51 protein-coding genes and 3 pseudogenes (1 of these 54 cut by a window edge) are annotated in these 56658 nt (G+C 69.7%); 24 read left to right on the plus strand and 30 right to left on the minus strand.

Annotated elements, in window-relative coordinates; translation table 11 throughout:
* On the minus strand, nt 1-701 hold the 5' portion of the coding sequence (locus tag ACIBK4_RS29460; RefSeq protein ID WP_398999322.1) for an alcohol dehydrogenase catalytic domain-containing protein. Its footprint begins 322 nt before the window's first position; only the first 701 of its 1023 coding nucleotides appear in the window; it begins with the start codon at nt 699-701; its stop codon lies beyond the left edge, outside the window.
* A 59-nt stretch (nt 702-760) separates the two neighbouring features.
* Nucleotides 761-2197 (minus strand): carboxylesterase family protein, encoded by a 1437-nt coding sequence (locus tag ACIBK4_RS29465; protein WP_398999324.1) that lies wholly within the window; start codon nt 2195-2197, stop codon nt 761-763.
* Between the two features lie 715 nt (nt 2198-2912).
* On the opposite strand from ACIBK4_RS29465, the gene ACIBK4_RS29470 reads away from it, so the two are divergent.
* Both ACIBK4_RS29470 and ACIBK4_RS29475 read left to right on the plus strand, forming a co-directional pair.
* Nucleotides 2913-3656 (plus strand): hypothetical protein, encoded by a 744-nt coding sequence (locus ACIBK4_RS29470; RefSeq protein ID WP_398999326.1) that lies wholly within the window; start codon nt 2913-2915, stop codon nt 3654-3656.
* A 200-nt stretch (nt 3657-3856) separates the two neighbouring features.
* Entirely contained in the window at nt 3857-4468 is a 612-nt protein-coding gene (locus ACIBK4_RS29475) for an ISL3 family transposase (RefSeq protein WP_399000061.1), read from the plus strand.
* Between the two features lie 143 nt (nt 4469-4611).
* Here the strand turns inward: ACIBK4_RS29475 and ACIBK4_RS29480 are convergent, their stop codons facing one another.
* Entirely contained in the window at nt 4612-4881 is a 270-nt protein-coding gene (locus tag ACIBK4_RS29480; protein ID WP_398999328.1) for a hypothetical protein, read from the minus strand.
* Nucleotides 4882-4935: 54 nt separating this feature from the next.
* Here ACIBK4_RS29480 and ACIBK4_RS29485 point away from each other — a divergent pair.
* Nucleotides 4936-5400 (plus strand): annotated as a pseudogene (locus tag ACIBK4_RS29485) (fasciclin domain-containing protein); the annotation flags it as partial.
* 391 nt (nt 5401-5791) lie between these two features.
* On the plus strand, nt 5792-7708 hold the full coding sequence (locus ACIBK4_RS29490; RefSeq protein ID WP_398999330.1) for a PAS domain S-box protein: 1917 nt from the start codon (nt 5792-5794) through the stop codon (nt 7706-7708).
* 304 nt (nt 7709-8012) lie between these two features.
* Here ACIBK4_RS29490 and ACIBK4_RS29495 read toward each other — a convergent pair whose 3' ends face one another.
* The 5 genes from ACIBK4_RS29495 to ACIBK4_RS29515 form a co-directional block, all read right to left on the minus strand.
* A complete protein-coding gene (locus ACIBK4_RS29495) occupies nt 8013-8594 on the minus strand; it encodes a MarR family winged helix-turn-helix transcriptional regulator (RefSeq protein ID WP_398999332.1) in 582 nt (193 codons plus the stop codon).
* Nucleotides 8595-8649: 55 nt separating this feature from the next.
* Nucleotides 8650-9081 (minus strand): STAS domain-containing protein, encoded by a 432-nt coding sequence (locus ACIBK4_RS29500; RefSeq protein ID WP_398999335.1) that lies wholly within the window; start codon nt 9079-9081, stop codon nt 8650-8652.
* Complete coding sequence (locus ACIBK4_RS29505) at nt 9078-10172, minus strand: B12-binding domain-containing protein (protein WP_398999337.1); 1095 nt, start codon at nt 10170-10172, stop codon at nt 9078-9080. The genes ACIBK4_RS29500 and ACIBK4_RS29505 overlap by 4 nt, the downstream gene beginning before the upstream one ends.
* On the minus strand, nt 10169-11728 hold the full coding sequence (locus ACIBK4_RS29510) for a PP2C family protein-serine/threonine phosphatase (protein WP_398999339.1): 1560 nt from the start codon (nt 11726-11728) through the stop codon (nt 10169-10171). Before ACIBK4_RS29510 ends, ACIBK4_RS29505 begins: the two co-directional genes overlap by 4 nt.
* A 685-nt stretch (nt 11729-12413) precedes the next feature.
* Nucleotides 12414-13583 (minus strand): phosphatidylserine/phosphatidylglycerophosphate/cardiolipin synthase family protein, encoded by a 1170-nt coding sequence (locus ACIBK4_RS29515; RefSeq protein WP_399000063.1) that lies wholly within the window; start codon nt 13581-13583, stop codon nt 12414-12416.
* A 159-nt stretch (nt 13584-13742) separates the two neighbouring features.
* Here ACIBK4_RS29515 and ACIBK4_RS29520 point away from each other — a divergent pair.
* Nucleotides 13743-13997 (plus strand): annotated as a pseudogene (locus ACIBK4_RS29520) (DUF1206 domain-containing protein); the annotation flags it as partial.
* 623 nt (nt 13998-14620) lie between these two features.
* Here ACIBK4_RS29520 and ACIBK4_RS29525 read toward each other — a convergent pair.
* Together ACIBK4_RS29525 and ACIBK4_RS29530 are read right to left on the minus strand one after the other, a co-directional pair.
* A complete protein-coding gene (locus tag ACIBK4_RS29525; protein WP_398999341.1) occupies nt 14621-15328 on the minus strand; it encodes a SecDF P1 head subdomain-containing protein in 708 nt (235 codons plus the stop codon).
* Entirely contained in the window at nt 15325-15870 is a 546-nt protein-coding gene (locus tag ACIBK4_RS29530; RefSeq protein ID WP_398999343.1) for a SigE family RNA polymerase sigma factor, read from the minus strand. The genes ACIBK4_RS29525 and ACIBK4_RS29530 overlap by 4 nt, the downstream gene beginning before the upstream one ends.
* 365 nt (nt 15871-16235) lie before the next feature.
* Here ACIBK4_RS29530 and ACIBK4_RS29535 point away from each other — a divergent pair, with 365 nt between their 5' ends.
* On the plus strand, nt 16236-17135 hold the full coding sequence (locus tag ACIBK4_RS29535) for a transposase family protein (RefSeq protein ID WP_398999345.1): 900 nt from the start codon (nt 16236-16238) through the stop codon (nt 17133-17135).
* Nucleotides 17136-17503: 368 nt separating this feature from the next.
* On the opposite strand, the gene ACIBK4_RS29540 is transcribed toward ACIBK4_RS29535, so the two are convergent.
* Entirely contained in the window at nt 17504-18067 is a 564-nt protein-coding gene (locus tag ACIBK4_RS29540) for a YbhB/YbcL family Raf kinase inhibitor-like protein (protein WP_398999347.1), read from the minus strand.
* Nucleotides 18068-18894: 827 nt separating this feature from the next.
* On the opposite strand from ACIBK4_RS29540, the pseudogene ACIBK4_RS29545 reads away from it, so the two are divergent.
* A pseudogene (locus ACIBK4_RS29545) lies at nt 18895-20017 on the plus strand (IS630 family transposase).
* 18 nt (nt 20018-20035) lie between these two features.
* Here the strand turns inward: ACIBK4_RS29545 and ACIBK4_RS29550 are convergent.
* A complete protein-coding gene (locus ACIBK4_RS29550; RefSeq protein WP_398999349.1) occupies nt 20036-20467 on the minus strand; it encodes a hypothetical protein in 432 nt (143 codons plus the stop codon).
* A gap of 545 nt (nt 20468-21012) precedes the next feature.
* Here ACIBK4_RS29550 and ACIBK4_RS29555 point away from each other — a divergent pair.
* Both ACIBK4_RS29555 and ACIBK4_RS29560 read left to right on the plus strand, forming a co-directional pair.
* A complete protein-coding gene (locus ACIBK4_RS29555; RefSeq protein ID WP_398999351.1) occupies nt 21013-21417 on the plus strand; it encodes a hypothetical protein in 405 nt (134 codons plus the stop codon).
* 79 nt (nt 21418-21496) lie between these two features.
* The gene (locus ACIBK4_RS29560; RefSeq protein WP_398999353.1) at nt 21497-23116 is read left to right on the plus strand and encodes a multicopper oxidase family protein; all 1620 of its coding nucleotides are present in this window, start codon (nt 21497-21499) and stop codon (nt 23114-23116) included.
* Between the two features lie 80 nt (nt 23117-23196).
* Here the strand turns inward: ACIBK4_RS29560 and ACIBK4_RS29565 are convergent, their stop codons facing one another.
* Nucleotides 23197-24864, minus strand: coding sequence for a M4 family metallopeptidase (locus tag ACIBK4_RS29565; protein ID WP_398999355.1), 1668 nt, complete (start codon nt 24862-24864; stop codon nt 23197-23199).
* A gap of 350 nt (nt 24865-25214) precedes the next feature.
* Entirely contained in the window at nt 25215-25385 is a 171-nt protein-coding gene (locus tag ACIBK4_RS29570) for a hypothetical protein (protein WP_398999357.1), read from the minus strand.
* A gap of 221 nt (nt 25386-25606) precedes the next feature.
* On the opposite strand from ACIBK4_RS29570, the gene ACIBK4_RS29575 reads away from it, so the two are divergent.
* From ACIBK4_RS29575 to ACIBK4_RS29600, 6 genes are all read left to right on the plus strand, one after another.
* Nucleotides 25607-25816, plus strand: a complete 210-nt coding sequence (locus tag ACIBK4_RS29575; protein ID WP_398999359.1) for a hypothetical protein — start codon at nt 25607-25609, stop codon at nt 25814-25816.
* A complete protein-coding gene (locus ACIBK4_RS29580; protein ID WP_399000066.1) occupies nt 25813-26001 on the plus strand; it encodes a DUF2202 domain-containing protein in 189 nt (62 codons plus the stop codon). The genes ACIBK4_RS29575 and ACIBK4_RS29580 overlap by 4 nt, the downstream gene beginning before the upstream one ends.
* 124 nt (nt 26002-26125) lie before the next feature.
* Nucleotides 26126-26452, plus strand: coding sequence for a rhodanese-like domain-containing protein (locus ACIBK4_RS29585; RefSeq protein ID WP_398999361.1), 327 nt, complete (start codon nt 26126-26128; stop codon nt 26450-26452).
* Between the two features lie 85 nt (nt 26453-26537).
* Nucleotides 26538-27752, plus strand: a complete 1215-nt coding sequence (locus ACIBK4_RS29590) for an FAD-dependent oxidoreductase (protein ID WP_398999363.1) — start codon at nt 26538-26540, stop codon at nt 27750-27752.
* Nucleotides 27753-27874: 122 nt separating this feature from the next.
* Nucleotides 27875-29260, plus strand: a complete 1386-nt coding sequence (locus tag ACIBK4_RS29595) for a rhodanese-like domain-containing protein (RefSeq protein WP_398999365.1) — start codon at nt 27875-27877, stop codon at nt 29258-29260.
* A gap of 112 nt (nt 29261-29372) precedes the next feature.
* A complete protein-coding gene (locus tag ACIBK4_RS29600; protein WP_398999367.1) occupies nt 29373-29966 on the plus strand; it encodes a rhodanese-like domain-containing protein in 594 nt (197 codons plus the stop codon).
* 438 nt (nt 29967-30404) lie between these two features.
* On the opposite strand, the gene ACIBK4_RS29605 is transcribed toward ACIBK4_RS29600, so the two are convergent.
* The 3 genes from ACIBK4_RS29605 to ACIBK4_RS29615 form a co-directional block, all read right to left on the minus strand.
* Entirely contained in the window at nt 30405-30836 is a 432-nt protein-coding gene (locus ACIBK4_RS29605; protein ID WP_398999369.1) for a VOC family protein, read from the minus strand.
* 384 nt (nt 30837-31220) lie between these two features.
* Complete coding sequence (locus ACIBK4_RS29610) at nt 31221-31970, minus strand: sulfite exporter TauE/SafE family protein (RefSeq protein WP_398999371.1); 750 nt, start codon at nt 31968-31970, stop codon at nt 31221-31223.
* Nucleotides 31967-32323 carry a rhodanese-like domain-containing protein gene (locus ACIBK4_RS29615; protein ID WP_398999373.1) on the minus strand — a complete coding sequence of 119 codons (357 nt, stop codon included), beginning with the start codon at nt 32321-32323 and terminating at the stop codon, nt 31967-31969. The genes ACIBK4_RS29610 and ACIBK4_RS29615 overlap by 4 nt, the downstream gene beginning before the upstream one ends.
* Before the next feature lie 873 nt (nt 32324-33196).
* On the opposite strand from ACIBK4_RS29615, the gene ACIBK4_RS29620 reads away from it, so the two are divergent.
* Nucleotides 33197-33445, plus strand: a complete 249-nt coding sequence (locus tag ACIBK4_RS29620; RefSeq protein WP_399000068.1) for a metal-sensitive transcriptional regulator — start codon at nt 33197-33199, stop codon at nt 33443-33445.
* 485 nt (nt 33446-33930) lie between these two features.
* Nucleotides 33931-34077 (plus strand): hypothetical protein, encoded by a 147-nt coding sequence (locus ACIBK4_RS29625; protein WP_399000095.1) that lies wholly within the window; start codon nt 33931-33933, stop codon nt 34075-34077.
* Nucleotides 34078-34315: 238 nt separating this feature from the next.
* On the opposite strand, the gene ACIBK4_RS29630 is transcribed toward ACIBK4_RS29625, so the two are convergent.
* Nucleotides 34316-35560 carry a cytochrome P450 gene (locus tag ACIBK4_RS29630; protein WP_398999375.1) on the minus strand — a complete coding sequence of 415 codons (1245 nt, stop codon included), beginning with the start codon at nt 35558-35560 and terminating at the stop codon, nt 34316-34318.
* Nucleotides 35561-36165: 605 nt separating this feature from the next.
* On the opposite strand from ACIBK4_RS29630, the gene ACIBK4_RS29635 reads away from it, so the two are divergent.
* Nucleotides 36166-37440 (plus strand): IS256 family transposase, encoded by a 1275-nt coding sequence (locus tag ACIBK4_RS29635; protein WP_399000070.1) that lies wholly within the window; start codon nt 36166-36168, stop codon nt 37438-37440.
* A gap of 99 nt (nt 37441-37539) precedes the next feature.
* Complete coding sequence (locus ACIBK4_RS29640; protein WP_399000072.1) at nt 37540-38400, plus strand: alcohol dehydrogenase catalytic domain-containing protein; 861 nt, start codon at nt 37540-37542, stop codon at nt 38398-38400.
* Nucleotides 38401-38413: 13 nt separating this feature from the next.
* On the opposite strand, the gene ACIBK4_RS29645 is transcribed toward ACIBK4_RS29640, so the two are convergent.
* On the minus strand, nt 38414-39466 hold the full coding sequence (locus ACIBK4_RS29645; protein ID WP_398999377.1) for an SDR family oxidoreductase: 1053 nt from the start codon (nt 39464-39466) through the stop codon (nt 38414-38416).
* A gap of 79 nt (nt 39467-39545) precedes the next feature.
* Complete coding sequence (locus ACIBK4_RS29650; RefSeq protein ID WP_398999379.1) at nt 39546-40136, minus strand: TetR/AcrR family transcriptional regulator; 591 nt, start codon at nt 40134-40136, stop codon at nt 39546-39548.
* 889 nt (nt 40137-41025) lie between these two features.
* On the opposite strand from ACIBK4_RS29650, the gene ACIBK4_RS29655 reads away from it, so the two are divergent.
* Nucleotides 41026-41406: an integrase core domain-containing protein gene (locus ACIBK4_RS29655; protein ID WP_398999381.1), complete on the plus strand. Its 381-nt coding sequence runs from the start codon at nt 41026-41028 to the stop codon at nt 41404-41406.
* 389 nt (nt 41407-41795) lie between these two features.
* Nucleotides 41796-42632, plus strand: a complete 837-nt coding sequence (locus ACIBK4_RS29660; RefSeq protein ID WP_398999383.1) for an FkbM family methyltransferase — start codon at nt 41796-41798, stop codon at nt 42630-42632.
* A 450-nt stretch (nt 42633-43082) separates the two neighbouring features.
* On the opposite strand, the gene ACIBK4_RS29665 is transcribed toward ACIBK4_RS29660, so the two are convergent.
* A complete protein-coding gene (locus ACIBK4_RS29665) occupies nt 43083-43691 on the minus strand; it encodes a TetR/AcrR family transcriptional regulator (protein ID WP_398999385.1) in 609 nt (202 codons plus the stop codon).
* Nucleotides 43692-43748: 57 nt separating this feature from the next.
* Here ACIBK4_RS29665 and ACIBK4_RS29670 point away from each other — a divergent pair, with 57 nt between their 5' ends.
* Nucleotides 43749-44648 carry an alpha/beta fold hydrolase gene (locus ACIBK4_RS29670; RefSeq protein WP_398999387.1) on the plus strand — a complete coding sequence of 300 codons (900 nt, stop codon included), beginning with the start codon at nt 43749-43751 and terminating at the stop codon, nt 44646-44648.
* 416 nt (nt 44649-45064) lie between these two features.
* Here the strand turns inward: ACIBK4_RS29670 and ACIBK4_RS29675 are convergent, their stop codons facing one another.
* The 5 genes from ACIBK4_RS29675 to ACIBK4_RS29695 form a co-directional block, all read right to left on the minus strand.
* A complete protein-coding gene (locus ACIBK4_RS29675) occupies nt 45065-45859 on the minus strand; it encodes a transglutaminase domain-containing protein (protein ID WP_398999389.1) in 795 nt (264 codons plus the stop codon).
* 147 nt (nt 45860-46006) lie between these two features.
* Complete coding sequence (locus ACIBK4_RS29680; protein WP_398999391.1) at nt 46007-46633, minus strand: phosphatase PAP2 family protein; 627 nt, start codon at nt 46631-46633, stop codon at nt 46007-46009.
* A complete protein-coding gene (locus tag ACIBK4_RS29685; protein ID WP_398999393.1) occupies nt 46626-48035 on the minus strand; it encodes a diacylglycerol/lipid kinase family protein in 1410 nt (469 codons plus the stop codon). The genes ACIBK4_RS29680 and ACIBK4_RS29685 overlap by 8 nt, the downstream gene beginning before the upstream one ends.
* Before the next feature lie 578 nt (nt 48036-48613).
* Nucleotides 48614-48766: a hypothetical protein gene (locus tag ACIBK4_RS29690; protein ID WP_398999395.1), complete on the minus strand. Its 153-nt coding sequence runs from the start codon at nt 48764-48766 to the stop codon at nt 48614-48616.
* Nucleotides 48767-48862: 96 nt separating this feature from the next.
* The gene (locus ACIBK4_RS29695; protein WP_398999397.1) at nt 48863-49507 is read right to left on the minus strand and encodes a TetR/AcrR family transcriptional regulator; all 645 of its coding nucleotides are present in this window, start codon (nt 49505-49507) and stop codon (nt 48863-48865) included.
* Nucleotides 49508-49623: 116 nt separating this feature from the next.
* On the opposite strand from ACIBK4_RS29695, the gene ACIBK4_RS29700 reads away from it, so the two are divergent.
* A complete protein-coding gene (locus ACIBK4_RS29700) occupies nt 49624-50586 on the plus strand; it encodes a zinc-dependent alcohol dehydrogenase family protein (RefSeq protein ID WP_398999399.1) in 963 nt (320 codons plus the stop codon).
* Between the two features lie 27 nt (nt 50587-50613).
* Here the strand turns inward: ACIBK4_RS29700 and ACIBK4_RS29705 are convergent, their stop codons facing one another.
* Nucleotides 50614-51849 (minus strand): MFS transporter, encoded by a 1236-nt coding sequence (locus tag ACIBK4_RS29705; RefSeq protein WP_398999401.1) that lies wholly within the window; start codon nt 51847-51849, stop codon nt 50614-50616.
* 291 nt (nt 51850-52140) lie between these two features.
* Nucleotides 52141-53022, minus strand: a complete 882-nt coding sequence (locus ACIBK4_RS29710; RefSeq protein ID WP_398999403.1) for a GyrI-like domain-containing protein — start codon at nt 53020-53022, stop codon at nt 52141-52143.
* A 119-nt stretch (nt 53023-53141) separates the two neighbouring features.
* On the opposite strand from ACIBK4_RS29710, the gene ACIBK4_RS29715 reads away from it, so the two are divergent.
* Nucleotides 53142-54257, plus strand: coding sequence for a serine hydrolase domain-containing protein (locus ACIBK4_RS29715; RefSeq protein WP_398999406.1), 1116 nt, complete (start codon nt 53142-53144; stop codon nt 54255-54257).
* 60 nt (nt 54258-54317) lie between these two features.
* Here ACIBK4_RS29715 and ACIBK4_RS29720 read toward each other — a convergent pair whose 3' ends face one another.
* Nucleotides 54318-55205, minus strand: coding sequence for a TetR family transcriptional regulator C-terminal domain-containing protein (locus ACIBK4_RS29720; RefSeq protein ID WP_398999408.1), 888 nt, complete (start codon nt 55203-55205; stop codon nt 54318-54320).
* Between the two features lie 29 nt (nt 55206-55234).
* On the minus strand, nt 55235-56629 hold the full coding sequence (locus tag ACIBK4_RS29725; RefSeq protein WP_398999411.1) for a flavin monoamine oxidase family protein: 1395 nt from the start codon (nt 56627-56629) through the stop codon (nt 55235-55237).
* Between the last annotated feature and the right edge of the window lie 29 nt (nt 56630-56658).

Genomic DNA, 56658 nt, shown 5'->3' on the forward strand with positions numbered 1-56658 from the left:
CCCACCAGCTCCAGTACGGCGTCGACACCCTCCGGCATCAGCTCGCGCACCTGGTCGACGATCGTGCCGCTGTCGACGAGGGGATGGTGGACGCCTGCGGCCCGCAATTCCCCGGCCCGACCGGGGCTGCGGGTGGTGGACAGCACGGTGGCTCCGAGGTCCTTCGCGATCGTGGCCGCGCTCAGCCCGACCGTGGAGGTGCCGCCGCGGATCAGCAGCGTCTGCCCGGCCTTGAGGTCCAGGCCGGTGGTCAGCGATCCGTAGGCGGTCTGGAACATCTCCGGCAGCGCACCGACGACCTCCCACGGCAGACCGGACTCGAACGGGATGACCTGCCCGGCTGGGACGCTCACGTACTGGGCGTACGTGCCGTCGTAGGAGCGGCCCATGCCGCCCATCATCGTGGCCACCTGCTGTCCCGGCCGCAGCCCGCTGTCCTCGTCGGCCTCATCGACCACGCCGACGCCCTCGATGCCGGGCACACGCGGGTAGCCGACCTCCGCATCCGACTCGCCCTTGCGGGTGGTGACCTCGGACTCGTTGACGCCGAACGCCTTCACCCTGATCCGCACCCAGCCGGGCTTGCGGACAGACACCGGCACATCCTGGATCTCCAGTGCGTCGAGGCCGCCGGGCCGGGTGACGACGACGGCCCGCATCGTGGCTGGTGCGGCCTCGCCGACTGCTGTCGGTTGGCTCATGTCGGATTCCTCACTCTGTTCGCCCCCGTGGTGCGCGGTTGGGTATCGCCCGATGCCCGTCAGGGGCGGTCGATGCCCTCCCACAGGTCGAGGGCCTGCCGATAGCGGGTGGTGGCCTCGAAGGGAGGGTTGCCGACGCTTTCCGAGGTGGGCCGGTTCGTGACGGCGGCCCACAGCCGGGGCTGCTCGCCGGTGGCGAAGTCGAGCACGATGTCGCGGATACGCTTGTCACGCTCGGCCTGTTCCGCGCTGCGGCCCGGCCGCTCCTGGCCGACCAGCGCGTACATCTCGGTGCCGTGCACGGCGGGCGCGCCCTCGGCGGGCCCGATCATCAGGAGATGGGCGTTGCCGCCCGCCGCGGTGTGCGCCAGGGCGCCGCGGGCTGCGGGGAGCCCGAAGATGTAGTCCGACAGGAGTGCGGCGCGGACTTCGGCAGGGGTGCGGCCGCCCTGGTCGTAGGCGTCGACGATCTTCTTGGCGCGGGAGCGGGGAATGCGCCACCCGGCGACCTCGTCGACGATGCGGTCGACGGTGTGCGGGTCGAACCGGTCGAGGTCGTTCGCCACCCACCAGCCCATGTCGTCACTGGCCATGCTCAGCAGCACGTCGACATCACGGTGTGCGCCCGAAGCGAGTTCGTCCATGGGGTGGGCGTGCAGCACCGCGCCGGGTTGTCCGGCGTCCAGGACGACGCCGAGGCTCTTGCTGTCCATCCCGCCACGGACTCCGAGGTCCGTCGGGGTGACCTTGTGCAGGGCAGCCACCAGGGAGGCCGTGTCAAGGTCGAGCAGCTTCTCCGGGTTGTCCGCGACGCCGAGCTCGGTGACGAACCGGTGGGCGAGTTCCTCGGCCCACCAGGCCGGCTGGAGACGCGAGGGCCCGGCGGAGAACCCGGCCAGCCGCCGGTACAGGCCGCCTGCGGAGGCGGCGCCGAGCAGCCCGAAGGTGGCATAGGCGCCGCCGCTGTGGCCGTAGACGGTGACGTTGTCGGGGTCGCCGCCGAAGTGGGCGATGTTCTGCTTGATCCAGGTCAGCGCGGCGATGACGTCCTGCAGACAGAGGTTGCTGGCTTCGGCGAGCCGCCCCCCGTACTGCGAGAGCGAGAGCGCACCCAGTGCGCCGAGCCGGTAGTTGACCGACACGCCCACCACGCGCCCCGTCGCGGCGAGGCCGGAGGCGTTGGAGGTGATCTGGGTGTTCGCGCCGTACTCGAATCCGCCGCCGTGGATGTACACCGCCACCGGCAGCGCCTTCCCGGCCGGCTGCTCGGAAGCCCACACGTTCAGGTTCAGGCAGTCCTCGCCCATCCCGCTGTCCGCTTCGAGCCAGTCGCCGCTGTCGGGCTGGACAGCGACGACGCCCTTGCGGTCATAGGGGCGGTCCGGATCGAAATCCGCGACCACGGGGCGGCGGTATCGCTCGGCGGTGGCGTACGGGATTCCCCACCAGGACCGCACCCCTGGTGCAGTCGGAGCCTTGGGCGCGGTTGCGGTCATGGCGTGAGATTCCTTCCGGTGCGGTACGGCTGTTTCGCGCGGCGTGTCGGCGGCGGATCGCTCGCGGTGACGCTCCCCAATCATTTCCCGTGACCCCGCAAATCTCCTGGCAGACAGCGGTCACCTGATGGTCACCAGGCGACACCCGTCTGCTCCTCCTGTTCTTCTTCTCGTGGCCCGTCGCCGCCGGGCAGGTGGGGGCGACCTGAGGCGCTGCCGTCAGCGAGCTCCCTGGCTCGACACGCTGGACTGCCCAGGAAAGCCGGTGCAACTCGCAGGCCCGAGCACGCCGGATGATCATGCTGCCGCCTCTGGCGGTGATCTTCCCGGCCTCGCCCAGGAACGCGAGCCGACCGCAGAAGGCGTCGGGTGCAGCGTGGGAGGGCTTCGTTATCCCAGGCCCCTCCGCCATGAGCCGACTGAAGAACTAGGGCCGCGCCGCGCCTCGGCCCGTCTCCGACGGCCCCTATTTGCTCAGCGGACATGGCCTTCAGCGACATCGTCCGTGCAGGAAAAGGGGCTCTGGCGATGAGCCGTCGGTGACCGCGGCCTGGTCGGAGCGGGGGCAGGTGGCCGTCGCGGGCCGAGGTGGCAGCCGTGTGGGCGCGGGGCTGGGACCCGACCGGCTCGCCGTCGGTCTCGCGCCCATAGGGGAAGTCAGGGGTGGGTGTGAAGAGGATTATGAGGGTCGGAACATCAGGGTGAGGGGGAGGCCATGAGGTGGCTGGGATCGGTGCGGTGTCCGGTGGGAACGGCCGAGGAAGCGTGGGTCGAGGACAACATGGCCTGGCTGGCTGACCAGTTCGAGCCGGAGGTGCGGGCGGAACGGATGGTGGAGCCGACGGCCGAGTTCTTCCCCGGGGCCTACGCCGGGTCGGACGAGGACATCCGGCGTACCGTGCAGCGGGTGTGCAAGCGGATGCGGGTGGACTACGGACGGCTGCTGGTAGAGGTGGAGCCGTACGACGACACCGAGCGGCAGACCTGGTTGAAGATGGGCCTGCAGTACCGCAGCGGCGGAGCCGTCGGGCACTACCGGCGCGAGGGCGGACGTCCGGTGGTGGCGATCAGTCAGCACCTGACCCGGCAGCCGATGGCGCTGGTGGCGACCATCGCGCACGAGCTGGGGCACGTGCTGCTCCTGGACGAGGGGCGGATCACCACCGCCCAGCGGCCCGACCACGAGCAGCTGACGGACCTGCTGACGGTCCACTTCGGGCTGGGGATCTTCAGTGCCAACGCGTCGTTCGACTTCACACGGGACAGCAGCGGGTGGTCGCGGTCCCAGCTGGGTTACCTGAGCGAGGAGATCTACGGGTACGCGCTGGCGGTCTACGCCGCCGCGCGCGGCGAACAGCAGCCGCCGGAGTGGGCGCGGTACCTGGATACGAACCCCCGCGTCTACATGAAGCAGGGGTTGCGGTACCTGTCCCGGAAAACGCGACAGGTACGGAGTTGATGTCAGTGTTCACGGATTTCCGGGCTCTGGTGATGATCACGTGAAGTTGGCTGTTCAGCGCGCCCTGGCGCGATCGGCTCCGTGGAGCCCGAGAGGATGACCTGCGTGCCTATCTTCGAGTACTGACCTGCTTGTTGCCCCATCTGAGAGCTGTCAGTGTCGACCGGGTCGAGTCCGATGGGTTGTCGGTGACGCTCTTTGTGCGGTCGTCCGCGCAGATCGCGGGATGTTCGGGGTGCGGGGCGCAGTCGTCCCGGGTTCACGCGCGCTACCAGCGGATGCTGGCGGCGCCGTCGGCGGGGCGCAGGACGGGGGTAGTGGTGACGGTGCGCCGCTTCAAGAGCGACAATCCTGCGTGCGCGCTGTCAACGTTCAGCGAGCAAGTCCCGCACCTGACAACGCCGTTCGCGCGGCGGACTCCGGTGCTGACCGAGGCCCTGGTAGCCATTGCGCTCGCGCTGGCCGGCCGAGCCGGCGCACGACTGGCCACGTCGCTGGGCATGCCGTGCGGCCGCGACCTGCTCATCAAGATAATCCGCGCGCTGCCAGCACCCGAGGCCCCGGCGGTGAAGGTACGAGGGGTCGACGACTTCGCGATGCGCCGCCGTCACACCTACAACACCATCCTGATCGATATGGCCCCGCACCGGCCGATCGACGTCCTGCCGGATCGAGAGGCCGCCACGCTGGCTGCCTGGCTGGTCGAGCACCCGGGCGTCGAGGTCGTATGCCGTGATCGCGGAGATGCGTATGCCGAGGGTGCCCGCACCGGCGCGCCGGACGCCATCCAGGTGGCAGACCGCTTTCATTGATGGCAGAACCTGTGCGAAGCGGTCGGGAAGACCGTGAACTCCCACTACCACTGCCTCCGCGTCCAGGCCGAGCGGGCCACACCGGAACCGGAGCCGACCCCGGAACCTCGGTAGCGCGAGCAGGCCGGGTGCGGTGTGGGTGATCAGGGCGCGCAACTCGGCGTCCGCGTCCGCGATCTCTTCGCTCGGGTGCTGATAACGCTTCGCTTGGCCAGGCGTTTGAGCGCGAGTTTGACGGCGGCGGCCGGGGTGGTCAGACCGGAGCCGGGTCGACTGGCGGCCAGACGGCATATCAGCTCGGCGGTGGTCAGCGAGCGCAGTGCTTCGCGCGTCGCATCGGGCGCGGTGACGATCAGCGATTTGAACTGGTTGATGGTCTGGGTACGGGCCCTGATGGCGCTGGCGCGTACCACGCGCAGTGTGCGGATTGCCTCGACCTTGCGGTCGCGGTCCTTCGGCGTGCCGTTGGCACGGCCCGTTCCGGTGTCCCCGAGAGCGGAGCCGGCTCGTTCGACGGCATGGCCAAGGACCCCGTCGCCACCGCCGCGTCCAACAACCCGGCGCTGTCCACCCTGGTCGCCGCCGTGAAGAAGGCCGGGCTGGTCGACACCCTCAACAACGCCTAGAACATCACCGTGTTCGCGCCCACCAACGACGCCTTCGCGAAGATCCCGAAGGCCACCCTGGACAAGGTCCTCAACGAGAAGGCCCAGCTGACGAAGATCCTCACCTACCACGTCGTCGGCCGGCAGCTCACCCCCACGGACCTGGAGAACGGCTCCTTCGACACCCTGGAGAAGTCAAAGGTCACCACCTCCGGCTCAGGCGAGTCCTACACCGTCAACGACTCCGCCAAGGTCGTCTGCGGCAATGTCAAGACCGCCAACGCCACCGTCTACATCATCGACACCGTCCTCATGCCCACCAGCTGACGCCCTCACGTGCCGGGCGCCGCAGAGGTCGCGCCCGGCGGCCCGACTCCTGTGACGGGGAGAAAGACAGGGGGCCGGGGCAAACGCCCCGGCCCCCTGGGACGCCGCCGTATGCCCTCGCCTCCGTCCGGCTTCCGACTCGAACGCTGACCGCACGACACCCATCACCGGGCACCAGGCACAAGTGCCCCGTCAGCACCGGAACCGACGCCGCAGTGCCGTATGGACCGGAGGACAGGTCACAAGGGACGACGACCACATTGGACGGCGCGAGCCTCGACGACGGACGAAAAATGTCACGATTGGTCACTTCGATGCAAGATGCCCGCACCCGGTGCTGTGGATGCTGAGATAGGCCATGGAACCAGGCCGTCGTGAGACCCATCCCAACATGATCCCTGTGGCCGAGGAGCCATTTCGCGCCCTGCTGGAAGCGGCCCCCGACGCGATGGTCATCGTCGACGACACCGGCATCATCCGCCTGGTAAATGCCCAGACCGAAGCGCTGTTCGGTCATCCCCGCAACGAACTGCTCGGCCGTCCCATCGAGATGCTGGTCCCGGAGCGTTTCCGCGCTAAGCACCCCAGTCACCGTCTGGGCTATTCCGCCAACCAGCAGGTCCGTCCGATGGGAGCCAATCTGGACCTGTACGGGCTGCGCCGCAACGGGGCCGAATTCCCAGTCGAAATCAGCATCAGCCCCCTGCAAACCCCCGACGGACTGTTGATCTCCGCCGCCGTGCGCGACGTCAGCGAACGCAAGGCCGCCGAAGCCCGCTTCCGCGCCCTCTTGGAAGCCGCCCCCGACGCCATCGTCATCGTCGACGACACCGGCACCATCCAACTGGTCAACGCCCAGACCGAAGCCCTTTTCGGCTACCGACGCGAAGAACTCCTGGGACAACAGGTGGAAATCCTGGTCCCCCAGCGGTTCCACCATCACCACCCCGCCCACCGGCACGGCTACGTCGACAACCGGCGTGTGCGTCCTATGGGCGCCGGACTGGAGCTGTACGGACTGCGCCGCAACGGGGCCGAGTTCCCGGTCGAGATCAGCCTGAGCCCGCTGGAGACCCCGGACGGCACTCTGGTCTCCGCCGCCATCCGCGACGTCAGCGAACGCAAGAAGGCCGAGGCCCAGCTCGCCGAACTCTACGAACAGCAGCGCCACGTCGCCCTCACCCTCCAGCGCAGCCTGATGGGCTCACCCGCACCCCTGCCCGGCATGGACACCTCCAGCCGCTACTTCCCCGCCCGGCAGGGACCCGGCGTGGGCGGGGACTGGTTCGACCTGATCGCCCTCGGCGGCGGCCGTATGGGGGTGCTCATCGGTGACGTCATGGGCCGCGGCCTGGAGGCCGCCGCCGTCATGGGCCAGCTGCGGTCGGCCTCCCACGCCCTGGCCAAGACCGGCATGCCGCCCTGGCAGCTGATGCGGGCCCTGGACGCGGTCGTCAGCGAGCTGCCCGACCAACTCGTCACCTGCTGCTACCTGGTCCTGGATCCCGACGAGAGTGCCCTGACCGTGTGTTCGGCCGGTCATCTGCCGGTGCTGGTGGTGGATCCCACCGGGCAGGTCCGCAGGCTACCGGTCGACGTCAGCGTGCCCCTGGGTGTCGGCGACGTGCCCCACCAAGAGACCCGGCTGACCGTTCCGCCGGCCTCGGTGCTGGCCCTGTACACCGATGGCCTGGTGGAGACCCCCACCAGCGACATCGAACTGCAGATCGACGCTCTCGCCATCGCTCTGGAAAAGGCCGCCGCCGACACCACTTGCCTGGAGCGGGCAGCCGACTGTGTTCTCACCGCCCTGCTGCCCGACCCCCAGGACTACAGCGACGACGTGACCCTGCTCCTGGCCCGCATCCCGCCCGCTCCGGTGACCGCCGTGTCCGCGCTCCTCCCGGCACAGCCCATCAGCGTGCGGGAAGGACGCCAATTCCTGCGCCGCACCCTGCGGGACTGGCACTGCGAGACCCTCACCGACACGGCCTGCCTGCTGGCCTCGGAGCTACTGTCCAACTCGGTGCGCCACGCCTGCGACCCCCTGCGGCTGCGAATGCGCCGAACCCGGGACGAACTCCACATCGAAGTCTGCGACGGCAGCCCGGTCCTGCCCCGCGCCAGGACCGCGGGCCCCGACGAGGAGTCGGGCCGCGGACTGGCTCTACTCGACCAACTGGCCTCAACCTGGGGCACCTTGCTCGCCGAGGAAGGCAAAGTCGTGTGGTTCTCGCTCCCCCTGCCCGGCTCACCTCACCGCCAAGGCGAGGGCACGTCGGGAGACACGAGCGGCGCTCCGGAGTAACCACTCCTGACCCGGGCAGCTCCCCTGTCCCCGCTGAGCTGCTCTGTCGCACGCCGAATCCGGCGAAGGGAGCGCCCGTCACCAAGACCCGTCCTTGGCCGCAGCAGAAGCCTCCGGCCCTGCCCTCCTGGCGAGATGCCCCCGCCTCGGACACCGATCGGGACCGGGCAGTCGCAGGCGTTGAAAGTACGCACACCGCCACGAGGATCCGTTGCGCGCGGACGCGCGACCCCGGACGGGGGCGGCCGGGCCGAGATTTGCCAGGTACACGCCGACGCCGCCGCGCGAGCCCGGGTTCAGCCGCTTATGCGCTTTCGCCGCTGCGACCGATCAAATGCAGCCCGTCCAAGTGGTGCTGGGACTGCTCCAGTGATGCTGGCTGTGAGATACCGATCTGCGCAGATACGTTCGGTAGATCGTGCCCGTCAGCCGTCGCACCGAGTTGCGTGTGAAGTCCGGCAAGCCCTTTGGCCAGTGCACGCCTTTCAGCCTGCGGCATGGCGCTGATGGCGCGGTGGAGCATGTTCTCGCGCTGCTCGCGGATTCTTAGCAGGTGTGTTCTTCCCGCAGGGGTCAGTCGCAGGGTGACTTCGCGTCCGCTGTCGGGGCAGGGCAGACGTTCAAGGAAGCCGATGGCCTGCAGACGGTCGCAGAGGCGGCTGACGGAGGGAGGCGCCGTGGCAAGGAGTTTGCACAGGGCCCGCATGCGTATGCCCCCCTCGCGGTCCACGAGGTACATCAGTCGCAGCTGTGTGGTGGAGGCGGGCGCGGTGGTGGCCGATTCTCTGGCTCTTGCCCACATCACGTCGAGGAGTTCGACGATTGCGCCGGCCGACTGGGTGGCCTCGCGGGAGAACCTGCGCGGAGCGGAGTCCGGTGCCGACATGTGCTTCCCCATCGGTGTGTCCCGCTCATGCCATGGAAGGTGTTGTGCGGGGGTGTCATGCGGTGCCGTGCGGCCCGGTGGGGCGGGCGGATGTCTCTTCCCATGAGGCCGGGGTGCTGGCTTCCCGGGCGCGGGGAGCGTTCACAACGTCGGCCGGGGACGCCGTGAGGTGGTCCAGGATACCGGTGATGGTCAGCAGCCGGTCCAGTTGCGGTGTGCGGTCGTCCAGATGGAGGTGCACACCGGCCTCGCCGGTCCTGCGGCGGATCATCAGCAGGATGGACAGCCCCATCGAGTCGACGATGTCGAGTTCTGCGCAGTGCAGATGCAGGTCGGACAGGTGCCGGTGTTCGGCGAGGGTGGTGGTGACAGCTGCCAGGAGGCTGTCCGCGTTGTCGTAGTCGAGATCGCCGGCCAGCTCGATGCGGACCGTGCGCTCGGTGTCGATTGTGGTCAGGCGCAGCCCGGCCTGGGGCGTCGTGCTCATACGGGGGTCCCGGCGGTGGTGCGGTGGACGAGGGTCAGTGCGTGGGTGCCGCGTTCGATGATGCGGGTGGCTCGCGGGAAGTCCTTGAGCTCGCGAGCCAGGATGTCCAGAGCCGGGGGCAGGCTCTGCTCGGGCACCCCGCGGGCGGACAGGATGCCGGCGGTCCAGGTGAGGAAGCCGGTGAAGAGGTCTTCGTCGCCCATGTACAGGGCGGTGGCGAGGAATTCCACGATGTGGGAGAGGTCTTCTGCCGTGTGCTCGCGCTGGAGGTCGCTGTACGAACGCATGGCGGGGAACGCGTCTTCCAGGCCGCTGAAGACGGTGCGCACGAGAGCGGACCTGTTGCGGGCGACCATGGTGTATTCCTGGTCGGCGAGGTGGGGCAGGTCGTCGATCTGCTGGTGGTCGGGCTGCGGGCGGGACAGCGGTCTGCGGGCAAGACGATCGGCAGCGGCACGGGCGTCGGGTGCCCAGGCGTCGGCACCGAGCAGGCGGGCGTAGCGGCCGTCCGTGCCGAAGGCCGCGCCGCCGACGAGGACGGGTACGCCCACGGCCTGGCACGCGGTGATCGCGGCATGCGCGGTGGGCAGTCGGGTCGCGATCGAGCTGGACAGGGCGATGGCGTCGGCATCCGTACGGTGCAGGTGGGCGATGAGGTGGGGTGCGGGGACCTGGGCGCCGAGGTAGTCCACGTGCCAGCCGCGCAGTTTCAGGACTTCGGCCAGCAGGCGGGCGGGCAGGGCGTGCCATTCGCCGTCCGGGCAGGCCACCGTGATCCTGCCCCGGGTCGGGACGCCGCGTGTGGCGGAGTGCAGACCGAGGGCGGCGACCACCCGCTCGTTGATGGCGGTCGCGGCGTGTTCCTGGGCCACGCTGAGGCGGTTGGCGGCCCACTCCTCGCCGACCCTGCCCTGTACCTTCGCGATCACGTCCAGCAGCACGCCCTCCGGGGCGACTCCCTCTTTCAGAGCGCGCAGCACGACATCGGTGGCCGTGTACTCGTCGGTGGCAAGGACGGCTTCCCACAGCTCATCGACGCGTTGCTGGATGGCTTCGTCACCATGACTGCGGTGCGGGGTAGTGGTGGTCATCCAGTGAACCTGCCCCGAGTGTGCCCGTTCACCGCCGTGAGGTGGTGAGTGCGGGGCGCGGAGATCACGACGACGGCCATGTCGTCGTGGGGACCCTGACCGATCCACCGCCCGGCGAGCATCTGGACATGTTCCACGATGCTCTCGGCGGGCATGCTCGCGCACTCCGACAGAGCGCGCATCAGCCGTTCCTCCCCGAACTGGACGTCTCCCATGGGGCCGCCCCTGGCCTCGGTGATCCCGTCCGTGTAGAGCACGCACGACTCCCCGGGCGCGAGCGTCACAACCGCCGTACGGGCGGTGGCTGCGGGGATGGCCCCCACCAGGGTGCCGTGGGTGTCGGCCTCCTCGACGAGGCCACTCTCGCGCAGGATCAGTGGAGCCGGGTGGCCGGCGCTGGTCAGCCGCAGGTGCACCTCGTTTCCCCGCCGCACGGCGGAGGCCAGGACCATAGTGGCGAACCGGGTGTGGTGGGAGTTCAGCAGCGCCGTGTTCAGCAGACTGATCATCCGCTGGTGGTCATCGGCCATGGGCAGAAGGGCGTGCAGCGTGTTGCGGATCTTGCCGGTCAGAACAGCGGCTTCCAGGCCCTTGCCGCACACATCACCGAGCGCGACCAGCGACGCCTCGCCTTCCACCGCAGCGGGGTGCACGTCGTAGAAGTCCCCGCCGACCCGCTCGTGATCCGCCGACGGCCGGTAGCCGCCGGCGAATTCCACCCCCGAGATCTGGTGCAGCGACGGAGGAAGCAGTTCCCGCATCAGCACCTCGGCGATCGACGTCTGCTCCGCATACAGCCGCGCGGCCGACATCGCCGCCCCGGCCCGCGCGGCGAACAGCCGGGCGAAAACCTCCTCGCCCTGGGTGAATGCCCGCGTGCTTGAACGGCGCAACAGAACGAGGGCACCGGCCGCGACACCGTGCCCCGGCAACGGAGTGATCACCATCGAGCCGACCGCACCGAACCCCTCAGGAACCAGCCAGCCCGGTGCGGTGGCCGGATCGATCCACCGCGAAGGCACCGGCGGGAAGCCGCGCAACGCCTCGCCCAGACCCGGCACCTCGTCCGGGTCGGCCGACACACGGACCAAGGCAGGGCTGCCGCCGCGTAGGCAGGTCACCACCGGCAGCCGCATTCCGCGCGACGGCACGATCACCAAAGCGGCATCAGCGAGATGCTCGGTGGCCAATTGCGCGGTCACGTCCATGCAACGCCCCAGGTTCAGGGAGGAGAGCAGCATGCTCGACGCCTTGGCCAAAAACGTGGTTCGTTCCCGCTCCAGGTGCAGGGCTTCTCGCACCGTGCGGTGATCGGTGTCGTCCACCAGCCACCAGGCCACCGCGCCGTCGGCCCGCATGCTGTGATGCGCCTCGAAGCAGCGCTCACCGATCGCACCGGCCACCGGTGTGCCGGTTCCCTGCCCGGCACGCGGGCCCGGAAGCCGCAGTGCGTCGTGGGCCGTCGCGAGCCAGGCCGGGGCCACGTCGTGAAGGCGGTCTCCGGGGCGGGCGTCCGGCAGAAGGACGGTGGCAGCGCTGTTGACCAGAATGACCATGCCCCGGACGTCGGCGACCAGGACCGGATAAGGCGCCTGGTCCCATGACCATCCGGACTCTGCCCTTGGTGCGGCTTGCGGTTGTGTGGAGACCAAATACTGAGGATCCGCTGAGCGGACCCCTCACCTCATCGACTCGGAGAAACGTTGCCTTTAGGCAACCATCCCGCATCCGGCACCCCGCTGGCAACCAGCACCCTCCTTCACCCACATTCACCCGAGGCGACCGCCGACGGCCGCGAGCAGCCCGGACCGGTGTCACCGTCATCGCCTTGTCCCTCTGGTCGCCCAAGCCGGTGGGCCTTCGGCGGTCGCCCGAAGCCGCGACCTCACCGAGCGCGCCGCAGGCTCGTACAGCCCGGAACTCGGCACCACCGACGCCACGGCCACGGCGTCCGCCGGCGATCTGCGCGACGACCACCACGAGCAGGCGATACAAGCGCGCAGACGCCTACCCGATCGGAGCAAGAGTCCCCGCGGCAGCGGCGACACGCTCTGCCCTCAGCGGTGAGGAAGAGCGTGTCACCGCTGCAGTCGTCAGCACATCGTTAACGGGCACACGTCGTGGGGCCAGGCGCCGTTACGGCAGAGCCGGGCTCGTCTCAGCCCGGCCCTGGCGAAGCGGTCCGCCTTCGTGCCACGGGGCCTCGGGCGGGCCGGCGCCGTACGCATCGCGTCCGAGAGGTCAGAGGAAGCGCCGTATCGGCAGGACGGCTGACTCCTTGACGCGTTGGAGCAGCGCGCGTCGCTTCCACCGTCCGGCACGGATGAGTTCGCTGTGCTCCAGGTCTTCCGTGAAGTGGCGGTCCAGCGTCGCGGTGAACGCGGGGTCCAGCACGGCGAGCATGACCTCCTCGTCGTTGTCGAGGGAGCGGCGGTTGAAGTTCGTCGAGCCGATGAGCGCCGTGGCCCTGTCGACGGTGACGACCTTGGTGTGGAGCATGGTCGGCTGGTAGTGGAAGATCTTCACCCCGCACGCGGTGAGATCCTCGTAGTAGCGCTGGCCCGCCAGCTGGCACACCCGCTTGTCGGTGTACGGGCCGGGCAGCAGGATCTCCACCTCGACCCCCCGGCGGGCCGCGCCGCACAGCAACTCGATGAAGAACGCGTCGGGCGCGAAGTAGGCGGTGGCCAGCCGGATCCTCTCCTCCGCCGTCTCGATCACCACGCGGAACAGGGTCTGCATGTCCTGCCAGCCGAAACTGGCCGAGCCCCGCACCACCTGCACCACGGCATCGCCCCGCGGGGTGTGGTCGGTGAACCGGTCGCGGTCGTCGAAGAGTTCGTCGTGGCACTCGGCCCAGTTCTGGGCGAAGGCGGCGGCCAAACCGTCTACGGCGGGCCCGGTCACCTGCACGTGGGTGTCGCGCCATTCCCCCGGGCCGCGCGCGTCGCCGCACCACTCCTCGGCGATGCCGACGCCGCCGGTGAAGGCCGTCTCCTCGTCGACGACAAGGACCTTGCGGTGACAGCGGTGGTTCTGCTTCAGCGGAGACAGGTACAGCGGCTTGCGGAACCAGGCCACCTGCACCCCGGCCCGCTCCATCGCCTCCAACTGGTCCTTCTCGATGAGCCGACTCCCGAAGCCGTCCAGCAGCAGCCTCACGCGTACTCCCGCACGCGCCCGCTCCGCGAGCGCGTCGGCGAACTGCCGGGCGATCTCCCCCTTCCAGTACACGAACGTCATCATGTCCACCGTGTGCCGCGCGGACCGGATCCGGCCCAGCATGGCGCCGAAGATCTCGTCCCCGTTGCGCAACGGGAGCAGCGCGTTGCCTTCCGTGGCCGCGATCCCTATGAGCCGTTCCAGCCGGCGTCTGGTGCGCCGGGCCCGGTCGTCGAGGACGCCACTGATGTCCGCCGCACCGCCGGGCTCCTCGGATCCGACAGTGCCCGCCGTTTCGGCGGATGTGACGGCTGCGTTCTGCGTGTTGGGCACGGTTGGACCTTCCTGGACATCGAGCCGGGGGACGAAACCCGGATGCCCTCGTATTTCGAGGGCATCCGCAACGGCATGGCTCCTGGATCGGCAACGGCACGCGGACAGGGACAGGCCCGCCGTGTGGCGAACAGCAAGGCGGTCGCGGCGGCGGCCCGTGCGGGCTTCGTCGCCCGCGGGGTCATCTACGTACTGATCGGCGTCCTCTCCCTGCGGATCGCCTTCTTCGGCGGGGGCGAACAGGCCGACCGGGGCGGCGCGATCGCGGAGAGCGCCCAAAAGCCCTTCGGCACGGTGCTGCTGTGGCTGCTGGGGATCGCGCCGGCCGGGGGCCAGCCGCCGCCATCGTGTCCCGATCTCCCGACGATGGCCGACCAGTTGACGCGCGAGGCGCCGCAGGTGCGCGGTGGACAGATCGATCGCCGACGGATGGACAAGCACGTCAAGCTCCTGGTGGCGCACAGTGGATCTTGGCCGTGACACCGTCTACCAGGAGCTTCACCCTGTTGCGGAGCCGACCAACTCGCGGACCACACATCCAGGTCGGAATGGGCTCAGTCTCCTCGACGGGCCATTCCGCGTAGTCCGTGCCATTCACGTACCCGGGTGCGGGCCCCAGCGCGGCTGCGGCGTCAAGAACGGCCTCCACCGCGTCCTTCGGGCTGTGCGCGCGAGCGAGGACCGGCTTCTTCGGGGTTCGGGGCAACAGGAACTCCACAGGTCGTAGGCACGGAAACATCCTGGACGACTCCGGATGTCCGGAAGGACGGCACGCGGATGTCCGCACCCCGCCCGGAGCCGCCGACCCCGCGCTACAACACCGGCGGGGCGTCAGCAACCGTGCGAACGTCAGATCCAAGCCTTCAACGACTTCGGTCTCCGCGACCCGGCAAGCCGCCCCACATGACTAACGGCTTCCCTGAACTGCCGCTCCCACAGCAGGAGTTGGCCACTCACCTGCCGGGGTCGAGTCGCTGGGCGAGGTCGTGGGCCATGGCGCTGGTGAGGTCTCCGTCGTAAGCGCCGACGATCTCGACACGGCCCACGGTGATCGAGTGGGCCACGCTGGGAGCGCCCCAGAATTTGCCGTCCACGACGATGGCGAACTGGTTGCGCGGGGCCGGGGCCGACGCGAGGGAGCCGGTCAGCGTGGCGAAACGGGTCCGGTCGGCGGGCGTGAGGGTCACCTCCACCTGCCAGCTGCCCTTGACGGAGCCCTTCTCGGCCTTCGCCGCGGAGACACGGGCGTCACTCATGCCGCCGGCCGCGTCGGCGTGAATGCACATCGCCGGGTGGGTCTCGGTGCGTTGCACGGTATAGCCGCCGCCCGCCGGGGTGCAGGCCCGCTCTGTCGCCGAGGTGACCGGCAGGAGGGCGATCGTGGCCGCCTTTGTAGCGCCTTGTCCTTCGGCGGGCTGCACCACATGGGCGCGCAGGGGGTCGTCGTCCGCCACAGCCACCCAGGCGGTGGCAACCGCCGCGGCGAGGGCAACCCCGACACCGGCGCGCGTCAGCCGCTGCCGCCGCCGGGCGACCCGCAGTGCGCCGTCGGCCAGGCCGACGAGATGGGTGCCGACGTCACCGTCGCGCTCCCGGACATGCGTATGCAAGGTGTCGTGCAGCAACGTTTCGTGCAGCAGCTCCTCGGTCGAGTCGTTCATGCGGTCACGCCCCTTCCGGAGGCATTGGAGGAGGCGGACGGCCCTGTCTCGGCCAGGGTGATGCGGAGCGTGACGAGGGCCTTGTGGGTCTGGCTGCGGACCGTGCCCGGAGAGACGCCCAGGATCGCGGCGATCTCGCTGTCGGGCCGGTCCTCGAAGTAGCGGAGCACGATCACCGCACGCTGACGCTTGGGCAGTCGCCGCAGCGCGGTCATGATGTCCTGCCGCTGGACGACGGCGTCGGCCCAGTTGGCGCTCTGTGCGGACGGCTGGTCCGGCACGGAGTCCGTGACCGTCTCCCGCCCCCAGCTGAGCAGCCGGAAGCGATCCACCTGGGCGTGGTAGAGCGCGCGGCGCACATAGATCTCTGGCTGTTCCCGGTCACGGAGCTTGGACCAGCGTCGGGCCGTGGAGGCAAGCGCGGTCTGGAGCAGGTCCCGGCCCTGTTCCCAGTCGCCGGTCAGCAGGTAAGCCGTGTGCAGCAGCGATCTCGACCGCGCCGCCACGAACTCGCGGAACTGGTGTTCCTCGTCGGCGTTCAATGCGCCCTCCCTCGTTCCCCCGTAAAGACGGGTTCGGACACGCAAACGACTGCCCTGCCGCACCCACTTTCTCCGTCTCGTCCACCGGACAGCAACGCCGAAGGCCATGGAAGGACGCCGGCACGCCAGGCCGTGGAGGGAGGAACCCGGAGCCGCAGGCGACTGACTTCAGCCGATCGGTGTGCCGGTTCCGATCTTGGGGAAGGTCGGCCGGACAGTGAGCATCACCGAAGGCGTGCGGAACACCGGGTCGGGCCGGATGGGGCCCTGGCAAGATTTTCGTGAAGCTGGGCTGTGCCACCGCGCGCCGGTGACGTTCCGTCACGGGTAGCGGGACCTTCGGCGAGTGTGCTGACCTCGTACGAATGGTGTCGCCGCACCTCGATGCGGTGCAGGTGGAACGAATGTGGGTGGCGGGCGGCGTGGTCCGCATCGCCGCCCGTACCCGCGAGTTGGTGGTTGTGTGTCCGGATTGCCGGTGCGAGTCGACGCGGGTGCACAGCCGGTATTCCCGCACGCTGGCCGATGTCGCTGCCGGGGGCCTTCCGGTGCTGATCAGTCCGGCGGTGCGGCGGTTGTTTTGTGACAGTGCGGACTGCGGTCGGCGGACGTTTGCCGAGCAGGTGGAGGGGCTGACGCCGCGGTATCCGTGTCGCGGTCCGCTGCTGCAGCATCTGATCGAGATGGTCGGGGTGCTGCTCGCCGGCCGTGGCGGGGGCCGGCTTCCGCGCATCTTGAAGACGCCGTTGTCGCCGACGAGTGTGCTGTACCAGTTGATGCGCATGGGAATTCCGTCGGTCGCGACACCGCGGGTGCTGGGCGTGGATGACTTTGCGTTGTACGCGGCCGTCCACGGCACGCTGCTGGTGGATGCGGACACGCGGCTGTCGATCGAGTTGTGGGCCGGGCGCGATGCCGAGCAGCGGTCCTCCTGGCTGCGTGCGCATCCCGGCGTCGAGGCGGTGTGCCGGGACGGTTCGCCGGTCTACTGGCAGGACATTGCTGAGGGAGCCCCGGACGCGGTACAGGTCAGCGTCCGTTTTCATCTGCGGCAGGGGCTGTCGAAGCGGGTCTGGGACATCGCGGCGGCCCACCGCGGCTGCGTGGCCGCGGCAATACGTGAACCCGAACCGGCCCCACCGCGATCGCCCGCCCGGCCCCGCCGGCACCCGACGGACCCGCCGAAGGGGTCCCGCTCCCTGACACGCCCGCGTCCGAGTTTCCGAGCGACATGGGCGAGCAGCCCGCGAGCACCGGGCAGGTGAACAGCACAGATGATGCGGCGCGACGGGTGGAACGCATGATGACCCCTCATGGACAGGCGGAAGCTGAGCAGATGCTGCCCCACCCGCCTGTCGGCCTACCGCCCAGCGTCGACGGCGCTGGGCGCAGGAACGGCACCCCGCATATCGCCACTGCCCGTGAACCACGCATGGGCGGGCAGCTGGCACCAAATCGACGTTCTCCCAGCGCGCATCCCTGAGGTCCTTCTCCCCAAGTCCGGTCCCGGACTGGCTGCGTGGCAGCAGAATCAGGGCGTCGAGACCCGTCCGTCGTACGTCTCCGACGTGACATACGACGGACGGCGGTGACGTACGCGAGCACGACGGCCGGGGTCGCATCTGTCCTACCGTCAGACGCGTTCGTAGAAGCCGTCCAGCCGGCCGCGTGCGAGCACGTCACCCGCGGCGGCCAGGACGGCCCGCGGCTTGGCGGAGTCGGGCACGGTGTCGCCCTTGCCGACGGTCAGCGGCTTGCCCAGGGCGAACAGCTGGAAGACATAGCGGTGCGGGCCGTGGCCCTTGATCGGGGCGGGGCCCAGGTATCCGCGGCGCGAGCCCGAGCTGAGCAGCCGCACGCCGTCCGCGGGGGTCTCGGCGTCGAGGCCACCCTGCGGGACACCGGTCAGGGTCGCGTCGAGCAGTGCGATGCCGTGGTTGTACGGCAGGGCCGTCGGAGCGTCGGGATCCTCGATGACCAGCAGCAGCTGTGCCGTCTCCGGGGGCGCCGCGTCCCAGTCCAGAGCCGGTGAGAGATCCTGCCCGCCCAGGCGCTTGCCCGCGTGCAGAGTCGGGATCGTCGCCTCGTGCGCGAAGTCGGGACTGCTCAGCTGCAGCGTGTTCGCGCCGGTGAGGTTCGGCGCGTTCCAGGCGAGTCCTTCGCCCCCTGCCCGCTTGTCCTTCGGTAACTTGCCCATCGCTGCCATGAGTTACTCCTTGTGGTGCTGGTGTCGGGTCGGTGTGGTCTTCGGGTGCGTCACAGGCGTCGGGCATCCGCGGGGAGAGCAGGGGTGCGGCGAAGCGGCGGATCTCCTCAGCTCCTCAGTATCGACTGACATATCCGCACATACCTTCAGATACCAACAGTCGGACGGCATGATTGTGGCGTCGTTGGGTGTTCGGTGTTCGGTGACAACAGGACGGAACACGACCAGTCCGAGGTCGGTGCACAGGTCCGGCGAGTCGGGGCGGCGGTGCTTCCCGGAGACGCCGTGGGGACGGGACTCGTTCCTTATACATCGGGGACCCGACGGCTCGCACAGAAAGATTACGGGCAAATAGCACTAAACGTCGCAGAGTTGTGGCAGTTGGCGCTCCAACGGACCGGGGTTCGGCAGTTGCAGCCGTACAGAGCCTGCTCCGATACATCCTCGATCGGGCACCCCATAAGCCGTGTCACGAGGATCGAGCCCACTGGATGATGTGCTTCGCCGGCACAACCTCCGACCGGCACTCGGGCGCCGGCGATACCGCGCGGCGCGAGCCTTGCCGGTCACCAGCCCGACACCCCGGTCCCCTCCCCCGCTGCCCGCGCTCCCGCCCCACCTCCCTCTGGTCCCTGGGCGGGCGTGGGGGGGCGCAGGGGGGATGTCAGCCCAACCGGAAGCCAGGACCACAGCAGGTGACCAGCGACAACCGCAAGCCGCAGAATCCGCCGCCAGTGCTGTACCCGAATGGGTTCGCCGGGTCGGTGGTCGTGGCGATTGGATGCGGGATGACGTCCGCTCCGACCGCTGCAGGCGCGGTGGCCGAGCCTGTCCGCGTGCGCAGACTTACACCGATCAGGAGGGCAGAAATTCCAGCGGATCGTGCGCCGGGGCAGCATCGGTTCAGTGCATTACCGGCGCGCGAAGATGCTACCGGCCTCGGCCGGCGGGAACCGGGTGTCGGTGATCGCCCAGCTGGTGCAGGCCGACGAGGACACCGTTCGGGATGTGATCCACCGGTTCAACGAGATCGGCCTGGCCTGCTTCGCCGCTCGGTGGGCGGGAGGCCGTCCCCGCCAACTCATCTGTGACGACGAGGACTTCCTCGTCCAGACTCCACCACACGCCCCACCAAAACTCGGCCAGCCGTTCACCCGCTGGCCACTGCGCAAACTCGTCGCCCACCTGTGGAAAGTCCATGGCCGGATCATCCGCATCGGCCGCGAGACCTTACGCGGGCCGCCCACCCGCCGCGGCGTCACCTTCCAGCGCACCACGACATGGAAGGAATCCCCGGACCCCGACCGCGAAACGAAGCTGGACCGGATCGAGGAGGTCCTTCACCGCTTCCCCGACCGGGTGTTCGCCTTCGACGAGTTCTGCCCGCTCCGCATCCGGCCCACCGCGGGCTCGGGCTGGGCCGAACGAAAACATTCCGGCCGAATGCCGACCACTTACCACCGCACTCACGGCGTGCGCTACTTCCACGGCTGCCACTCGGTCGGCGACGACCGCCTCTGGGGCGTCAACCACCGAAGAAAGGGGGCCGCCGACACGCTGGCCGCACTGAAGTCGATCCGCGCCGCTCGGCCCGACGGTGCCCCGGTCTAGGTGATCCTGGACAACCTGTCCGCCCGCAAAGGCGCCGACATCCGCCGCTGGGCGCCACAGCACAAGGTCGAGTTGTGCTTCACCCCGGCCTACGCGCCGTGGGCGAACCCGATCGAGCCGCATTTAGGACCGCTGCGGCAGTTCACCATCGCCAACTCGAAGTATCCCAACCACACCGTGCAGACCCGGGCCTTGCACACCTACCTGCGGTGGCGCAACGCCAACGCCCGCCACCGGGGCGTCCTGGCCGTCGAACGCAAGGAACGCGCCCGCATCCGCAGCGAGAAGGGCATCCACTGGGGCGGACGGCCCACAGCCACGGCCGTATGAGGATCTGGTCGCCGCGACTCAGCCCTGGCGAGAGCGGGCAATGAGCTGTGCCCCCTCTGCGGTGAGCAACTGCGGCATCAACCGGCTCAGCGCAGCGGCATGCTGACGGACTCGCTTAAGCACGGCTCGCCGGGTCGGGGCCCAGCCGGGAACGTCCTGAGCGGGACCGCATCCGCTCAGGACATACAACTCGTCCAGCCATACGCCCCTGGCCCTCACGCCGTCCGATGCGACCGGGGCGACCAGCGTCGTCACCACGGGTTCGTGCACGTCCAGGAACCAGACCTCCACGTCCAAGCCGGCGCCGTGGAAGAGAAACCCGCTGTCGGTCTGTACCGGGCCCGAAAAGCCGATGTGCTCGACCAGGAACGCGAACTCAACGCCTACCTCAGTCCGGAACGCCTCGGCCAGATTCCCCCGATTCCCCATTCTTCGATACTCCGAGATCATCGGCCCCGGCGGAAGGCCCAGACCCGGTGGGCCTTCACCGTCCCGCCGCCTGGGGCGCAGGCGACTGGCCGGCGGCGGCGAACACGGTGAGGCCGTTCCCCGACTCCGCCCTGGCGGGCCGGGGATGGGTGGCGGGTGTCCATCGAGTCGCCCGGCCTCGCCCTCGCCGACGTACCCCGTCTCCCCGCACTCCTCGTACAAGGCCGGCCGGATGGGCCTGTCCACAGACCAGCGGGCCGCAGCGGACCGGGCCTGCCGCTTCGAGTCACACTCGGATACAAGGCTCTCTACTGCCTTGTAGACGTCGCGGGCTAGGTCCGCGGTCGCATTCCAGGATCTGCCGTGAGTCGCTGCAGTCCATGTTGCCTGGCTGCCTCACAACGTCGGGAGCAGGCCACTCCCCTCTGCTCCCAGACGGTCACATTTGAATCGGTAGGACGCACGGCTGCGTACGGAGGCCGCTGACTCCTCGAGCACCGCACCGATACCCCCAGGGGGTAAGATGCCGACACGGGCGTCCGGTGCGCACGGTGAAGGTGGGTCTCATGGAGATACGGACAGCGCACAGCGGCGGTTCAGCCGTTCGCTGGGCGTACGGGGTGTTCCTCACCTTGTGCCTCGCGCTGGCCGTGGTCGCCCACCATGAGATATGCGGGATGAATGCCTCGCCGATGCGGAGCGTGGCCCGCGCCGCTCATGTGGCACCGGACGAGACAGGGCCGTCCGTCCTGGACGCCTCCCCGCACAGCGCCGACGACTGCGAATGCGCGATGCCCGGGATGCAGCACTGCACCGCGGCGAACGTCCCCTCCGTACAGCTCGCCCTGCCGAACCAGAGCGCCTTCGACCTGTCGGCGGATCTTTTGCCGGCCTTGTCCGGACACGCACCGGGCGCCGTGACGAGCAGAGCCCCGCCCGATCTCTCCATCCTCTCGCAACTGCGCATTTAGGCCGCGCCCGACGGCGCGCGATGTGCCGCCGTCCTTCCGCGACCACATCAGCAGTTACGACACAGAGGACAACAACACCATGAATGGCATCAACCGCCGTTCCATCCTGCTTGCCGGCGCGGGGATCGTCGGCGCCGGCACACTCACGGCTTGCAGCAACGGCTCCGACAATGGCGACGCACTGGTCAACCCTACGGCCTCGGCCGTCACCGCCGCCGACATGAAGCGCAAGGCCACGGGACGGCGGAAGCAGGTCACCCTGACCGCGGCACCCGCGATGATCGACCTGGGTGCCGGGGTCATGCCCAAGACCTGGGCCTTCGACGGCCGCACCCCCGGGAAAGAGGTCCGGCTCTCCGCCGGTGACACTCTCGTCGCCGAGCTGTCCAACCAGCTCCCGAACAAGACGACCACATCGATCCACTGGCACGGCATCGCGCTGCGCAACGACATGGACGGCGTGCCGCCAGCCGTCCAGACCGCCGTGCGGGCCGGTTCCACCTTCACCTACTCGTTCATCGCCCCCGACCCCGGCACGTACTTCTTCCACCCGCATGTCGGCGTACAGCTCGACCGCGGCCTGTACGCCCCGCTGATCGTCGAGGACCCCAAGGAGCCTCTGTCGTACGACGACGAGTGGGTCGTCCTGCTCGACGACTGGCTCGACGGCGTCACCGGCACCCCCGACGAGGTCTTCGCCGAGCTCAAACAGGGCATGGGCAGCATGAGCGGAATGGGCATGGGCGGCAGTTCGGCGAGCCCGAGCAACTCGGACGACGGCATGGGGAGCATGGGCGGGATGGACATGGGCGGTTCCGCGTCTCCGTCCGCTTCAACCTCCGCCTCCGGCGGCATGTCCAAGAAGTTCATGCTCATGGGCGCCACCAGCCCATTGCTCGGCGGCGACGCGGGTGACGTCAGGTACCCGCACCATCTCATCAACGGCCGCGTGGCGACCGACCCGGACGTCTACACCGGCAAGCCCGGCAAGAAGGTACGGCTGCGCATCATCAACGCCGGCTCGGACACCGCCTACCGGGTCGCCCTCGGCGGCCACAAACTCACCGTCACCCACACCGACGGCTTCCCGGTCCAGCACCAGGAGGTGGACGCTCTCCTGGTCGGCATGGGCGAACGCTACGACGTCCTCGTCACCCTCGACGACGGAGTCTTCCCGCTCGTCGCCCTGGCCGAGGGAAAGAACGCCAACGGTCTGGCCCTGCTACGCACGGGCTCGGGCAGCACCCCGAAACCGGCCGTCCGCCCGAAGGAACTCGACGGCATGATCATGACGGCGTCCCAACTGCGCGCCGACGACGACGTACGGCTGAAGTCCGCCACGACCGACGTCACGCACCAGGTCAAGCTGACCGGCGGCATGGGCAGGTACAACTGGGCCATCAACGGCAAGCCCTTCGACATGAAGGATCCCGAGGCGAACCCGATCCTGGTCCAGGAGGGGCAACGGGTACGGCTCGACTTCGTCAACACCACCACCATGTGGCACCCGATGCACCTGCACGGCCACACTTATCAACTCGGCACCTCGGGCCCGCGCAAGGACACCGCGATCGTGCTGCCCAAGAAGACCGTGTCGGTGTACTTCGACGCCGACAACCCGGGCCAGTGGATGCTGCACTGCCACAACGCCTACCACGGTGAAGCCGGGATGATGGCGAACGTGGCCTACCAGGCCTGACGTTCTCCACCACGACGTCCGGGAGGGCGGCACCCAGGACGGAAGCAGTCCCGGGTGCCGCCCTCTCAGCCCTCCGCTGTTCAGCTGACGTTGACCGCGTTCCAGGCCGCCGCCACCGCGTTGTACTCGGTGGAGCCGGAGCCGTACAGATCAGCTGCCGCCGAGAGGGTGCCCGAGCGGGCGCCCGCGTAGTCGGTCGTCGACGTGAAGTACTCGGTCAGCGCCTTGTACCAGATCTGCAGCGCCTCGGCGCGGCCGATGCCGGTGACCGTGGAACCGTCGTACGTCGGCGAGTCATAGCTCACGCCGTTGATCGTCTTCGCGCCGCTGCCCTCGGACAGCAGGTAGAAGAAGTGGTTGGCGACGCCCGACGAATAGTGCACGTCCAGGTCACCGACCGAGGAGGACCAGTAGTCCGCCGAGCCACCGTCCTTGCTGGGCTCGTCCATGTAACGCAGCGGAGAGCCGTCGCCGTTGATGTCGATCTTCTCGCCGATGAGGTAGTCACCCACGTCGGACGAGTTGTTGGCGTAGAACTCCACGCCGGTGCCGAAGATGTCGGAGGTCGCCTCGTTCAGGCCGCCCGACTCACCGGAGTAGTCCAGGCCGGCCGTGTTCGCGGTGACGCCGTGGCTCATCTCGTGGCCGGCCACGTCCAGCGAGGTCAGCGGGTGGGTGTTGCTGGACCCGTCGCCGTACGTCATGCAGAAGCAGTCGTCGTCCCAGAACGCGTTCACGTACGAACTGCCGTAGTGCACACGGGAGTAGGCACCGACGCCGTCGTTCTTGATGCCGCTGCGGCCGAACGTGTTCTTGTAGAAGTCCCACGTCTCCTGGGCGCCGTAGGCGGCGTCGGCCGCGGCGGTCACGTCCGTGGTGGAACTGGAAGCAGCGCCGGTGCCCCACGAGTTGGTGGTGTTGGTGAACAGCGTGCCGGTGCCGGAGCTGGTGGTGTGCTTCAGGTTGTACGTCTTGTGACCACCACGCGTGGCGTCGGTCAGGCTGTACGTCGTGCCCGACAGGGTCGTGTCGAGGCTGACGGTGCCCGAGTACAGGGTCTTGCCGGTGCCCGTGGCGTTCTCGATGCCCTGGTACTCGAAGAGCTTCTTGCCGGTGGCCGCGTCGGTGATGACGTGCAGCTGGTTGGGGGTGCCGTCGTCCTGGAGGCCGCCGACGATCGTCTCGTAGGCGAGGACGGGGGTGGCGCCGCCGGCCCAGATGACCTTGCGGGCACCGTCGGCGGCGGACTTCGCGGAACCCAGCGTCTTGGCGGCACTCACGGCCTGCTTCTCGGCCTTCGCCGCGGTGATCTTCGGCTTGAGCGAGGCGACCTTGATGGCGGCCTTCGCCGCCTTGGTCACGCGCTCGGTCCTGCCCGCCTTGGTGGTGGCGACGACCAGGTCGCCGCCGAGGACCGGGAGGCCCGCGTAGGTGCGCTCGTAGCGGATGTGCACCGTGCCGTCGACGTCCTTGACAACGTCCTTGACGACAAGCTTCTCCTTGGTGCCGAGGCCTATCTGCCGGGCGGTCGCGTCGACATCGGCCTGGGCCTTCTGGATGAGTGAGGCGCGGGCCGCGTTGGACAGCGCGGCGGGTGAGCCGGCCGTGCGGGCCGCGGCCAGGGACCCTGCCTGGGCCGGGGCGGCGGTCGCACCGGTCGTCAGGGCGGTGGTGAGGAGGGCTCCGGCGGCAACGGCGGTGGCGATGGCGAGAGTTGTGCGCTTGTGACGCGCGTAGAGGGGGGTCACGCAAGCTCCTTGGTGGGGGGATCCCAGTCGGCGTGGGGGCGCCGGCCGGAATGGATGTGAAGTTGCTGAGCTCGTGCGGCGGGTGGAGAGAGAGTGACACTGGCGACGCGCACATGTCATGACCCCTTGAATGATGTTGGTTGAAAATTTGCTGTTCGGTTAACGTCGCGGGAATGCGAATGGGCGTTGCCCCCAAGTGTGGAACTCCGGGGCAGCGCCGTGCCGTTGCACTCGGCGCACGGTCTGCGGGAACGTCGACTTCCAGCTGGTGAGCGCGGTTTGGACCAAGGACACTCCCCTGGCTCGCTCCTGTGCGCACGGAAACCAGGAAGCGTGCGCGAGGGCTGAGCTCAGGGCCGGCTCGCGGCGTAGAACGGCATGGAGCTCAGCTGGGCGATCTCGATGTCCTTGCCGGTGCGCGGGGCATGGATGACCTTGCCGTCGCCGATGTAAAGACCGCTGTGCCGGCTGTCGTCAGCGGCACCTGGAACACCGCGGCAACGTCCTCGCGATCCCGCCACGCCGCCGACGCAGCCACCGCCCGCACGCGATGCGCCTCCTGCGTCGACGGCGACAACTACCGCGTATCCCTCACCAGTTCACTCACACAAGGACGAACGACCCAGAACACCTACCGTCTCGGATTTATAAGTCCGGCCGGTGCCGGCTGCCGTGCGGCGACAACCGCCGCGCAGCAGAGGGAGGGGAGATGGCCGTCGACGCCCGATGGCATAGTGCCCGCATGCTTCGACGGGTACTGATCGCCGGACGCCTCTCCGCCCTGACGGCCTGCCTCGTCGCCACTCTCGCCTCGGTGGCGATGCCCGCGATCCCGGCGTCGGCCGACGACTTGGGCCGGGTCTCCCTGCGGGTCGACGTCCCGGCGGTCTTCCGGATGTACAGCGCCGACGAGGGTGCCAAGGCCGCGAACAGCGACTTCGGCGTCTGCTGAAGCAGGGCACCGGCAGCGAGGACGGAGCGCTCAGGGCCGGCCTCACCTTCGAGACCGACGACATCGCCGCCCTCACGAAGGCCCGGTCCGGTCTCGACGCCCCGGACGCCGAGCAGGTGTACGCCAACCTGCTCGTCGCCTCCCGGATGCACCAGGCCGTCTTCGGCCACCGGCTCGACCGGTGATCGCTTCCGTCCGGGGCCTTTGCCCGAGAGGCAATATACCCAGGGGGGTATTTGACAGCCCTGCGGCGAGCACTTTAGCCTCGCCTCATAGATACCCCCCAGGGTATATCAGGAGGTTCCGAACGTGGCTCGTGAAGTGCATCTGGAAGCGCTCGCCGCGGCTCTGGCCGCCGGCGAGGTCGTCGTGGATGTCCGGGAGCCGGGCGAATACCTGGCCGGCCATGTACCGGGCGCGCGGCTGATGCCGCTGGGCGCACTGGCGGGCCGGATCGGCGAACTGCCCGCCGGCCGACCGGTGTACGTGATCTGCGCCGGCGGCAACCGCAGCCTGACCGCCGCCGACCGCATGACCGCGAGCGGCATCGAGGCGTACTCCGTGGCCGGCGGCACCAGCGGCTGGGCCCGGACCGGCCGCCCCCTGGTGACCGGACCCCACGCCACCGCGGCCTGACCGGACCCGCCCCTGTCGGCCGCCTCAGGCCCCGGCCCGATTCTCCGGGCACCGTATCCGCAGTCAGACCGATAGGAGTCCTCCCTTGGCCTCCGTACCCTCACCCCCCACCCACCGCCACGTCGTCATCGTCGGCGGCGGCAGCGCCGGGATCGGCGTCGCGGCCCGACTGCGCCGCGCCGGTGTCACCGACATCGCCCTGATCGAACCGTCCGACACCCACTGGTACCAGCCGCTGTGGACCCTGGTCGGCGGCGGCCAGGCACCGCTGCGCGCCACCCGCCGCTCCGAGGCGTCCGTCGTCCCCGACGGAGTGCACTGGATCCGGCAGGCCGCCCAGGCCGTCGACCCCGATCTGCGGACCGTCACCCTCACCGACGGACGCGAACTCGGCTACGACTTCCTCGTCATGGCGCCCGGCCTGCAACTCGACTGGAACGGCGTGCCCGGCCTCGCCGAGGCCATCGGCCATGACCGTGTCACCAGCAACTACGCACCCGAGTACGCCCCGCGCACCTGGGACCTGATCCGGGGCATGCGCTCGGGCACGGCCGTCTTCACCCACCCGGCCACCCCGCTCAAGTGCGGCGGCGCCCCGCAGAAGATCGCCTACCTGGCCGCCGACCACTGGCGCAGGCAGAAGGTCCTGGACCACATCCGGATCGTCCTCGTGATCCCCGACCCGGCCCTGTTCAAGGTACCGGCCTGGTCCGAGGTGCTGGAGAAGGTCGCCGCCCGGTACGGCACAGAGGTGCGGCTGCGCTCGGAGATGACCGCCGTCGACGGCGACGCCCGCGAGCTGACCGTCACCGATCACACCACCGGAACCAAGGAGACTCTTGCCTACGACCTCCTGCACGCCGTGCCACCGCAGAGCGCCCCGGACTGGGTCAGGACCGGCCCGCTCGCCGACCCCGCAAGCCCGCAGGGATTCATCGCGGCCGACAAGCACGCCCTCCACCACCCGGGCCACCCCGAGGTGTTCACGCTCGGCGACGTGGCGAACCTGCCGACGTCCAAGACCGGCGCGGCCGTCCGCAAGCAGGCCCCGGTGGTCGCCGCCAACCTGCTCGCCGCCCTGCGGGGCGCCGAGCCCACCCGCCGCTACGACGGCTACACCTCCTGCCCTCTGGTGACTGCCCGCGACAAGATGCTGCTCGCCGAGTTCGACTACGACCTGAAGCCCACCCCGAGCTTCCCACTCATCGACACCTTCAAGGAACGCCGCGACATGTGGCTGTTCAAGCGGTACGGCCTGCCGCCGCTGTACTGGCACGGCATGCTCACCGGCCGCCTCTGACCGACCGGCCCGGGCCTCCCCCGACCCGGGCCCGTCACCTCACCACCCCGCACAGGACCAACCCTGATCATCCATATACCCCCCAGGGTATTAGGCGCATCCATCCACAACGGAGGCCATCCGTGTACTTCGCCCAGCACTACCTCGACTGCCTCTCCCAGGCGTCCTACCTGATCGCCGACGAGTCCACCGGCAAGGCCGTCGTCGTCGACCCGCGCCGCGACGTCTCGGAGTACCTCGCCGATGCCGAGGCCCACGGCTTCACCATCGAGGCCGTCATCAACACCCACTTCCACGCCGACTTCCTCGCCGGCCACCTCGAACTCGCCGACCGCACCGGCGCCTGGATCGGCTACGGCCACCGCGCCGAGACGGAATACCCCATCCGCAGGCTCACCGACGGCGAGCGCGTCAGCCTCGGCGACGTCCAACTCCAGATCCTGGAAACCCCCGGCCACACACCGGAGTCCATCAGCGTCCTGGTCTACGAACACGCGGCCGACACCGTCCCCTACGGCGTGCTGACCGGCGACGCGCTGTTCATCGGCGACGTCGGCCGCCCCGACCTGCTGGCCTCCCTCGGCGTCACCGCCGACGAACTCGGCCGCATGCTCTACGACAGCATCCAGCACAAGCTCATGGACCTGCCCGACGCCGTCCGCGTCTTCCCCGCCCACGGCGCCGGCTCCGCCTGCGGCAAGAACCTCTCCGCCGAACGCCAGTCGACCATCGGCCAGCAGCGCGCCACCAACTACGCCTGCACGCCCATGAGCGAGCGGGAGTTCGTCACCCTCGTCACCGCCGGACAGCCCTCCGCACCCGGCTACTTCGTCTACGACGCCATCCTCAACCGCAAGGAACACAGCCTGTTCGACGCGGCCGTCCCCCAACAGCCGCTGTCCGCCGCCGAGTTCATCGACCGCCGCGCCGCCGGGGCGCTCGTCCTGGACGCCCGCGACCCGCTGGAGTTTGCCGCCGGCCACCTGCGCGGCTCCGTGAACGTGCCCGCCGACGGGCGGTTCGCCGAGCAGTCCGGCACGGTCGTCTCTCCCGACCAGGACATCGTCGTCATCGCACCACAGGACCGCGAGGAGGAGATCGTCACCCGGCTCGCCCGGATCGGCTTCGACCGCGTCGGCGGCTACCTGCGCGAACCCGAAGGCGCCTTCCCGGCCATGGCCGACGAGCTACGCCAGGCAAGCCGTCTGACCGCCCATCAGCTCCGCCAGGCCCTCGGCAGCGAACAACCCCCGCTCGTCCTCGACGTCCGCAACACGGCCGAACGCGAGGAAGGCTTCATCGAGGGATCCGCGCACATCCCGCTCGCCGAACTCCCCCGCCGCCTCGGCGAGATCCCCGCCGACCGCCCTCTGGTCGTCCACTGCGCGGGAGGCCACCGCTCCTCCATCGCCGCCAGCCTGCTCCGCCACAACGGCCGCACCGACGTCTCCGACCTGCTTGGCGGTTACGGCGCCTGGCTGACCGAGCCGGCGACAGCCGACGCCTGACCCTCCCCTGTCGCATCGGCGGCGGCCATCCCCACGGCCGCCGCGCGGCACCCCGCCCGCATTTTGCTGTCCGCTGTTCCGGCGGCCCCGTCCGCCCTGTGAAGGAGATCCTGTGACCGCCGACGCCACCGGCCCGCGCCCGACCCTGCGGCTCGACCCGGCCGCCCTGCGCGACCTCACCCAAAACGGCGACGGGCCCAGGCTGCTGGACGTGCGCACCCCCGGTGAGTTCCGCACCGCCCACATACCCGGCTCCTACAACGTCCCGCTCGACACCCTGCGGGAACACCGCGCCGAACTCCTGCACCACCTGGACGAGGACGTCGTCCTGATCTGCCGCTCCGGCGGACGCGCCGCCCAGGCCGAGCAGGCCCTGACCGAGGCCGGGCTGCCCAACCTGCGCATCCTCGAAGGCGGCGTCCTCGCCTGGGAGACGGCCGGCGGTCCGCTCAACCACGGCCCGGCCCGCTGGGACCTCGAACGCCAGGTACGCCTGGTCGCGGGAGGCATCGTCCTGCTGTCCGGCCTCGCGACCCTCCTCGTCCCCGGGCTCTACCTCATCGGCACGGCCGTCGGCGCGGGCCTGACCGTCGCCGCGCTCACCAACACCTGCGCCATGGGCATGCTGCTGTCCAAACTCCCCTACAACCGCGGCCCACGCACCGACCTGCGGTCAGTCATCGGCGCCCTGGGGGCACACTCCTGATCACCGTCGCCGCATCCCTGTGATCGGTGCCGGCCTCGGCATCCTGGACAACTGCTCCATCCTCACCATGCCCATCCTGATCCAACTGACCCGTATGGAGGCCAAGCCGACCATCGCCGCCTCCCTCTTCGTCCGCGTCACCAGCGCCGCCGGCGCCGTCTCGCACGCCCGCCGGACGCGTCCGATGGCGCACCGGGCTGCTGTTCGGCATTGCCGGAGCGTACGGCGGAGGGCAGCTCACGGAGTTCATCCCGGGCACGGTCCTGCTGCTGATCGCTTTCCGCCGGACGTGGGTCGCGACGGCGATCGCCATGCTCCCCGGCCGCCCACCGAGTCGTCGCCCGCTGCGAAAGAACCGTGCTGGTCGCGGCCGTCAATGAGTGGCTGTGCCCCCCTGGCTCGCCACCCACACCGCCCCGCAACGACGCCGAGGATGCCTCAAACGGTCGTGACGGATGTTCCGCCCCATTCCTCCGGGGCAACATCGGCGAGCGTCTCCGAGAACGTCCACTGGTGGCCCGCAAGGTCCTCGGCGGTGTACTGCCGTTCGCCGTATTCGAAGTCGGTCGGTTCCATGAGGATGCGTGCGCCACTGTCCCGGGACCGCTCGTAGTGGGCGTCAACGTTTTCCACACGGACCGTCACCGAGTGCGTGACCTCGCCGGGGCGTGGCGGGCGGCGGTCATGTCGTACGTCTCCGACGATCACGGCACCATCGCCGAAACCGAGTTGTGCGCGATGGTCCTCGCCGATCCGCACCCGTTCGGCAAACCCGAAGGCCGCACCGAGCCAGGCGACCGCCTCACGCACATCGGGATAGATCAGGACGGGGATAACCGTCGACGCCGGAATGGAGCGATTCGGTTTCATGTCTGACTCCCGCCTTTGGGCCACGCCGCGCCACTGAAGTACGTACCCACCAACAGACGCTGGGGCTGTTCCTCGCCGGAAACCTCCACGGACGCGGAAGAAGGTCGTCCGATCTCAGCCCCAATTTAGCGGAGCAGTGTCTGCGTGAGCCGCCGTAGCCGCAGCGACAGGTCGGTCTTCCTCTGACCTTCCGCAGCAGTGCCCAAGTCTGCGAGAAGGGTGCGGTCGACGAGGTGCAGGGCAAAGCCGACGGGCACCGGGCAGTAGTGCCGGCTCGTCGGAGAACGCCGCTGCCGAACTGGAACATCGTCCGGTGGTGGCTGCCACCATCGATCCGCCTGCGCATCGTGACTGGCCGACGACACAGACCGAACGCTCAGCAGCTCACCAGAGCGCGTCGGCGAGCATGAAGACCGCGACGGCCAGCAACAGCACGGCGAAGATACGCTGCAGGCGCCGCGCTGGGACCTTGGCGGCGATGCGCTTGCCGTCCCAGGCCCCGAGGATCGCCGCCCCGAGGAAGGGACCGACGAGCGCCCAGTCCAATACGCCGGCCGAGGGCAGGCGGGCCGCCAACGCGGCCAGCGAGTTCACGGCGATGACCAGCAGGCTGGTGCCGACCGCCTGCGGCATGGCGAAGCCGAGGACGGTTACCAGGGCCGGAACGGCGAGGAAGCCGCCCCCGACACCGAGCAGTCCGGTCACCCCTCCCAGTCCGGCTCCCGCGAGGGCCGCCCGGGCCGGCCGCACCGTGTGGCCGTCCTTCGCACGAGGGGCCGCTCCTCGCAACATCCGCCAGGCGGCTGCCGTCGCGAGCAGGGAGAAGGCCACGGTCAGCAGGGTCTGCGGCAACCGGTGGGACACCGACCCGACCGCGATCGCCAGTGGCACGCCCGCAGCGGCGAACGCGGCTCCGGGGGCCCAGCGGACGTTTCCTTCACGGGCGTGGGCCAACAGTCCGGTGACCGAGGTCGCGGCCACGATCAGCAAAGAGGCTGTGGTCGCCTGAGACGGCGCCATGCCCAGCAGATAGATGAGGGCGGGGACGGCGAGGACGCTGCCGCCCCCGCCCAGCGCGCCGAGGGACAGCCCGACAGCGGCGCCGGCGATCAGCGCCAGTATGAGCGCGGTCACGCGGAACGCCCCCGGGCCCGGCGGCCGGTGACCGGTAGCCCCGCCCGCTCCCAGGCCGTCATGCCGCCCTTGACGTCGACCACGTCCACGCCACGGGCGGCCAGCAGTCGGGCGGCCTGCCGGGACCGATGCCCCGACCGGCACACCGTCACCACGGGCCGTCCGGCCGCGGAGCCCGGGAGTTGCGCGCCGGCCATCAGCCTCGACAGCGGCAAATGGACCGCCTCCAGTGCGTGCCCGCCGTTCCATTCCACGCGCTCGCGCACGTCCACCAGCACTGCGGCCCCGGCCTGAACGCGGGTGCGGGCCTCGCCCGGGGCTATTCGCCCCGTCCGACGACGGAAGAACAGCATGTCGGTCCTCTCCTTCAGGTACTTGATCGCGCACGAGGTACTGGACCTCAAAGGGCGCAAGGCAGTCACTCACCGTCGGCCGCGACGGGCCGGTGACCAGGAGGCGGGCGGAACTCGGCGGGGCAGTACCCCGACCTCGCACCCCGCTCGCAAAATACCCCCCGGGGTATATATTGCAGCGTACACCAGATACCCACCTGGGTATAACTGCCGGACGGGAACCCCGGGCCGCACCTGATCTCCGACACATCGTCGACATACCCCGCGGGGCATAATGAGGGCATGGCCGAAACCCCGTACGGCATCAGGTGGTTGAGCCTTCCGGTCCGGCAGGCCGCGATCGACGAACCAGGCGGGCATCACCCGGACACCCGGCCGGCAGCACGGCCCACACCCGCTGCGGAACAACACGGACGCGAGGACCTACAGGCCCGGCCGAGTCACGAGTTTCCCGGACGCTTCAGCCGCGGCGACGGCCGCCGCCGCGGCTGAAGCATTCGCTTTCTTCTCCTCCGCCCGGATCCGTCACTACGTGCCGGTGCCGGCGTTCAAACGCACCTCCCGAAGGCTGGCCCACCACCTACCTGAGCCCAAAGCGCGAGGTGAGTGGACGGGAATCCGAGCCCGAAGTGCGTCATCGACAGGTCCCGGGCCTGCCATGCCTGCATCGCCCCGGACCCTCGCAGCTGCCCGTACCCGCACCTCCACACGGCCGACCGACGGCCCGGAAGGCCCGCGTACCGCCCTCGACTCGCTGGTGCGCGCCGAACACCTCCGACGAGCGACCGTCCCGGTCCCTATACCCCCACGGGTACTATGGAAAGCGATCGACCGGCCACAAGGAGGCTCCCGGTGAAGGTGGAAGAGGAAGCGATGGGCGCGGTGCTCAACCGGCTGCGCCGCGCGCAGGGCCAGTTGACCGGAGTCATCGCCATGATCGAGGCGGGCCGCGACTGCAAGGACGTGGTCACCCAGCTCGCGGCGGTCTCCCGAGCCCTGGACCGGGCCGGATTCAAGATCGTGGCCAGCGGAATGCGGCAGTGCCTTGCCGAGCAGCAGGACGGCGAGGCCCCGCCGATGACCGAGGCCGAACTGGAAAAGCTGTTCCTGGCGCTGGCCTGAGACCACGTCAACAGCGTGCAGCGCCCGGCGCTCCCCGGAAACACGGGGGCGGCGGGCGCCCGCGCGTCCGGGGACATTCCGAGCCTGCGCGACGCTGCCCCTAATACCCCGCCGGGTATTCAGTGAAGGACGTGGGCAGGATGCCGGAGTCAGAGCACATGCGGCTCGGTCCGGCCGGCGAGGCGCCGCTGGTGACCTCCTGCGGCCGGCAGCCGCCACGGACCGGCCGATCAGCCGGGTCACGCTCGATGTGGGCCCCGTGCGCAGCGGCGAACCGGGAACCTGGGCCTCGCCGACCATGAGCGAGGCACTCGACCTGGCTCGTCGGCTCATGGCGCAGGTCCGCGTCGCCGAAACCGCCGAGCCAGCACAGGGCGATGCACCGGCGTCCACGCTTGCGGGCTGCAGGTCTGCATAACGTGGATGCGCGCACACGACGCCAACGCCCCGGCCGGCACCGCACGAACCCCGTTCGGGAGGATGGATTGAACGACATCGACGACGCGGGTGTCTTCCTCGGGCTGGACGTCGGCAAAAGCGCCCATCACCGGCACGGCCTCACCCCGGCCGGCAAGAAGATCTTCGCCAATCAGCTGCCCCTGCCTCACGGCCTTAGCCATCAGACCCCCTGACCAGCGACGCAACGTACCTGACATTCCATCAGGACGAGCGTCAAATGAGCGTCGCGAGCGTTATTTCAGCGTCAAGATGATCCCAGAAAATCCCTGGTCAGAGAGGTTTTCTCAGCTCATCGTCCTTGGTGCGGACACCCAGAGCGTCAAAGCCGAGAATCCGTCGGGCAGCCGACGTGCGGTGTCAGGGTGCACCAGGCAGCGGGCTGCGCAGCCACCGCTCCGGCACGGGCGGCCGTCACCAGCGGACCGGCAGCTCCTCCAGACCGCCGACCAGAATCCCGGACCGGCGCTTCAACTGGTGGGCTGGTAACGCGAGTTCGAGGGTCGGGAGCCTCTTGAGCAGGGTGGCGAGGACGGTCCTCAGTTCGTTGCGGGCGAATTCCCGGCCCACGCAGATCTGGGGACCGTATCCGAAGGTGAGATGGGGGTTGGGGGCATGCCGTAGATCCATCCGGTCGGGGTGTGGGAAGACGGTCACGTCACGGTTGGCCGCGGCGATCTCGGCCAGAACGGTGCAGCCGCGGGTGAGGGTGGTGCCGCCGAACTCCACGTCGGCGGAGAGGTATCGCGGCAGTGCGAAGCCGTGGTTGGCGTCGAAACGAAGTGCTTCCTCCACCGCGGTGGGTACCAGCCCCGGGTCGGCCAGCAGTTCGCGCCACCGGTCGCGATCGGCGAGCAGCATCGCGGTCATCTTGCCGATCATCTGGGACGTGGTCTCGTGTCCGGCGACGAGCAGACCGATTCCCGCACTCGCCAGTTCGGCTTCGTCGAAGCGTCCCTCGCCCGCGTCGACGATCGCGGTGAGTTCGCTGATGACGTCGTCGCCGGGGGCAACGCGCCTGTTCTCGATGTGCGCGATCATGTACGCGTAGAAATCGCCCGCTGCCTGGTCCATCTCGCTTCGCGTGTGGCGGGTGAGGCTGAGCAGGACCGTCGACCACCGCAGAATCCGCTCCTGGTCCTGGAGCGGGATGGCGAGAGCCTCGCAGATCACCCACAGTGGCAGCGGACGCGCCAGGGCACTGACGAGGTCGGCGGGACCCGGGCGGGCGGTCATGGCGTCGATGAGCTCGTCGGCCTTCGCGGCGATGCGCGGGCGCAGTTCGTCGAGCCGCCGCCCGGTCAGGGCCCGGGTGAGGACGGAGCGCCAGCGGGTGTGGTCGGCGCGGTCGAAGTCGGCCTCCGATATGCCTTCCTCATCGGGATTGGGCTGGTGGAACAGTCCGCCGTCCTCGGAATCGTCCAGCCGGGTGGTGTCCTCCGCGGCCAGGTTCCGGCGGAACCTGCGGTCGGCGAACAGCTTGCGGACGTCTTCGTAGCGGGTCAGCAGCGCGGTCTCGGCACCGCCGGGCGTACGTACCCATGTCACGGGGCACTTCTCGCGTAACGCGGCCCACTGGGCGGGCGGTTCGAGGGCGGTGGCGCCCACGAAGGGGTAGTCCTGGGGGTCTGTGTCACCGTGGCCGGTGGCCGAGGTCATGTCGTCGTCCTGCCTTCCTAGGCGCTTTCCAGGCGTTTTCCAGGCGTGGCGATGTCATCGCTGATTCCTCCTCGCGCCGCCCCCGTAAGGGATGCGCGGGCCAGACCTGGTGCCGAATGACGTTAGGTGCTGAGAAGTGCCGAAACTGTGCCGAAGAACTGGTCGGTTTACGACTGAGATCATCCGGGCGCGGTATGCGGACCGGAAACTCGGTGCACGACTGGATGGCGGTGCCCGAGCTCAGTGTGTGCGGTGGGTTGGACCCGGGCGGTCAGGACCAGCCTGCGCCTTGGTTCGGCGCGCTCGACCTGCGGGAGCCGCTGCGCGTGTTGGCGCTCCTCGCGCCGCTGGGCATCGGCCGCCTCCAGTTCCATCCGCTTGGATCCGTCGGCTCGATGCTGTGTCAGAAGTGCGCCGCCGAGCCTGCCGGCCGCCCCAGCCATGGCCCCCTCATGGATCGTGTCCCGCGTGATGGTGTAGCCGATCGACGTTGAGTAGTGCACAGGTGTGCTCCGCCTGGTGGTGTCCGCCCCCTGCGCGGCGGACGGGCCACCGTGCAACTCTCCCTGATGAACGCCCAGTTCATCGAGGGGAGGAGACGCACAGTGGTCCTGTCCCAGTCTGAACTCACACGCCTGCTTCAGTCACTGCATTCGACCGAGGGACTCGAACTCGTCCGCAGTGTCGCCGAGCGGATGCTGCAAGAACTGATCGAGGCCGAGGCCGCGGCGAAGATCGGCGCCGAGTGGAACGAGCACACCGACACCCGCACCAACTACCGCAACGGGCAACGCGACAAGACGCTCACCACCCAGGCCGGCGACCTCGACCTGGCCATCCCCAAACTACGGTCCGGCAGCTTCTTCCCCTGTCTGCTGGAGCGTCGGCGCCGCATCGACCAGGCCCTCTACGCCGTCGTCATGGAGGCATACGTCGAGGGCGCCTCCACCCGGTCGGTCGACGACCTGGTCAAGGCCCTGGGTGCGGACACCGGGATCTCCAAGAGCGAGGTCTCCAGGATCTGCGCCGCCCTGGACGAGCCGTTGACCGCGTTTCGCACCCGGCCGCTGGACCACACCCGCTTCCCCTACATCTACCTCGACGCCACCTACTGCAAGGCGAGGGTCAACCACCGGATCGCCTCGCGGGCCGTGGTGATCGCCAACGGCGTCACCGAGGACGGCGGCCGCGAAGTCCTCGGCGATGGGGGTCCCCCCGGTCGAGCGCAGTCGAGGCCGGGGGAGGTCGGTGACAGCGAGACCGAGGCGTTTTGGACCGAGTTCCTGCGTCACCTGCGCGAACGCGGCCTGTCCGGGGTCCGTCTGGTCATCGGTGACCATCACAGCGGCCTGGTCGCCGCGATCGGCAAGGTGATGCTCGGCGCCGCCCACCAGAGATGCCGGGTCCACTTCCTGCGCAACGTCTTCGGCGTGATCGACAAGAACTCCGGTGAGATGGTGGCCGCGACGATCCGCACGATCTTCGCCCAGCCCGGCCAGAGCACGGTCAGGGCCCAGGTCGACACCGTTGCCGACATGCTCGGCGGGCAGTTCCCCAAGGTGAAGCAGATGCTGCTGAAGGCCAAGGACGATCTGACCGCGTTCGCGGACTTCCCGGAGCGGCACTGGAAGAAGATCCGGTCGACCAACCCGCTGGAGCGGGTCAACCGAGAGATCAAGCGCCGCACCGACATCGTCCAGGTCTTCCCCAACGACGACGCCCTGCTGCGGCTGGTCACCGCCGTGCTCTTGGAGATGCACAAGGAATGGATCGCCTTCCCTCGCCGCTACCTCCCCGAAGGCAGCATGGACGACCTCTACCCCGAACTCCCCGAAAGCGCCCCGGCGCTGACCAACACACCAAACGCGCCCACCAGCTGATCGGCTACACCATCACGCGGGACACGATCGAGTTCTGGATCTAAGACCGGAGGAAAAATGCCAAAAGCCATCACGCTGACCGAATTCGGCGGCCCTGACATGTTGAGGTGGACTGATGTCCCGCTCCCCCGGCCGGGCGAAGGGCAGATCAGGGTGAAGGTGAGAGCCGCGGGCGTCGGCCCGACCGATCTCGCCCTGCGGTCGGGCCGTCTCAATGCCTTCTCGCTCCAACGAAACGCCGTACTCGGCTTCGAGGTGGCCGGCACCGTCGACGCGGTCGGGCCCGGGGTGAGCGAGACGTGGATCGGCGAGGACGTGGCGGCGCTGCTTTTCGACCTCGGTGGATACGCCGAATACGCGATCGCCTCGATGTGGGTCGAGAAGCCACCGTCCGTCCCGTGGGCGGCAGCGGCCTCCCTGCCGGCCTCGGCGGAGGCGGCGGCCGGGGTGCTGCGGCAGTTGGCGGTGAAGACCGGCGACACCCTGCTGGTGCTCGGCGGTGGCGGAGCCGTCGGCCTGATCGCCACGCAGTTGGCTGTCGCGCAGGGCATCAAGGTGGTGAGTGCCGTAGGCGCGCGGGACGACGCACTCGTCACCTCCCTAGGTGCCACGCCCGTACGCTACGGCGCGGAACTGGTCGACACGGTCCGGAGGGTCGGGCCCGTCGACTTCGCGTTCGACGCGTCCGGCAAGGGGGTACTGGCGGACGCGATCACGCTGACCGGAGCCGCCGACCGGGTCGTCACCCTGTCCGACCCCGCCGCGGCGGACTTCGGTGTCGCTCTGTCACATCCCGGTCCGGAGCGGGCTCCTCACGCACTGGAGGACACCATGCCCATGCTGGCGCAAGGGCTGCTCCGACTGCGGGAGTACCGGACCATGGCCATGCAGGACGCCGCCGAGGCGCACCGTCTGCTGGAAGGCGGTCAGGTGCGCGAGCGGGTCGTACTGACCCTCTGATCGTGATCGGCGCCTATGCCGGGTTCGCCGCGGGCAGGAGCCCGAGTTCCAGCAGGCTCTCGGCGGTGGCCGCGACCGCGTCGTCGCTGCTGCGCGGGTTCCAGCCGAGGACGGTGCGGGCCTTGTCGCTGCTGACGTGGCGGACCTTGCCGAGGTTGGGCAGCAGGCCCTTCAGCGCCGGGTTGGCCTCGGCGGCCCCGCGTACCGCCTCGTCCGGAAGCTCGGTGGCCGGTACGGCACGGGCGGCGTCGCCGAGCCGGTCGCGGATGGCGAGTGCGATCCGGTGCAGGGAGACGGCGTCGCCGGCGGCGGCGATGAAACGCTCGCCGTCGGCCCTCGGGTCGGTCATGGCCTTCAGGTGGAGGTCTGCCGCGTCACGGACGTCGACGACGGCGAAGTACAAGCGCGGTGTCCCCAGCATCGCGCCGCTGAACAAACCCGTGATCATGCTGATCGAGGAGGAGTGGTCGGCGCCGACCACAGGCCCGAAGATGCCGACCGGGACGACGGTGGCGAGCTGGAGGCCGTTGCCCTCGCGCTCGACGAAGTCCCAGGCGGCCCGCTCGGCCAGCACCTTGGATTTGATGTAGGCGGGGATGTCGCTGTCCGGGTCGGTCCAGTCGTCCTCGGTGAAGGGCTGTTCGGTGGCGGGCCTGCCGTAGCCGACGGCGGCGAATGACGAGGTGACCACCACGCGTTCGACACCTGCGTCACGGGCCGCGCGCAGCACGCGCAGCGTGCCTTCCCGGGCCGGGACGATCAGGTCGTCCTCGTGGTCGGGCTCCCCGCCGGGGAATGGGGATGCGGTGTGCAGGACGTAACGGCAGCCCGACACCGCCTCGGCCCACCCCGCATCCGCGGTGAGGTCCGCCGCCACGAACGTGAGCCGCTCACCCGCATCCACGCCCATGGCCTCCAGGTCCTCGCGGACCTGCGCCTCGCGGCTGAGGGAACGCACGGTGGCGCGGACCCGGTAGCCCTCGCCGAGCGCTTGGGCGATCACCCGGCCGGCCAGGAACCCGGAGCCCCCGGTGACCAGGACGATGTCGGTCGAATCGCTGCTCATGGTCAAGGTCCTTCGTCTATGTGTGCGCGTACTGGCTGGTCCAGGGACGTCAGCCAGATGGGGAAAGAGGCAGTCGCGGTCAATGGGTCAGCGCCGGCAGCAGCAGGGCGTCCATGACCGCGATGAGCTGGTCGGCGTCGGATTCGACGCCGGTGAAGAGCTTCTCCACGAAGACGCTGCCCATCAGGAACATCTCGGCGTGCGCCAGGGCCGGGTTGTCGGGACGGATCGTTCCGCGCTCGACGTGTCGGGCGAGGATCGTGCGCAGCGCGTCGAGATAGGGGGCGAACAGGACGTCCCGCAGCGCCTGGGCAAGGGCCGGGTCGGACACGACCGCCTGCCAGATCCCCAGGGTCGGGGCGCCCCGCGGGTGCGGCGCCGGCATCATGCGAGCCAGCGCCACCAGGTCGTCGCGCAGGCCGCCGGTGTCGATGGGTGGCAGGGGCGGGTACTTGCGTGCCGTCATCGCCGTGATCACCAGCTTGGGCTTGTTCTCCCACTGCCGGTACAGCGTGGCCGTGCTCGCCTTCGTCCGCCTGGCCACCTCGTCCACTGTCGCCTGCTCGTAGCCGACCTCGGCGACCAGGTCGAAGGTGACGTCGAGGATCTCGCGCTCGCGCTCCTCCGTCAGCCGCTTGCGCCGGTTGGAGGCCAGTGCCCGCTTGGTCATCAGTGACTCCCGTCGTCCAAGTTGCCGGTCCATGCCCATTCACTTGGACAACAGGGATCGAAAACTCGTTTTCGACAATACGTTTTCGATAAGCGGGTGGCAAGTCCGCGGCGAAGCGCGTTGGCGGACCCGGTTACAGCGTGCGCACGACCCTTCCCAGTCCCGCCAAGCAGGCGCGTAGGTCACGGAGAGCGTCCGTGCTGCGAGCAGGTACACCGGTCGACTTCCGGCTTCGTCGACGTACCCACGCTCTCCGTATGTGCGGACCTCGCCTTACGCATACGGACGAAGGTGACGTCCGCCGGGAAGGAGCGGCACCTCGACCCGCCCAGCCACGTTTCCATCGACGTTCATCGAACGCCACGCACTCTCGGCAACACATCTGCGGCGGCCATGAGTTGGCGGGTGTAGGGGTGCTGGGGGTCGGGGAGCACGGCTCCCGTCGTCGGTCGAGGTCGGTACGGGGGCCGCCGCGAAACATGCGCCATAGTCGTTGCGCAGCAAGCGTTACACCGTGAATTGATGAGTCGACGAGCGGGCAGTCCACCTCAGCCGCTCTGTCGTGTGATTGCCTCGCGCACACGTACGGCAACTCAGCCGTGATCCTGTTGGGTCGGGGACGGGACGCCGTGCGTCCTTGCGGGCGCCGGTCTTTCCGTCCCCGCCCGCCGAACCCGCCGTGCGAGTTGGCCCCGCAACGGGCACTCCACGTGTCTTGCCCGGTGGTCAGCCATGGTTGGCTGCCGATTCGATGGTCCACGGAGTCGGAATCTTGGCTCCGCGGTAGCGGAAGCGTTCGATCTTGACGCTGGATGCGCCGAGGAACACCGTGCCGTCGGAGGCGAACCGCCATCCGCGATCGCAGTGGTTCCTCACCAGGCTGCTGGGGATGCGATGTTTGCGATCGCCGACCAGAGGCGGCCAGGTCGACGGCGTCATCTTCCCCACGGACCGCAGCAGTGAATACACATCCCGGGCGTTCCAGCAGCTCTGCGGCCGCTGGGACGTGGTGCAGTCGATGGGGCGAGTCGGGTCGACCCTGGACAACGCCGCTGCGGAGTCGTTCCACTCGGTCCTCAAGGTCGAGTACGTCCACCGGCACACCTTCGCCACGCGGGTCGAGGCGAGGTTGAAGATCGCGACGTGGATCGCGGAGTTCTACAACACGAAGCGGCGTCACAGCGCGGCCGGTGGAAAACCGCCTGTCCAGTTCGAACGGATCATTCAGCAGGCCCGAGCCCGGACCGATCAGGAAGGCCGGGCCGCATAACCAACGTCTCTATGAAAACAGGGGATTGACACTCCACATGGTGCGTCATCGGGAACACATTGACCGAGCCCGCTTGCTTCGGGCCACGTCACACAAACACACGGCCCTCCTGCCGATTGCCCTTCCGCTGCATCCATAGGGCCACGACCGACACCAGCCGCCCATAGGCCTGCCGGACCCCAGCAGGGGCCACGCCGGTGGCCGGGGACCAGACAGTGGGCTCAAGGCACTCGGGGCAGATCGCGGCGCCCACCCCTGGGCGGTGCTCTGCGGGACTACGGGCCCACGTCGGCGCGGATGGGGCGACGACCAGTCAGGGCCTCACGGTCGCCTCGACCTCCAGAGCTGGATTGTTGACCGCAACCCTGATACATCACCTTGTCATGGCCATGAGCGCGATGGAACTGCACAGCATCAATCGTTGGGAGGCGTCCTTCCTCCGCGAGGAGGTGGACGGCTACTTCGCCCACGGCATCGAGTGCACACCGGGCGCGACGGTACTCGACGTGGGCGCCAACATCGGTGTGTTCTCGGCCGCCGTCTACGAGCGGCTGGACGGAGACGTGCGGATCTACGCCTTCGAGCCGATGCCGCCGCTCCACGCGACACTCGAACGCAATGCCCGCGAGTTCTTCAACGGACGCCTGACCGCGCTCCCCTACGGCCTGGCGTCCCGTGAAGACGAGCTCGACTTCAGCTACATTCCGGCCGCCACGATCTTCTCGTCCTCCTCACGGGATCAGGGAAACATCGAGGACGAGCGGCGCCGGGTCACCGCCAGCATTGTCGAAATGATCCGCCAGGGCGGCCTGGGACCGGTCCTGCGCCGTGTGCCCGCCCCCGTCCTCACTCTTCTCATCAGCCGCAAGCTGCGGGTGCTGCGGCAGCTCGAGACGCATCGGGTGAAGGTCAGGCCCCTGTCATCGGTGCTCGACGAGCAGGGCATCGACCACATCGACCTGCTCAAGGTCGATGTGGAAGGCGCCGAACTGGAGGTACTCAGAGGCATCGAGGAGCGGCACTGGCCGCTGGTCCGCCAGGCCGTCGTCGAGGTGGAGCGCTGGCAGCTCAACCGCGACACGGTCTGCGAGATCCTCCGCACAAACGGCTTGGCAGTCAGCACCGAGCAGGACTCGGTGCAGCGGGCCGGCGACATCGGCATGGTGTTCGCGGTCAGGCCCGAACCACGCGCGGCACCCGACGCTCAAGGCAGTATCAACGGCTGACACAAAGAGGTGGATCGGTTCCGACGACCTTGTCCGGGGCGGGAGTTGGGCGTGCAGTCCGATGTGGGAACGTCGCCGTGGATCGTGTGGGATGAGCCGCGGGACCGCCTGGAGCCGTTGCCGCCACAGGAGTTGAGCTGCGACGCGGGCACGACGTGCTGGCGCCGGTCGCGGGACGGGAACGAGGCCGACGTCCGGCCGCGAGCGCGCGAGGTCCTGCCTGCCGAGTCGAACGCGGCCTCACGCCTGAGCTGGTCTCGCCGCGTGGCCGGCTCCTCCCACATTCGGGCGTTGAAGAGGAGCGGCAAACGGGGCCGTCGACGGCCGACCGGGGCCTGCCCAGCTCGAAACACCACTGCCCCCGGAGCCCTTTGATCGGACGGGCCCACCAGCCTCGTGTCGCGGGGGCGGCACGGGCGCGAACGCCCCTTCCCTTTCCCACCTATTGCACTATTGCGGCCCCGACGGTTCGGCCAGTCGATTCGGCACAGCCTTGGCATTCCTGGCGGCGCCTGCCGCGACGGTTGCCAGGTCTTCGCCCGAGAAGCCGGCGCGGCTCAGCACCGCCAGGGATTTGTTCGTCGCCAGCGTGCACAACGCCAGCTCTGCCGCCTCCTGTTCACCGGCCCCCGCCGCCAGCAACGCCTGCTCCAGCCTGGCCCGCAGACCGTCGATCATGGCGCGGACCATCGCCCGGCCCTCCTCGTCCAGCGCCGGGATTTGCGTTGCCGACACCGTGAGCAGGCAGCCGTCCGGGACCGTCGGGTCGGCGATGCGGTTCAGGGCGACCTGGAGGTAGGCGGCCACAACGGCGCTCGGGCTCGCGTGGGGGCCGGACAGCGCCTGCTCGTACTGCGGGTGGTAGATCTGCGCGTACCGCTGGAGGCTTCTGCGGAAGAGGGCGCTCTTGTCGCCGAAGGTGCCGTAGAGCGAACCACGGCCCAGGCCCGTGCCCTCGGTCAGGCGATCGATCGAGGCCTCCGAATAACCCCAGCGCCAGAAGACGTGCATCGCACGTCGTAGCGCCTCGTCCACGTCGAACTGCTTGCGGCCTGCCATGGTCCGTCACCCTACACATCTTGTAACGATCGTTCAAACATGGGTAGGGTCGCCGGCATGACAACCCTGAGTTCGCTGCGGCTGCCCGACGGATTCCTCGACGTCTTCACCAGCCGGTTCGTGGAGGTGAACGGACTGCGGCTGCACGCGGTCACCGGCGGGGACGGCCCGGCGCTGCTGCTGATCGGCGGGTGGCCCCAGACCTGGTACGCCTGGCGGGAGGTGATGCCCGCGCTCGCCCGCCGGCACACCGTCGTCGCCGTCGACTCGCGCGGAGCGGGGCTCTCCGACAAGCCCGACGACGGGTACGACGCCGGCACGCTCGCCGCCGATCTGGTCGCGTTGATGGCCGCGCTCGGGCACGAGCGGTTCGACGTGGTCGGACACGACATCGGCACGTGGACCGCATACGCCCTCGCCGCCGATCACCCCGAGCGGGTGGGCCGGCTCGCCATCCTCGAAGCGGTGATCCCCGGTCTCACGCCGTCCCCGCCGTTCTTCGGCCCGGCCGCGGCCAACCTGAAGCTCTGGCAGTTCGGCTTCAACCGGCTCACCGACCTCAACGAGGAACTGGTCCGGGGACGGGAACAGCTCTTCTTCGGCTGGCAGTTCGCCACCAAGGCCGCCACGCCGACCGCGATCCCCGCGTACGCCGTCGACGTCTACGTCGACGCGATCACCGCGGATCCTCGCGCGCTGCGGGCGAGCTTCGCGTACTACCGGGCACTGGACGAGACGATCGCCCAGAACGAACAGCGCGGCAAGACCCGGCTGACCCTCCCGGTGCTCGGCCTCGGCGGCGCGCTGTGGAGCGGCGCGAATGCCGCCCAGACGATGCGGCTCGCGGCCGACGACGTCACGGAGGCCGTCCTCGACGACTGCGGCCACTACCCGGCCGAGGAGCAGCCGGCACGGTTTGTCGAGATCCTGGAGAACTTCCTCGCGGCCGACCGGTAGCAGGCACGCCACACGGCTGAACTGCGCGAACGACAGGCGGAGCCTCACACACTCCGCCACATCGTCAAGCAGGCCTTCGCCCTCCTCCACCACCGTCTCCAGCAACATGGTCGCCCTCGACGCGGCGGGCGGCTGCGCGGCGGCGCGCGAGGGACCGGAACTCCTCAGCCGCAACGGCCGTACCTGGATGACGTATTCGATATGCGAGACCGGAAATCCCGACCACCAGCCGTGGACGATGCCCCTGTCTGCCCGGACCGGCATGACCCCGGTTACCTGCGGACGAGCGCGCGCTCATCAGTGCGCACGGCGGCCACGCCAGTCCCGCCGTCAGGGCCGAGCCCGATCACGCCGCCCGCCCCGACCCGTACGACCCCCTGGAGGCGAGCACCCCCGTGCTGATTCGCCGCCCGCCCTCAGGCCCCTGCCGAACGGCGGCTCAAGACAGGTTCGGCCAGCAGTCTCGCCGTTGCGCAGAGGCTCTGGCCGTGCCGGGCGAAGAGCGCGTCACGTGAGTCGAAATGGCCCAGGTCCGTCAGGACGAAGGCCGAGAGGTCACAGGAGGGACCGGCAGCCGGGCAGACCGTCGTACCGTCCCAGTCGATCGCCGTGCGGGACAGTGCCTCGAAGAGTGTCTCCGGGCCGGTGTTGGTGAAACCGCCGCCGCTGGATCCGTTCAACTCGTCGAGGTCTCCGAAGAGTTGGGAGACCGTCAGCCACGGTGCGGTGGGACGGCCGTTGCGCGGCGGACCTTCCATGTGGAACTCCGGCCATGCGAGCACGACCTGGTGCGGGACCAGCCGATGGACCCGGGGGAAGCGCGGGTACCAGAAGCTGCCGTCGACCAACAGGCCGCGCACGCGTGTGGCCACTCCGGTTGCCCGCGCGACCGCCTCCAGCACCGCCAGCCGCTGACTGCACGAGCCCCGTCCGCGGTGCAGCACCGCCGAGACGGGTCGCTCGTCCTGCACCGAGTACACCGGGCGCACGGCCGTGGCGATCCATCGGTGGGCCTGCCTCAGGGTCGCCGTTCGGCAGGCGTCCGAGGTGTCTTCCGTGTCCGTCGGCAGGTCGAGACGGCGCAGCAGGGACGAGACGCTCGGATGCCGCCAGTCGAGAATCCGCGTCGGAGCCGTGCTGCCCGCCGCTTCTCCCGTGTCGGCGCCGCGTGCGCGGACCCGGCCTCGCGGCATGAGAAGTGAGCTCGTCATGACGGTGATCCCCTCCCCCAGCATCCTCCCCGGATGGCGAGACCCATCATGGCAGCATTTTTGAACACGTTCAACTACGAGGATGAGGTGATCCCGGCATCGACAGACACCCGCCGTCCGGACACCGAGCGCCCGGACAACGCGCACTCACCCGGCAGAAGAGCCACAGCTCAGGCGCACAGCTCTGCCGCCGACCGAGCCGTCCCAGTGCGCGGCCGCCGCCAGGACGGCCGCGGCCGCGCCCGTTCCGAGGACGGCGCCGGCGACGACGTCGCCCGGGTAGTGCACCCCGGTGTGAACGCGCGAGTACCCCACGGCACAGGCCAGCAGTCCGAGAGGGACCGCAACGGCCGGGAACCCGGGCCCGACCGCCGCGGCGAAAGCGACCGCGGACGCCGTGTGACCGGAGGGGAACGACGCGGACGCCGGCATCGGGACGTGCCGACCCGGGAACGGCGAGTCCTCGGCACGGTGCGGGCGCGGCCGCCGTACAAGACGCTTGCCCAGGAGGTTGGCCGTGGCGGACGCGACACCGACCGCCGCCACACCGAGCACCGCGGCGCGGCGGGAACGGCCGGGCCGCAGGACCAGGGCCGAGGCGATCAGAAGGGAGATCTTGGAGTGATCGGCCGCCGCGGACAGCCGGCGCAGCGCCGAGTCCAGGGCGGGTGTGCTGGTGACCGTCACGGCCTCGTAGAGGGCCTGGTCGAGGCCGGCGAGATCGCGCAGCAGGCCCTGCGGCACTCGTTGTCGGCGAGTACGACGGTCAATCATCGCTCTGCTCCTGGTTCTTGTCGCGTGAAGGGGCTGCTCGGTCGTGGCTCTCGCGTGCGCGGGGCGACAGGTCGAAGGCGAGGCGCATGACGCGGTACCAGTCGACGGTCGGTGCGACGTACGGTGCCCCGGGCCGTTCCCGTGGCACGCGGACCCGCAGCACGCCGGGCCGTATGGAGCACACAACGGGTGCGGGCAGGACGAGTGCCTCACCGTCCACGGCCACCGGGATCGTCTCCTCGTCGGACTCCACGACGACCCTGCGGGACGTCAGGACCGTCATGCCGCTGGCCCGCTCCCCCAACAGCGCCAGTTCGGCCGCCTGCACCGCGCCCCCGACCCGGACCGCGATCACACCGAGCTCGCCCGTGTCGAGCCGCTCCCTGCGGCCACCGGTCAGCGGGTCGGCCCGTGCGTAGGGGTTGTTGCTGACCAGCACCGCCTGCGGGGCCTCCAGCCGCTCCTCGTCGGACCGGGCACTGAGTACGGCGCCCGCCTCGCCCGCCAGCAGGTCCGGCAACTGGTCGAGCGCGGTGACCGCTTTGGCGTCGCGGTAGTCGGGGCTCTGCACGATGTGCGCGTACGTACCGAACGAGGCGGTGTTGACGAACGGCCGGCCGGCGATGTCCCCGAGGTCGACGCGGAGTTCCACACCGTCCGAGAGCGCGTCCAGGCTGCTCACCGGATCGTCCCGGTCCAGGCCGAGGTCCATGGCGAAGTGGTTGCGGGTACCGGCCGTCACGACCATGAACGGCAGACCGTGTTCGGCGGCCACTCCCGCCACCAGGGCCTGGGTGCCGTCGCCGCCGGCCACACCGAGCAGGTCGGCTCCTTCGGCCACGGCCTGCCGGGCCAGTGCCACCGGATCCGGATCTGCGTCGAGGTCGAGCAGGATCACCCGCGCGCCCAGTGCCTCGGCCCGCTCCACGAGTCCGTACTGCACGACCTTCCCGCCACCCGACCTCGGATTCATGATCAGCACGGCCCGGCGGGGCGGGCGCACCGTGCGGGTGTGCATGCCGTGCGGCTTGCGCAGACGGCGCAGGGCACTCCGCGCGCAGCCGAGCGCGGCCGTCCACGCCGCGAGGGCGACGACCGCGACCACCCACAGGCCCGACACGGCGTACAGCACCAGGACGCCGACAGGCGCGGAGACCGCCAGAAGGGCACCGAGGAACCGGGCGAACCCGCGGTGCGCCAACGCCCACCACAAGCCCGCCCCGGCCAGTCCCAGACCCGCCAGGCCCAGCAGCAGGACGAACCAATGGTCGGTGCCGGCCACCACCGCGGCCACCGCTCCCACAATGCACAACAGAGCGAGACGGGCCAGGGCCCGCGCCGAGCCGAGACCCTTGTCGGGTCCGCGGCGTTCCGTCCCACGCGTCGTTCCGGTCTCGTTCACTATTGATTCCCCGTCATGCATGAGGCGGACGGCCGCGATCACGCGGCGGGTTCTTCGTCTGTCCGTCACACCGGCGATTCATGCCTGTGTCCGTGCAACCTACGCGGTGTGCCCCGCCTCGTCCTCGACCGGGCACGGTCGGCGGCTCGTGTGCAAGCCGCGAAGCGGACGGCGGGGGCGTACTGGTCCGCGACGGTCGGGCTGCCGATGTCCACGACGCGGCTTTCGCGCGACGCATCCCGAGCTCGGACCCCACCCGCTCAACGACGAACCCATCGAACCGCGCCCTCGTATCCCTCAACACCGCGAGCCCGGCGTCTCCCGACCTCGCTGTCCCCGTCCGCCACCCCGTCTCCTCCCGCCCGTCGGTGATCAACCGAGCCTCGACGACATACCAGGCAAAGTCGATCAAGAATACAAGCCGGAGCACGCCGCCCCTGCCGGACACCGGATCCGACACTCCGCCCAGCCGGACGCCCTCCTCACGCTCCAGCCACCCCTGAACGCAGGTGAACGACCCCACACGCAACCCAACACCCCACCACCACAGTCGGACAGCATGCTGCAGGCGCAGCCCGTCACGGCCGCATCGGCGGCACCTGGACACCGCGCTGGACCAGCACCCGGGAGGCGGCCGTGCTCGCTTCACCCTTGTTGAAGTACCCGCCGTCGAGGGCGTCGCGCACCCACTGGTCCAGGTCGGCGCCGTGGTGAGCAGCGGAAGTCAGCAAACACCGCGCGCGATCTCGCGCACCCTCTCAAACCGTTGCTCGACAGGCTGTGCCCACGCCTCCGGCGGCGGACCGCCGGTTGAACGGGCTACGGGTTCAGGGCGCGCCGGGCATGGGCGCGAGCTGAAGGCGCGGTGCCGGTGGCAGTGGTGTGGGTGCTTCCCTGTCCGGCGTGGCGTGGAACGCCTCCATCACGTAGGCGGCATAGCGGCGGGAGGCGGCCAGCCGGGCGGCACGGGGTGCGTATTGGATCCCCTGGTGGGCCATGAGCATGAGGACCAGGTCGTCGACGACGAAGTCGGAGCGGAGCCGGCCGGTCTTCTGTGTGCGGCGGGCCAGTTCGGCCACCGCGCGCAGGGTCCGCTCCCGGTCGGCGGCGAAGTCCATGGCCTCCGGAAAGGCCGTCATGAAGGCGTCCGCGAATCCCCGGCTGTGCACGTGGAGTTCGCAGATGCGCTCGACCAGGCCACGGAATCCGTGCCACGGATCCGGGTCCGCGAGGGCGTCGCGGACGACGGCCCGGCACTCTCGCCGCTGTTCGGCGAAGGTCTCCACGATCAGTGCGCGCTTGGTCGGGAAGTGGCGGTACAGCGTCGCGGGGCCGACATCCGCCTGCCGGGCGACCTCACGCATGGGCGCGCTCAGGCCCTCCTCGGCGAACACCACGCCGGCGGCGTCCAGGATGCGGGCCCGGTTGTCGCGGGCGTCGGAGCGCACAGGGTGAGGCAAACGGCCGGTCATGGTCTCTCACTTTAGCCAAGCGGACGGGGGCGTCCGTTACGTTCCCGATGCCGGTGCCACCGGCCCCGTCCCGCCGTCGGCTACGCCCCGCACGCGGCCGAACTTGAGGAGCAGAGATGAAAGCCGTTGTGGTCAGAGAGTTCGGAAGCCCTGACGGTCTGGAGGTCGTCGACCTGCCCGTGCCCGTACCCGGCCCGGGACAGGTACGGATCGCCACGGAGGCGATCGGGGTCGGTGGGGTGGACGCCGTCGTCCGCAGGGGAACGCTCGCCGCCTACGGCTTCCGGGAAGGCCATCTCCTGGGCAGTGAGGTGGCGGGCAGAGTCGACGCGGTGGGAGACGGCGTGGACGCCTCGTGGACGGGGCGCCGGGTGTGGGCGTTCACCGGTCTGGGCGGCGGGTACGCCGAGCAGGCCGTCGCCCCGGTCGACGACGTTCTTCCGCTGCCCGACGCTCTGACCGGCGCGGACGCGGTGACGCTCGGAGGCTCCGGTGTGGTCGCCCACTTCGCCTTGGACCGCGCCCGTTTCACGCCCGGCGAGACGGTGCTCGTGCGCGGGGCCGCAGGCAGCATCGGGATCACGGCGGTCCAGCTCGCGGCCAGGAACGGTGCGGGCGCGGTGGCGGTCACCACCTCGTCCGCGCAACGCGGCGCGCGCCTGCGGGACCTGGGCGCGACCCATGTCCTGGACCGCTCCGGAGCAGCCGACGCGGATGTGCCCCCGGGCTTCGACGTGGTGATCGATGTCGTGGGCGGTTCCCAACTCCCCGTCTTTCTGGACAGGTTGAACGACAACGGGCGGTACGTGGCTGTCGGCGTGGTCGGCGGACAGCCCCCGGCGGACTTCGGTAAGCGGCTGATGGACGCCTTCCGCAGGTCGCTGTCGTTCGCCACCTTCAGCTCCGACACCGTGCCCGGCGCCGACCGGCGGGCCGTGCGATCGTCCCAGTTCGACGATGCCGCACAGGGAGACCTGCGCACGGTCGTCCACGAGGTGCTGCCGTTGCGTCAGGCGTCCCTGGCCCACCACGCGATGGACGCGGGCACGGTGTTCGGCAGGATCGTGCTGACGCCGTGAATCGGCAGGAACCGTGTCCGAGGCCCGTTACGCGTCGCTACCGGTCCGCGCTTGAGACGTCGTCGACGAAGGTTCCGACGGGGTCTGGGCCGCTGAGGAAGTGATCAGTGCGGAGCTGCCGGTATCGCGGTCCGTGAAGCCCGCGAGGAGCGCCAGGCCCAGGCCCGCCGCGGCGAGCGTCGCGCCGACCAGGGCCGGTGAGGCCCAGCCCCAGCCGGCGGAGATGGCCAGGCCGCCGAGCCAGGCGCCGCCGGCGTTGGCCAGGTTGAAGGCGGAGTGGTTGGAGGCCGCGGCCATCGTCGGGGCGTTCTTCGCCTTGGCCATGAGCAGCATCTGCACGGGGGTGGTGACCAGGGCGCCCATCGCCCCCATGACGGCAAGGGTCATCAGGGCGGGGACGGTGCTGTGCACGGTGAAGTAGAACGCCACGAGCGTCGCACCGAGCAGGAACAGGCCCCCGTACAACGTCGGGCGCAGGGCCCGGTCGGTGAGCGGGCCCGCGGTCAGTGTGCCCAGCGTCATCCCGATGCCGTAGAGCGCGAGGACCCACGTCGTGGAGGAATCGGCGAGACCCGTCACGTGGGTCAGGATCGGCACCAGGTAGCTGTAGACGGCGAAGAAGCCGCCGAATCCCACGACGGCGGTGGCCAGGCCCAGGGCGACCTGCCGGTTGCCCATCGCCCGTAGTTCGTGCCGGATGCCGGACTGGTTGCCGCGGGGCTGGTGGGGGACGAAGGCGGCCAGCGCGGCGAGCGCGACCAGGCCGATGACGGCGACGGCGCAGTAGGCGTACCGCCAGCCGAGATGCTGCCCGAGGGCGGTGCCGGCCGGGACGCCGACGATGTTGGCGACGGTGAGTCCGAGGAACATCCTCGACACGGCCCGCCCGGCGCGTTCGGGGGCGACCAGCCGGGAGGCCACGACGGCGCCCACGCCGAACAGTGCTCCGTGGGGCAGGCCCGCCAGGAACCGTGCGGCGAACAGCAGGCCGAAGTTCGGGGCGAGAGCGGAGGCGACGTTGCCGACCACGAACAGCGCGGACAGCAGGAGCAGGAGCCGTTTGTGGGCGATGCGCGCGCCGATGCCGGTCAGGACGGGCGCCCCGACGACGACGCCGAGCGCGTAGGCGGAGACGAGGTTGCCGGCGTGCGGCACGGACACGCCGACGCCGTCGGCGATCTGGGGCAGCAGTCCCATGGTGGCGAACTCGGTCGTACCGATTCCGAACGCGACGAGGGCAAGGGCCAGCAGGGCCAGTGGCATGGAGCGTAAGTACCTTTCGCGGGCGGCGATTTACGTGCGGATGCGGGGGAAGCGGGCAGGACCGTGGTGCGTCCCGTTCGCCCTGTTTCTGTAGCCTCTCGCGCCGGCCGCCGTTGCCCGATGCGCCCCTAAGGGCAGCGAAAGTCTACGGGCGCTACAGCCGCGCCACGCACTCACGCATTCCAGAACCAGACGACGAGAATCAGGGCCCGCGTCACAGCCGGCTGGTCGGCCCGCCTTCCGAAGACGGAACGAAGCGGAGCATCCCCGTCGGTAGGCGCAGACCGGTGTTCACACGGCTGCGTTCCCGCTGCTCCGCTCGACCGGGATCCACAGCTGGGAGTGGGTCTCCTCGCCGACCGCCACCGGCCGCGTCCGCAGCAGTTCCGGACCTGGCCGGCTCGTGTACGGGTTCGAGGGGAACCACTGGGTGAACACGTCCCGCCACAACTCCTGGAGCGCGCTCGGATAGGGCCCGTCGTTGTCGAAGACCGCCCAGGTCCCGGCCGGCACATCGAAGGCGTCGAGCTCCTCGACGACCGACTCCGGGCCGGTGGTCACGCCGATCCAGTAGTCCGCCTCGGCGCCCTCCTCCCGGCTGTCGGTCAGATACACCGCTGCCGACAGGATCCCCACAGGCTCCCGGCCGGGCAGCCCCTTCATCCGTACGACCGCCCGCTCGTCCAGGGTTTCCAGGTGCGCCTCTGCGGCCGCGTTGATGCCCTCGTGCACCAGCGGGACCCGCGCCTTCCGGCCGACGATCCGGAACGCCTCCTTCTCCACGATCCGGTAGCGCATCGTCGTACTGCCTTCGACGACGACCCGGAAGGACATGCGCGGCTGTGCCGTGAGCAGCGCGCCCGTGCGCCGGGCCTCGCCCGGACCGATGCCGTGCACCGACCGGAAGGCCCGGGCGAACGCCTCGCCCGAGCCGTAGCCGTACCGCACCGCGACATCGAGCAGGGTGCGTTCACCGGCCAGCACCTCGGCCGCGGCGAGAGTCATCCTCCGGCGCCGCACGTAGACCGGGAGCGGCATCCCGGCGAGGGCGGAGAACAACCGCCGGAAGTGGTACTCGGACACCGCCGCGATCCGGGCGGCCTCGGCCACGTCGACCTCCCCGTCGAGGCTGGCCTCCAGGTGGTCCAGTGCCTGATTCAGCCGCTCCAGCACGTGCGTCCGTCCCTAGGTGTGGAAGTGATGGTGCAGGTGCTTCATCCGCGCCCCGCCCGACAGAAGCCGTACGGGAATTGTCGGGCCGCGAGCCTCGGCCCTGCTTGAGGCTTGCGCACATGAATGATCTCAAGGGGCGGTGCGAGCCCCAATTCGCCGCAGTCGAGGCGGCCTTGGCAGCTTCACTCGGCAAGGACGACGTGGGCGCCTCGGTCGCCGTCTACCTAGAAGGCGAGCCGGTGGTCGACCTCTGGGGCGGGTACGCCGATGCGGACCGTACGGTCGCCTGGGAGCGCGACACCCTCACGGGCGTGAACTCGGCGACCAAGAACATGACCGCCTTGTGCGCGCTCGTCCTGGCCGACCAGGGCCTGCTCGACCTGTCCGCACCGGTCGCCGCCTATTGGCCCGAGTTCGCAGCGGCGGGCAAGGAGCGCCTGCTGGTACGCCACGTGCTGTCCCACACCGCGGGGCTGCCGGACCTGTCCTGGCCGACGGCGGTCGAGGACCTCTACGACTGGCAGCGCGTGACGGCGGGGCTGGCCGCGCAGACGCCGGAGTGGGAGCCGGGAACCGCCGCCGGGTACCACGGGCTCACCTTCGGGTACTTGATCGGTGAGGTCGTCCGCCGCATCACCGGCCGTAGCCTCGGCGACTTCTTCGCCGAGGAGGTGGCCAAGCCGCTGGGCGCCGACTTCCACATCGGGCTCTCCGCCGCCGACGACCACCGCGTCGCACCGCTCATCCCGCCGCCGTCACAAACCGACGAGTTCACCGCCGCCGCACCGCTCGGACCGGACGGCACGCGTCGGGAGTACGACGGTGTCGCGGTCCGGGTCAGGAATGCCAACTCGGTGGCCTGGCGTCGTGCGCAGATCCCCGCGGTGAACGGTTTCGGCAACGCCCGGTCCGTCGCCCTCGTCCAGTCGGTGCTGGCGAACCGGGGTTCGGCCGGTGGCGTACGGCTGCTGTCCCCCCAGGGCTGCGAGCCCGCGTGGCAGGAGGTGTTCCGCGGTGAGGACCGGGTGCTGCGGAGCCCGATGTCCTGGACGGTGGGCTTCGGCAAGTTCGGCAACATGTTCGGCTGGGGTGGATGGGGCGGCTCGCTGGTCGCGAGCGATCCTGACGCACGGATGACGGTTGCCTACGTGATGAACCAGATGCTCGACCGGGAACGGCAGGAGGACGACCGCGGCATGGAGATCATCATGGCCGCCTACAGCGGACTGCGGTGACGATTCGCAGAAAGGGGCGCAGGCGCTCGCGGCGTGACGGCCTCAAGCCCCTACCGCTCTTCAGCCCGGCGCGCCCGGGGGGTCGGTCAGGACGAGGTGTGGCTCGAAGGCCCGGAGCAGGAGCGAGCGCATGCGGTCCGGCCGCATCTCGGTCGAGCTGGCGAGGATCTGGATCGCCAGGCCGTCGACCATCGCGGTGAACCGGTCGGCGAGGGCTTCGACGTCCGCTTCCGGTGCCAGGCCCTCGGACCGGCACTCGTGCAGTACGTCCACGACGACCCGGTACCAGCCCGAGTAGATCCGCCGCTGCGCGGGCCGCAGGCGGGGTTCGAGCATCGCCTGGTTCCAGAACTGGATCCACACCGACCATTCGTCGATGTCCTCGGCGGCGAGCGGGAGTTGCACCTCGATCAGGCGGCGCAGTTTGTCCCGCGCGGACGTGGCCCGGCCGAACTCCTCGTCGAGCCGGGTGCGGAACCGTTGGGCGTAGTACTCCAGCGCCGCGTGCAGCGTGGCTTCCTTGCTGGGGAAGTGGTAGTGCACCGTGGCCGTGCTGGTCCCGCAGTAGCGGGCGATGTCCGAGACCCGCACGTTGTGGTAGCCGCGGCGGGCGATGAGGACGGTGGCGGCCTCCAGGATCTGGTCCCGGCGTTCCTGTGCCGTCACCGGCTGCGCCCGGTCCCGTCCGGTCTCGGGCGGGAGCACGGGTTCCGGACCGGTTCCCTCGACCAGATAGGCCGTGGACACCCCGCAGGCCTTGGCGAGGGCGGCGATCTCCTCGTCGCGCAGCCGCCGGGTTCCGCGCAGTGCCTTGGACAGGGCCGTCGGGTCCATTCCGACCCGGTGGGCGACCTCGCGCTGGGAGACGGCGGCCGCGCGGATCGCCGTCCGGACGCGTTCCGGCAGCGTGGCGGCGGTGTCGGCCGGTCGCTCTTCGATGCTGGTCATAACCGGATCAGTATGTCAGCCAAGGCGGTTCACCCCAGGTGCCCGACGGCCGCCAGGGCGCCGATCACCTCGGCGGCGGCACGCTCGCCCGAGGAGATCGCCCCGTCGATGTAGCCGTTCCACACCGAGGCGGTCTCGGTCCCCGCCCAGTGGACGAGCCCGGTCGGCTCGCGCCAGCCGTCCCTGCCGTGCCGGGTCCAGCCGCCCGGGGTCAGGAAGCACTCGTAGCCTCCGACGGTCCAGCCGGTCCGCGGCCAGATCTTCTCGACGTAGTCGATGGGCTGGCCGGCCCGGGGTCCGGCGACCGCGGTCAGCGCGGCCAGCACTCCGTGGCGGCGCTCGGTGTCGGTGCCGGCGGACCAGCGGTCGAGCCGGTCGCCGTAGACGAACGCGACGAGTACGCCGCGTGAGGCGTCCTCGGGTGAGTTGTCGAAGACGACGCCGACCGGGCTGTCGCCGTAGAGCGTCGCGATCCCGGAGCTTCCCGCCATGCGCCAGAAGGGTTCCTCGTAGACGGCGTGCACCTTGGCGACGCGTCCCATCGGGGAGTGGCGAACCCAGCCGCGCCGTGCGGCGGGCAGCGCCGGGTCGAAGGCGATGCGCTCGGTCACCGCCGGGGGTACGGCGACCACGGCCCGCCGCGCGCGGACGACGGTGCGGCCGGTGTGTGCCTCCACCCCGTGCGCGGTCTGCCGCAGGGAGAGCACCGGCTCGCCCAGCCGGACCTTGTCGCCCAGCGACTTCGCGAGCCCGTGGGCCACCGCGTCGGCCCCGTCGGCGAACCGGGCGTCCTGGGCGCAGCCGCGGGTCTCCATCAGTTGCTCGTAGCCGCCGCCCGAGGCCAGGTAGAACAGCACGTGGAAGAAGGAGATCTCGCGTGGTTCGGCGCACCAGACGCCCTGGATCGCCAGCGCCAGCCGTGCCAGCGCGTCCTCGTCGTCGGTCTGCGCGCGGAAGAAGTCCTCGGCCGACAGCGAGTCGAACTCCGTGAACTGCGGGGTGGACCACGGCTGTTCGAGGTCGACGGTACGGGCGAGTTCGTCCAGCAGGGCGGTGACGCGCGCGTACTCCTCGATGCCCGGTCCGGTGTCCGGCGCGCCGCCCGCGTAGTCCACGGGGGTGCCGTCGGCGCGGATCTCGGCGTGCCGGCCGGCTTCCCAGGTCGGGAACGTCCGGCAGCCGAACCGGGCCGCCAGCGCGTGGAACCGTCGCTGGCTCGGCCCGATCCACTGTCCTCCGTGGTCGACGCGCACCCCGGACGGGGTCACCTGGCTGAACACACGGCCGCCCACGCGGTCGGCGGCCTCCAGCACGACCACGTCGAGCCCGGCGTCGGCCAGCCGCCACGCGGTGGTCAGTCCCGCGTATCCGGCACCCACGACCACGACATCGGTGTCCACGGCAGAAGTTTCGAGTGGTGTCACGCCGGTTACCGTGCCGCAACACTGACTCG

Source organism: Streptomyces sp. NPDC050528 (assembly GCF_044457795.1).
Classification (GTDB): Bacteria; Actinomycetota; Actinomycetes; order Streptomycetales; family Streptomycetaceae; genus Streptomyces.

Coding starts and splice junctions, on each gene's coding strand:
- ACIBK4_RS29465 (WP_398999324.1), bottom strand. CDS start 2,197: ATGACCGCAACCGCGCCCAAGGCTCCGACTGCACCAGGGGTGCGGTCC.
- ACIBK4_RS29470 (WP_398999326.1), top strand. CDS start 2,913: ATGAGGTGGCTGGGATCGGTGCGGTGTCCGGTGGGAACGGCCGAGGAA.
- ACIBK4_RS29490 (WP_398999330.1), top strand. CDS start 5,792: ATGATCCCTGTGGCCGAGGAGCCATTTCGCGCCCTGCTGGAAGCGGCC.
- ACIBK4_RS29495 (WP_398999332.1), bottom strand. CDS start 8,594: ATGTCGGCACCGGACTCCGCTCCGCGCAGGTTCTCCCGCGAGGCCACC.
- ACIBK4_RS29500 (WP_398999335.1), bottom strand. CDS start 9,081: ATGAGCACGACGCCCCAGGCCGGGCTGCGCCTGACCACAATCGACACC.
- ACIBK4_RS29505 (WP_398999337.1), bottom strand. CDS start 10,172: ATGACCACCACTACCCCGCACCGCAGTCATGGTGACGAAGCCATCCAG.
- ACIBK4_RS29510 (WP_398999339.1), bottom strand. CDS start 11,728: ATGGTCATTCTGGTCAACAGCGCTGCCACCGTCCTTCTGCCGGACGCC.
- ACIBK4_RS29525 (WP_398999341.1), bottom strand. CDS start 15,328: ATGAACGACTCGACCGAGGAGCTGCTGCACGAAACGTTGCTGCACGAC.
- ACIBK4_RS29535 (WP_398999345.1), top strand. CDS start 16,236: ATGGTGTCGCCGCACCTCGATGCGGTGCAGGTGGAACGAATGTGGGTG.
- ACIBK4_RS29540 (WP_398999347.1), bottom strand. CDS start 18,067: ATGGGCAAGTTACCGAAGGACAAGCGGGCAGGGGGCGAAGGACTCGCC.
- ACIBK4_RS29550 (WP_398999349.1), bottom strand. CDS start 20,467: ATGATCTCGGAGTATCGAAGAATGGGGAATCGGGGGAATCTGGCCGAG.
- ACIBK4_RS29555 (WP_398999351.1), top strand. CDS start 21,013: ATGGAGATACGGACAGCGCACAGCGGCGGTTCAGCCGTTCGCTGGGCG.
- ACIBK4_RS29560 (WP_398999353.1), top strand. CDS start 21,497: ATGAATGGCATCAACCGCCGTTCCATCCTGCTTGCCGGCGCGGGGATC.
- ACIBK4_RS29575 (WP_398999359.1), top strand. CDS start 25,607: ATGCTTCGACGGGTACTGATCGCCGGACGCCTCTCCGCCCTGACGGCC.
- ACIBK4_RS29605 (WP_398999369.1), bottom strand. CDS start 30,836: ATGAAACCGAATCGCTCCATTCCGGCGTCGACGGTTATCCCCGTCCTG.
- ACIBK4_RS29615 (WP_398999373.1), bottom strand. CDS start 32,323: ATGCTGTTCTTCCGTCGTCGGACGGGGCGAATAGCCCCGGGCGAGGCC.
- ACIBK4_RS29620 (WP_399000068.1), top strand. CDS start 33,197: ATGGGCGCGGTGCTCAACCGGCTGCGCCGCGCGCAGGGCCAGTTGACC.
- ACIBK4_RS29630 (WP_398999375.1), bottom strand. CDS start 35,560: ATGACCTCGGCCACCGGCCACGGTGACACAGACCCCCAGGACTACCCC.
- ACIBK4_RS29640 (WP_399000072.1), top strand. CDS start 37,540: ATGTTGAGGTGGACTGATGTCCCGCTCCCCCGGCCGGGCGAAGGGCAG.
- ACIBK4_RS29645 (WP_398999377.1), bottom strand. CDS start 39,466: ATGAGCAGCGATTCGACCGACATCGTCCTGGTCACCGGGGGCTCCGGG.
- ACIBK4_RS29650 (WP_398999379.1), bottom strand. CDS start 40,136: ATGACCAAGCGGGCACTGGCCTCCAACCGGCGCAAGCGGCTGACGGAG.
- ACIBK4_RS29655 (WP_398999381.1), top strand. CDS start 41,026: ATGCGATGTTTGCGATCGCCGACCAGAGGCGGCCAGGTCGACGGCGTC.
- ACIBK4_RS29660 (WP_398999383.1), top strand. CDS start 41,796: ATGAGCGCGATGGAACTGCACAGCATCAATCGTTGGGAGGCGTCCTTC.
- ACIBK4_RS29665 (WP_398999385.1), bottom strand. CDS start 43,691: ATGGCAGGCCGCAAGCAGTTCGACGTGGACGAGGCGCTACGACGTGCG.
- ACIBK4_RS29670 (WP_398999387.1), top strand. CDS start 43,749: ATGACAACCCTGAGTTCGCTGCGGCTGCCCGACGGATTCCTCGACGTC.
- ACIBK4_RS29675 (WP_398999389.1), bottom strand. CDS start 45,859: ATGACGAGCTCACTTCTCATGCCGCGAGGCCGGGTCCGCGCACGCGGC.
- ACIBK4_RS29680 (WP_398999391.1), bottom strand. CDS start 46,633: ATGATTGACCGTCGTACTCGCCGACAACGAGTGCCGCAGGGCCTGCTG.
- ACIBK4_RS29695 (WP_398999397.1), bottom strand. CDS start 49,507: ATGACCGGCCGTTTGCCTCACCCTGTGCGCTCCGACGCCCGCGACAAC.
- ACIBK4_RS29700 (WP_398999399.1), top strand. CDS start 49,624: ATGAAAGCCGTTGTGGTCAGAGAGTTCGGAAGCCCTGACGGTCTGGAG.
- ACIBK4_RS29705 (WP_398999401.1), bottom strand. CDS start 51,849: ATGCCACTGGCCCTGCTGGCCCTTGCCCTCGTCGCGTTCGGAATCGGT.
- ACIBK4_RS29715 (WP_398999406.1), top strand. CDS start 53,142: ATGAATGATCTCAAGGGGCGGTGCGAGCCCCAATTCGCCGCAGTCGAG.
- ACIBK4_RS29720 (WP_398999408.1), bottom strand. CDS start 55,205: ATGACCAGCATCGAAGAGCGACCGGCCGACACCGCCGCCACGCTGCCG.